Below are 57,671 nucleotides of genomic sequence, written 5' to 3'. Positions count from 1 at the left end.
TCAAACTCCCCCCTTCCTCCCCAAACGCGCTTTATCAGGGAGAGGCGGAGAAACACGGCATCGCCGTGTTTCCCCGCCTCTCCTTTTCTGTCGCGGGAATAGCAATTCCGGGGCCATTCCTGCCGTCCTTCCCAAGCTTCCTCCCCGCCAAGCGGGCTTGCCGTACAGGCGATCCACCTGTGATGCCAGGCAGCAGCCTCTCCGGCTCCCCTGCTTCGGACATCCTGACTTTTTCCCACCTCTTGCCACTTTGCTGACGCATGCTTATCTACAGTGGGCGAATCCCTACCTCGCACACTCAAGGAGATATCATGACCAGCCAGATCAAGACCGTGCTGCTTCTCGCCCTGCTTTCCGCCATCATCATCGGTCTGGGCGGCATCATGGGCGGCCGCACCGGCATCATCATCGCCTTCGTGATCGCCATGATCATGAACGTGGGTTCCTACTGGTATTCGGACAAGATCGTGCTGTCCATGTACCAGGCCCGCGAACTGTCCGAAGACGAGGCCCCCCTGCTGCACCGCATGGTGGCCGAGCTTGCCGCCAACGCCGGCATCCCCAAGCCCCGCGTCTGTGTCATCCCTGAAGACGCGCCCAACGCCTTCGCCACCGGTCGCGACCCCGAACACGGCGTGGTGGCCGTCACCGACGGCATCATGCGCATCCTCAGCCCCGAGGAGCTGCGCGGCGTCATCGCCCACGAGATCGGCCATATCGCCAACCGTGACATCCTGATCCAGACCGTCGCCGGCGTGCTGGCCTCGGTCATCGTCAGCATCGCCAACTTCATGCAGTTCGCCGCCATCTTCGGCGGCAGCAACAGCGACGAGGAAGGCGGCACCAATCCCATCGCCGCGTTCCTGCTGGCCATCCTGGCCCCCATCGCCGCCAGCATCATCCAGATGGCCATCTCCCGCTCGCGCGAATACCTGGCCGACGAGACCGGCGCCCGCATCTGCGGCCAGCCCCTGGCCCTGGCCGGTGCCCTGCACAAGCTGGGCGTGGCCAGCGGGCAGATCCCCATGCACAACGGCAACCCCAGCACCGAGCAGATGTTCATCGTCTCGCCGCTGTTCGGCTTCGGCGGCGGCAGCATGGCCAATCTGTTCAGCACGCACCCGCCGCTGGAAGAACGCATCGCCCGCCTGCAGGAAATGAGCCGCCGGGCCCGCTAGCGCCCCGCGCCGTGCCCTCCGGCCTACGAATCTTTTGACAAAAAAGCGGGCTTGGTGTGTAGTCAGCCATGACGCCACCCGCCCGCTTTTGTGGTGCCCGGGGCGAATCTGATGCCGGTACGCCGGCAGGAGAATGACATGAAACGCTTTCCCGTGATCCTTGCCCCCGCCCTGCTTGGGTCCCTTCTGATGCTGGGCGGCTGTGCCGCCACAGGCCCCAGTACGGCTCCCCTGCCGCCCGACCGCGACTGCCAGGAAGTCTACACCGTGGCGCCCGGCAATTACATCATCGACATCGCGGGCGGCTCCGTGGTCGTCCTTGACCCGGCCGTGCAGGACTTTCCCCTGTTCTGCTCGCCCGAAGAGGCCCGTACCGGCCTGAAGACCGCCATGGACAACGGCTCCCTGCCTGCCGGGGACTGGCGCATCTACCGCCTCAACGGCACCCTGCAGGAGATCGGCCAGCAGCCCGAACCCGGCCATTACAGCCTGGCCCGCATGGCCCGCCTGGTGGACTGGGTGAGCAAGGCCGAAACGGAAGAACCGGACGATAAATAGGCTGCCCCGCACCGGGAAGTCCTGCACAGATCCCCATGCCGACACAGCCCTGGCTGACTTCCCCTGTGCCCCGAATACAAACCACCAAAGCGCTCCATCCTGAAGGACGGAGCGCTTTTTTTATGGCCGTCACGGGCGGTATCTGACATCAGATACGCCCGCCCCAAACGCACCCCTCTTTTCCGTTCCTGAGGCCGGACAGCCCGTTCCTGAGGCCGGAAACAGCGAGAGCGCCTCCCTTGGGGAAAGGCGCTCTCGCTGTTCACAGGGCCACTCAGGCCCATGATAAAAGTTTTTGGAAGGATGAGGGGGAGCGTGAGGGGGAGAAGGAGAACCTTTTTCCCAAAAAGGTTTCCTTCTCCCCCTCACAACGTTTTTATTGCGGCAGCGGGCAGGGCGTCAGGAAGAAGGAGCGCTCTTCCTGGACCAGCGAGACGATCTCGCGCAGGCCTTCCAGCGTGGGCTGGCCCTTGTTGGCGGTCAGCAGGCCCTGCAGCTTCCTGACCAGGGCCGCGCGGGCCTCGCAGTCCTCCAGGCCCAGCAGCCCCTTCTTGCCAAGGATCTCCAGGGCCTTACCGTGCCGGGTGGCCAGGCCGGTATGCACCTGATAGAGCGGTTCCAGCGTGTCGCTTTCCGCAGCGGCCAGCACCATGACCGAGGCCATGTACAGGCGCTCCAGATAGAGGCCGTACAGATGCGCACCCAGCAGGCGCAGCAGCTGATCGTCCTGACGGGCGGCCTCCAGCAGGCGGGAAAGCTCCTGCTGCCGGAAGCGCGCCAGGATGTTCGCGGACTCCTGGCTGTGCGGGGCCTTGCGGATGCGGGCCATGTCCTTGCTGTTCAACGCGGGCAGGGGCTTGCCCACCAGCTGCTGGAGCAGCTCGTTCTTCTTGGCGGCGTCGGCCACATCGCCAAAGTAGAAGGCATACATCCTGTCCGCGGCCAGCATGCCGCTGAGCACGGCCAGCTGGTCCTGGCTGCCGTCCACGGGGCACATCTCGCCCGTGATGGTCAGGTCGGGCTGATAGATGAAACCGGCCTTTTTGAGCAGGCCGATATCCTGGATGCTGTTCACGATGGCATCGCTGTCCAGCAGGGGGGCCAGCTCGTCCACCACATGGGCACGGGCCGGCAGGGCGGACAGGCAGAACACCAGCAGCAGGAGCAGCAGACAATACAAGGGCGCGGCCGCCGGCCTCCGGCCCGAAAGACCGGAGGCGACGACCGCGCCGGGCACGACGCCCACCGCTCCGCGCCCGGAAGCGCAGAGCATGGGGGGCGTGGCAACGGCGGACATCTTCATGACGTTGTTCCTTATTCCTCGTTGAGGGCTTCGCTGAAGCGCTGGCGCAGGGCCTGCATCTTGGCCTTGGCATCCAGCAGCTGTTCGGCACGGGCGCGTTCGCGTTCCACCACCTGGGCGGGAGCGCGGCTCACGAAGCTTTCGTTGTGCAGCTTGCTCTGCACGCCCACCAGATCCTTTTCCAGTTTGGCCATTTCCTTGTCCAGACGGGCCAGCTCGCCGGCCAGGTCCACGGCGCCCTTGAGAGGCACGATGACCTGGCAGCCGCCCACCACGGAGGAGGCGGACGCCTTGGGCGCGTGCAGGCCGGCACCGATCTGCAGGTCTTCCAGGCGGGCCAGGGTGGTCATCATCTGGCGGCAGCTCTCCAGCAGGGCGGCCTGGGCCTCGTCCACAGGATGCAGCATCAGGCCCACCTTGTGGCCGGGGCTGATGTTCAGCTCGGCCTTGATGGTGCGCACGGCCACGATGATGCCCTGCACCAGTTCCATGCGGGCGGCCTCGGCTTCATGCAGGCAGCCGGGACGGGCCGCGGGATAGAGCTCCAGGGCGATGTCCGTGGGCTGCTCGCCGGCGGGCACGGGCAGGGCGTGCCAGATCTCGGCCGTGACGAAGGGGATGATGGGATGCAGCAGGAGCAGCAGCTCGCGCAGCACCACCCACAGCACATACTGGGCCACGGGCTTGCGGGCCTCGTCCTGCATGTCGGGCTTGATGAGCTCCAGATACCAGTCGCAGAACTCGTTCCACAGGAACTTGTAACCCAGCTGGGCGGCGTCGTTGAAGCGGTATTCTTCCAGCGCCTTGTCCATGTCCTGCTTGACCTGCTCCAGGCGGTGCAGGATCCACTGGTGGTGCAGGCCTTCCACGCTTTCCAGGGCCACCGGGGCGGGCGCGGTCCCGGGCAGGTTCATGAGGGCGAAGCGGGCGGCGTTCCACAGCTTGTTGACGAAGTGGCGGTAGCCTTCGATGCGGGCTTCGGACAGGCGGATGTCGCGGCCCATGGCGGCAAAGGCCGTCAGGGTGAAGCGCAGGGAGTCGCAGCCGTACTTGTCGATCATCTCCAGCGGGTCGATGACGTTGCCCGTGGACTTGGACATCTTGCGGCCGGTCTCGTCACGCACCAGGGCGTGCAGGTACACGTCGTGGAAGGGCACCTGGCCCATGAAGTGCTGGCCCATCATCATCATGCGGGCCACCCAGAAGAAGATGATGTCGAAACCGGTCACCAGCACGCTGGTGGGGTACCAGGTGGCCAGATCCTTGGTCTGCTCGGGCCAGCCCATGGTGGAGAAGGGCCACAGGGCCGAGGAGAACCAGGTATCCAGCACGTCCTCGTCCTGCTTCAGGTCAGTGCAGCCGCACTTGGGGCAGGAGCTGGGGTCGTGCTCGGCCACGATGAGCTCGCCGCACTGCGCGCAGGTCCAGGCGGGGATGCGATGGCCCCACCAGATCTGGCGGCTGATGCACCAGTCGCGGATGTTGTCCAGCCAGTGATAGTAGGTCTTGGCCCAGGATTCCGGCAGGATGCGGGTCAGTTCGGGCACGGCCTTGCGGGCGGCGGGAGCCATCTTGGTGGTGGCCACGAACCACTGCGTGGACACGTGCGGTTCCACCACGGTATGGCAGCGGTAGCAGTGGCCCACGGAGTTGTCCAGGTCCTCCACGGCCAGAAGGTCGCCGGCGGCTTCGATGTCGGCCACGATCTTCGTGCGGCAGTCTTCCTTCTTCAGACCGGCGTAGGGGCCGGACTCGGCCTTCATGATGCCGTCTTCGTCGATGACCTGCAGGAACTCCAGATCGTGCTTCTTGCCCAGGGCCCAGTCGTTGTGGTCGTGGCAGGGCGTCACCTTGAGGGCGCCGGTGCCGAACTCGCGGTCCACGTAGCTGTCGGCGATGATGGGGATCTCGCGGCCCAGCACGGGCACGATGGCCGTCTTGCCCACCAGGTGCCGGTAGCGCTCGTCCTCGGGATGCACGCAGATGGCGGTGTCGCCGGGGATGGTCTCGGGCCGGGTGGTGGCGATGGTGATGCTGCCGGAACCGTCGGCCAGATGGTAACGGATCTTCCACAGCTTGCCCTTGTGGGCCTCGTGTTCCACTTCGTCATCGGCCAGGGCCGTGTGGCAGCGCGAGCACCAGTTGATGATGTAGTCGCCCTTGTAGATCAGGCCTTCGTTGTAGAGCTGCACGAAGACCTTGCGCACGGCGGCGGACAGGCCTTCGTCCATGGTGAAGCGCAGGCGCGTCCAGTCCACGGAGGCGCCTAGGGCGCGGATCTGGTTGAGGATGCGGTGACCGTAGTCCTCGCGCCACTGCCACACGCGCTCGATGAAGGCTTCGCGGCCCAGGTCCTGGCGGGTCTTGCCTTCCTTGGCCAGAGCGCGTTCCACCACGTTCTGGGTGGCGATGCCGGCATGGTCGGTGCCGGGCACCCACAGCACGTTCTTGCCCTTCTGGCGGGCATGGCGGCAGAGCACGTCGATGAGGGTCTGGTTCAGGGCATGCCCGATGTGCAGGGCGCCGGTGACGTTCGGCGGCGGGATCACGATGGAAAAGGGTTCGCCCTGGGCATCCGGGTCGGGCGTGAAGGTCCTGTTGTCCTGCCAGTGGTCGCGCCAGCGCGCTTCCACGTCATGGGGCTCGTAGCCCTTGGGGAGGGTATCCGCCATCTTGCTTTCTCCATGAAAGGCGGCCATAGTACGCTGTTATGTGTGCCGCCAACCCTGTATGTATTCTCTGGGACGCGTCCCATATCTGGGGCCTTATGGTCTGGCGCGCCCTGTGCGCGCTGGGACTGCCCTGCCGTCTGGTCAAGGGACAAGACATAGCCAATGGCGCGCTTTTTCGCAAGCCATGCCCGCAGGGCCCGGCCGGCGGGGAGCGGGCCCCGGCCCCGCTTTTGCTGGTGCCCGGCGGCAATGCCCGTCTCAAGGCCCGCGCCCTGGGCGAGAAGGGGCGCCAGGCCGTGCGCGACTATCTGGCCGAAGGCGGCCGCTACCTGGGCTTTTGCGGCGGCGCCGGACTGGCCCTGAGCCAGCCCCGCAGCCAGGACGGGCTGGGGCTCTGCCCCTGGGGCCGTGCGCCCTACCCCGAACGCCTGCATCATCTGATCTCCGGCCATGCCCACATGCGTGTGCGCTCCTGCATGGCCCGCGACCTGCCCGCCGCACGGCCGGAGCTCCCCGTCGCCTCCCGGCCAGGCGACAGCGCCGACCCGCTGCGCCCGCCGCTGGGCGACGAGGCCTGCGCCCTGGTGCCGCCGCACTGGCGCGGCTGCGCCCTCGGCCATGAAAAGGACTGCCGCCACTGCAGCAACTGCCGCCCGCCGGAAGCCGACGGCCATGTGCCGTCCCTGCCGGTCTGGTGGCCCGGCCGCTTCGCCCCGGAAGCCGACGAGCGGGTCAGCATCCTGGCCTCCTACCGCCAGCCGGACACGGACTTCTGGCTGGCCGACCTGCCCCTGAGCCGCATCCCGGCCCCTGTCTTCGAAGCCTGGAAGGACCTGTACGGGGTCAATGTCTCGGCGGATTTCCTCGACGGCCAGCCCCTGATGGTGGCGGGCAATTACGGCCGGGGGCGCTACGTCCTCAGCTATTCCCATCTGGAGACCCCGGACAGCCACGATGCCAACGCCTGGCTGGCCCATCTGCTGCGCGCGCTGGCCGGTCTGGCGCCGCAGCGCGAGCTGGTGCCCGCCTGGGACCTGCACCGCAAGGCCGCCTTCCGCTGGCCCGGTACACCGCAGACAGCGCCCCTGCACACCCTGCTGCACGGCATGCGCGGCCTGCTGGATCTGGGCGTGGAGCACAATCTTTTCTTCGAGCGCACGTCCTGGCTCTGGGGCTGGCGCCCCGGCCTGCCCGGCGCGGTCTGCAACAACCTGTATTCGTCCCTGCGCGTGCTCTGCGGCCTGCGGCCCGGCCCGGAAACCCTGGCCGCCTGGGACGGCATGCGTGCCCGTTTCACCGCCCTCACGGATATCTTCCTGCCCGGCGCCGAAGGCTATCTGCTGGCCTGCCGCCTGCGCGAGACCCTCTCCCCTACCATGCCCGACGCCGTGGACCGGCGCGGCCTCACCAACCAGCGCGAGGCCCTGTTCGGCCATCCCATGACCGGCGGCGGCATCGTGGGCGAACTGCTGGAGATGACCGACGAGCTGCTCTACCGCGGCCAGCAGGAAGATGCCTGCGCCGCGCTGGACGAGTGACCCCGCAACGGACCCTGAAGATCCCGCGCCTTTCCTGAACGCCCCGCCTGCCCGGCCCGCACTCTCCATCCGGCCTTGCGAACGATCTGCCGATATCCGCCCTGACGGTGCCGCATGGCAAAGGAAAGCCAGCCCGCGAAGCGCACTCCCTGAAGAAGGCTTGCCCCGCGTGGACAGCCCGGCTACCCGCGCACCTGTCGCGGAACCTGCGCGTCTCCGGTCACGGAAGCCGCTTCATGCCTTTCCCCGCTGATGGCATACAGGTAACCGGCGAAGAAGGTGAAGGCCGTGGCATTCTTCAAGGTGATGGCGGACAATGCCGCCAACGCTCCCAGAAAAGTACAGGCCATGCCGTACACATACCAGTCCCGGTGACGGGCGGCAAAGGCCACGCTCCGCCAGAGCAGCATGGCGCACAGGCCCAGGAACAGGGCCAGTCCGGGCAGGCCCGTTTCCGCCAGCAGGGTCGTATACTGGTTCATGGGGGGGTATTTGTGGAGCTTGCTGCTCCTGGCACCCTCGACAAATCCCGTCAACTCGCTCCCCCGCTCCAGACGGCACTGCTCCAGCGGCTGCCAGTACCAGCCCTGCATCATGCAGCCCATGCCCAGCGGGCGCGAAAGCCCCGCCTCCATATCCAGCCGCGCACAGGTATAGCGGATGGCCAAAGAACTGACCTCCAGCCCTCCCTGCAGTTCGGGGCATGTCGCTGGTTTGCCCGCATGACTGTCTTTTACAAAGCGGACCAAGGACTCTGCCTCCTGAAAAGCCGGCTGGAAACGGGCCTGTATCCCGGGCCATCCGGCATGCAGCCCCCAGCCGCCCCCTGCAAGCAGAACGGCTGTCAGCAGCAGGACCGGTATACGGTGACGGCGCAGGACGGCAAGATAGCACGGCAGGGCGGCGGCAACGCAGGTCACGGCAAAAGCAAACAGACCGGAAGCGATCTTGCCCTGCCACATGATGAGGCCCCAGCAGGCCACAGCCAGCAGCCAGAGGCGCTTCGCCCCGCTCAGGGCCAGGGCCACGCCCAGCACGGGGATGAGCCCCACAGCCATATGCGGTGGCTCGGCAAACAGCCCCCTGATCCTGTCCGTGAAATAGACCGGCGGCCACCAGCCGTGATCGATGCATTCAAAACGGAACCAGGGATTGATGCTGACCAGAAAATCCTTGATCCCTGCTGCGCCGTGATTGGCCAGGATCTCCAGGACGATATGTGCCAGGTTCGAGAGCGCGAGCAGCAGTACCGCAGCATGGAAGAGTTGTTTTCCCCGCTCGCGCGGCAGGCAGGAAAACATCACGGCCCACCAGAGCCAGAACGCCAGAGGGATCGCCGTCCAGAGCAGGAAGCCCGTCCAGACGTCCGGTGCAACATCCCCGGGCACGCTTTGCAAGCCCCGCGCAGTGGCCAGTACTGCCAGGGCCGCCATGCCCAGGATCCCTCCCAGCAACAGGCGGTGTTCCCGCATCCGCCCGCGCCACTGGCCGGAAAGGATGAACAGCACTGCGCCCGCGATCCCGAGAGGATATGTGGGACGATGCGGCAAAACCGGATCCCGGAACCAGGGGAAGACATCGAACGACAGCAGGGCCAGGCTCAAAAAGGCGCACGCCGTGGACCCCCACAGGCACAGACGGGAGAAGCGATCCATCAAAAGATTCCTTGTACGGGAACAGGGCCGGGAAAACGGCGATATCCCCTATCCTATAGCCCGGCACCGTTCCTGACAAGCGCTTACAGGCAGCCCGCTCCCTGCAGCAAAAAGATGAACAGCATCAGGCTGACCATGCTGGCGGCATTGCTCAGCACGGCGGTCAGGGCCGCCTCTTCGGGCACGGCGCTGTAGACCTCGGCCAGCACCGAGGCCACCAGGGCCGTGCCGGTGGCGGACATGAGCACGCCCACGCCCAGCCAGAGCGGCGGCAGGCCCGCCAGGCGCATGATGCCCCAGCAGATCAGGGGATGGATGCCCAGCTTGCACAGCAGGAGCCAGGTCTGCCGGATCACCGTGTGCCCGCCGTTGCGACGCAGGGCCAGCACCAGCTTCTGGCGCAGGTCGAAGCCCAGGGCCAGCAGCATGCAGGGGGCCGCCGTGCTGCCGATGAGCGCCGCCGCATGGTCCAGAGGCCGCCACAGCCCCAGCCCCGAGCAGGCCAGGGCCAGGCCCGCCAGGGTGGCCAGCAGCAGGGGGTTGCCCAGCAGGAAGAGGCGCAGCAGCTTCCAGATGCGGTCCCGGCCGTCGCCCCAGGCCGCGGAACCCGCCAGACAGTCCATGCGGACCTGGGCCATGATGACCACCACATTGGGGGTCAGGGCGGCCAGACCGGCCACCACCATGGCCTCATGGTTGCCCGGCAGCAGGCTGGCCACGATGGGCAGGCCCACGAAGGCCGTGTTGCTGGCGCTGCAGGCCAGGCCGGAGATGATGGCCGGGCCCGCGCCCCGCCGGGAAAACAGCCTGTCCACGACATAGCCCAGCAGATAGCACAGCATCTGCGCCCCGATGACGCCCAGCCAGAAACCGCCGTGGGCCAGGTCCAGACGGCTCGCCCCGGCCAGGATGTGCAGCATGAGCACGGGCAGGGCCAGCTTGAGCACATAAAGGCCCATGGCCGCGCCGGTGTTCTCCGGCAGCACGTCGGTCATGTGGACAGCGGCCCCCACGGCTATGAGCAGAAAGACGGGAAGAACGGCATAAAACGCTTCCATTGGATACCTCCATCAGACCGTAGTGTGGCTCCCGGAGGATGTCGCTTGCGGTGCGGAGAAAGATGCGCTTCTTCCTTCCGCTTGTCCAGAAAATTGTTTGTTTAACCAAGCAATTTATAACTCCTTGAAAAAGCCCGGGATCGGCATGCCGACCGGGCTTTCTTGCGCCGCCGGCTGCCGTTTTGGGGCGCCAGCCCCGGGCAGGACGGCGAAAGGTCTTCCCGGACGCCTCAGATATGGCCCAGCAGACGCATCAGCCAGATGAAGAAACTCAGCGAGAACAGGCTCAGGCCGTTGGAGACCAGGGCCGTCAGGGTCGCCTCTTCCGGGCCGGCATGATGCACGTCCGCCAGCACGGGGACCACCAGGGCGGAGCCGGAAGCGCACATGATGACCGAGACGGCCAGCCACAGGCCTTCCACGCCCAGCGCGGCCAGGATGGCCCAGCACACCAGGGGCTGCACCACCAGCTTGCAGATCTGCAGGGCCGCCTGGCGCAGCAGGGCGTGGTTGCCCGCATGGCGGAAGACCACGGCCAGCCGTTCCCGCAGGGTCAGGCCCAGGGTGACCAGCATGCAGGGCGCGGCCGTATGCCCCACCAGCTCGGCGGCCCTGTCCAGCGGCCCCCACAGCCCAAGGCCCAGGGCGGAGACCAGCACGCCGCCCGCCATGCCCCAGAACACGGCATTGTACAGCAGCGAATAGCGCAGCACATGCAGCAGCACGGCCTTGCGCCCCTGCGGCATGGACCGGGAAGGATCATGCGCGGCCAGCTGCACCTGCCCCACCACGAACAGCAGATTGGGCGTGATGGTGAACAGGCCGGCCACGAACAGGGCCTCGGCATTGCCCGGCAGGGCGCTGGTGATGACGGGGATGCCCACGAAGGCGGCATTGCAGAAACAGCCGCCCAGGGCCGTCACGGTCGCCGCCGCGCTGTCGTGGCGGGCCAGGATGCGGTCGGCCGCGTAGCAGGCCCCGTAGATGAGGAACTGCGCGGCGATGACGCCCAGCCAGAACTGCGGGTGCGCAAAGCTCTCCAGAGGCGCGGTGGCCATGATCTGGAACAGCAGCAGCGGCAGGGCCACGTTGAGGACATAGAGGCTCAGGGTCTGGTTGGCGTTCTCGGGAAGGGCCCGGAAAAGATCCAGGCAGACGCCCAGACCGATGAGCAGGAACACGGGGACAACGGCGGAAAATGCTTCGATCATGCCCTTGCTTATGCTTCTCCCGGCCGGATGTCCAGACGCGGCGTCCGCCACCGGGCCCGGAGAAAAAGGCCAGGGACGGACGCCCTGCCGGGAAGCGGCCGTGCCGCCAGCCGGGACAGGCCCCGCATCCGTGCTGCCGGGCCCTCTTTCCCGCGCGCCGGGGCCGCGGGCACCGGGCCTGTCCTAGACCGCGCCGCCGTTCGCATGGCAGTCGCAGGCGGCATCCGGGGCCCCGCACTGGCGGCAGTGGGCCACCAGGGGCTCGAAGGTCTCGCTGTCCGGGAAATAGGCCAGCAGGGCCCCCCGCGACATGTCGAAATACCAGGCATGCAGCGAGAGTTCATGGGCGGACACGCGCTCCTGTATCCAGGGATAGGAAAGCAGGTTGTCGATGGAGACGAGGATGGCGGCCTCTTCGCAGTGGCGCTGCCGGTCGGCCGGGCTCTCGTCGCGCACGTCCTCGCGCATCCGTTCCAGGGCGGGCGCGGCCAGGGAGACCCAGTTGGCCACGAAGCTCTCGTCATGCAGCGATGCGGGGTCCAGCAGGGCCTGGATGCCGCCGCAGCCGGAGTGGCCCAGCACGATGATGTGCTCCACCTTGAGATGATGCACCCCGTATTCCAGCACGGCCAGCACGGCGTCCCGGCGCAGGGCGTCGTCGGCATGGGGCACCAGGTTGGCCACATTGCGCACCACGAAGATGTCGCCCGGGTCGCAGCCCATGAGCAGGGCCGGATCGGCCCGGGAGTCACTGCAGGCGATGACGATGGCCTTGGGATGCTGCCCCTTGTTCAGGGACGCGTAGTAGTCGTTTTCCGCATCAAAATAGAAACGGCGGAAGTTTCTGAAACCGTTGATGAATTTTTCAAAGTCCTTCATGGGGTCCTCAAAGTCCCCTCCGGCCGCGCGTATGTACGGGACGCCGGAGGAAAGAGACGAAAAGAGCCCCGGAGGGACCGGGGCTCTCGCAAAATGACACAGACAGCGGCTACTGGGCCTTGGCTTCGGAGGGAGCGGCCTTTGCGGCAGCGGGCTTTTCAGCGGCAGGAGCGGCCTGTTCCGCAGCGGGCGCAGGCTTTGCAGCGGGCTTTTCGGCGGCCTTGGCGTCCTGGGCGGCAGGGGCGGGCGCTTCGGCGGCAGGAGCATCCGCCGCGGCGGGAGCTTCGGGCTGGGGGTTGCTCACGGACACGAAGTTGACCTTCTGCTTGTTCATCTCGTCCAGCAGGGCATTGGTCACGTCCAGGGCGGGGTCATAGGCCACGGCCACGTCCGTGCCCAGCACCACGCTCAGGCCGTTGGCCTTGCGGTAGTTGTTCACCAGGCGCTGGGTCAGGTCCAGCAGCTGGCTGACCACGTTCTGCTGTTCGGCATTGATGCGCTGCTGGCCGCCCATGTAGATGGCCTGCAGTTCACGCTGCAGGTTTTCGTTCTCGGGGTCTTTGCCCAGGCGGGCCTGCACGTCGTCGATCTGCTGCTGGATCTCCTTCTGCATGCCTTCCAGGAAGCGGCTGGCTTCCTTGCCGGGCTCGCTGTCGCGCAGCAGGCGGTTCATGTCGACCACGCCGACCTTGACGGCGGGTTCCTGGGTCTGCTGGCAGCCGCTGACGGCGAGGCAGAGGACGAGCAGGGAAAGGATGAGCAAACGAATAGGCATGGGGAGTTCTCCTTGGATCATCCGCAGATGTGCGGTTTCAGTCTGAATGGCCTGCTTGTACGATGTTTTGTCCCGGGACTCAACTCTTTTCCGTCTTCCCCGCCCCGTCTCCCGGGCCGCGGACGGGACGGGACCCTGTGCAAGACGGCACACGCATTGACAAAGGATGCGATATTGTTATTCTGGACGTTGTCCTTATTTCATAAGATCTTCAGGGCGGACCTGCCGCCAAGCGAGAATTTTCGTGTCATACCACTCCCTGCGCACCCCGCGCGAAGCCATCACCGAGATCGTCAGGCACGCGCCGCCCGAAGTGCGTCCTGCCATCATCGCCCTTATCCGGGCTGCCTTCCGCTCCCTGAAGCGCGGCTACCAGCCCGACGTGCGGGCCGTGCCCCTGCGCAGCTGGCGCTCGCTGCTCCAGCTGCTCTCCTCCATCGCCGCCATGCAGAGCGAGACGGAGACCCTGCTGCGTGTCTCCAACGACCTGCTCTCCATGGCCGACCATATGGCCCCCCCCGGGGAAGTGCTGCGCCAGAGCGCCGAGATCCTGGTCCATGCCCTGCATGCCGACCTGTATGTCTGCCGCCTGCGCAACCCCCAGGGCGAGTGGGTGGTACAGGCCGCCGCGCGCCGTGACGGCGGCGGCATCCCCCTGGTGGTCCCGGCCTTGGAAGAAGGCATCCGCAACCATCCCGTCATGCGCACGGTCAAGGAAGGCTCGGCCCGGCACGTGGTGTCCAACAACCTGCGGGGCATCGAACGCGGCGGCGAGTCCTTCGACTGCGTGGTCTACAAGGCGGGCTACCGTTCCCGTCTGGCCTTCGTGCTGCGCGAGCGCAACGACCGGCCGCCCTTCGGCCTGGTGCTGCTCTACACCCAGCGCGAATACGGTTTCGAGATGTACGACGCCCACTTCCTTTCCAAATGCGCCCGCATCGTGTCCCTGACCACGGGCCGCCGCCTGGCCGTGGCCCGCGACACCCTGGAAAAAGCCGCCGGCGCCATGGCCCACTACGGCAACAACGCCCTGAACATCATGCGCAACCAGGCCGAATACTGCGGCGAGCTGGTGGAAGACATCGACAACAACCTTTCCCGCGCCCTGCGCCTTTCCCGCGAGCTGCGCGCCGAGTTCCACGAGGATTCGCGCGGCCAGCGCCTGGCCCTGGAGCTGGAAAAGATCCTGGCGCGCGCCGACCTTACGGAGCTGGCCGGGCACCTGGGCGGCGTGCTGGAAGGCACCCGCCGCATGACCCGCATCATCGGCTCCCTGAAAAAATCCGCTGAACGTCCCTCCCTCATGCGTTACGCCCTGGGGCAGGACGTCCTCAAACTGGAAGACGACTCCCACGACTAGGCCGGGGCAGGCCCCCGCCATGCCGCCAGCCCGGACAGCAGCCCGCGCGGCCGCACGCCGCCGGGGCCCCTGCCCCCTGCCTGCCGTGATGCCGCCCGTCCTGCCGGGGACATGAGCCCGGCCCCCCCGGCGCCCGTCAGGACGGGCCTTGCCCTGCCGGACCCGTCACCTCCACTACCGCGGGAGCACCGCCATGAATGCCGCCCGGATCTTCCCCTTCCTGAACGAACTGCGCCACTACAGCCTGCGCGACTTCCGCGCCGACTTCATGGCCGCGCTCACCGTCACCCCCATGGCCGTCCCCCAGGCCATGGCCTATGCCCTCATCGCCGGCGTGCATCCGCAATACGGCATCTATGCCTGCATGCTGCCGGTCATCGTGGCCGCCCTCTGGGGCTCGGCCCGCTACCTGGCCGCCGGGCCCACCAACGCCATCTCCATGGTGCTGTTCACCACCATGAGCACGGTCAGCATCGGCGGCATCACCGTGGCCGGCCTGCCCGAGGAGGCCCGCATGCCCTACATCTTCGGCATCGCCCTGCTCTGCGGCCTCATCCAGGTGGGCATGGGCCTTGCCCGTCTGGGCGAACTGGCCAACTTCATCTCCCATTCGGTCATGGTGGCCTTTTCCGCCGGCGCGGCCCTGCTCATCGCCGCGGGGCAGCTCAAGACCGCGCTGGGCCTGCCCTCCTCCCAGGCGCAGGGCTTCTTCCCCCAGGTGGACCATGTGATCCACAATTTCAGCCAGCTCAACATCTGGTGCCTGCTGGTCTCCGGGGGCACCATCCTGCTGATCCTGCTTTTCAGGCGCATCTCGCGCCGTTTCCCGGCCACCCTGGCGGCCCTGGTCATCATCTCCGGCGCCTCGGCCCTGCTGGGGCTCCATGAGCGGGGCGTGCGCCTGGTGGGCGCCATCCCCAGCGTGATCCCGCCCCTCTCCCTGCCCCCGGCCTTCGACATGGCCTCCATCCGCGACCTGTTCATGCCCGCGCTGGCCATCGCCCTGCTGGGCGCCGTGGAATCCCTGGCCATCGGCAAGCAGCTGGCGGGCATCCGCGGTGACCGCTTCGACGGCAGCCAGGAACTCATCGGCCAGGGGCTCGGCAACATCGCCGCGGGCCTCACTTCCGGCATCCCCGGCTGCGGCTCCTTCACCCGCAGCGCCCTGGTGGTCACCAGCGGCGGGCGCAGCCGCATGGGCACGGTCCTTTCCGGCCTGCTGGCCCTGCCCATGCTCTTCGTCATGGCACCGCTGGTCAGCTGGCTGCCCATGCCCGCCCTGGCGGGCGTGCTGCTGCTCATCTCGGTGAACATGATCGACATCCCGGCCATCCGCCTCTGCCTGCGGGCCACACGCATCGACCGCTGGGTGCTGCTCATCACCTTCGCCTCCACCCTGCTCCTCGACCTGGAACGGGCCGTGTTCATCGGCGTGCTGCTCTCCCTGACCCTCTTCATCTACAAGGCGGCCCATCCCCGGGTGCGCCGCCTGCGCGCCACGGACCCGCTCATGCGCTATGCCCCGGACCACATGCCCGAGGGCCTGGTGGTCTATGTCATTGAGGGCACGCTCTTCTTCGGCGCCATCCACGAACTGGAACGCCAGCTCTACGAAGAGGACGACACGCCGCCCCGGCTGGTGGTCCTGCACCTGACCCGCGTGTTCTGGCTGGATGCCTCCGGCGCCCACGCCCTTGAGCAGTTCCTCGAACGCTGCTATGCCCGCAGTGTGCCGGTGGTGCTGGTGGTGGGCAGCCGCAACGTGCGCGACATCCTGACCCGCACGGGCGTCATCGACTGCCTGAGTGACGGCTTTGTGGCCGATACCCTGGGCGACGGCCTGCGCATCGGCGTGGACATGCTGGACAGGCACATCCGCTGCCACACCGGCTGCCCCGAAGAATCCTGCCCCCGGCAGCCGGTCTTCGCCCCGGCCGCCGCCCCCCGCAGCGTGGACCAGCTGGCGCGGCAGCGCCTGCAACAGATGCACGCCGGAGACCCGGCATCCCGCCATACGGAACAAGAATGATGCACAAAGCCTTTTTCCTGCCGGAATCCCCGGCCGATCCCGGCAGCCTGCCCTTTGACCGGGAACATCCCTGGCTGGCGCCCCTGGCCGGCTACAGCGACCTGCCCTTCCGCCTGCTCTGCCGCCGGTACGGCGCGGCGGTCTGCGTGACCGAGATGGTCAGCGCCAAGGGCCTTGTCTACCGCAGCCCCGGCACCGGCGAGCTCTTGCAGAGCCTGCCCGGGGACCAGCCGCTGGTGGTCCAGCTTTTCGGGGCCGAGGCCCCCTTCCTGCAACGGGCCGTGGAGATGCTCCGCGATGCGGGCTACGGCTGGTTCGACCTCAACATGGGCTGCTCGGTGGCCAAGGTCCTCAAGCAGGGGGCCGGGGCCGCCATGCTGGGCGATGTGCCCCATGCCCTCGAGGTGGCCCGGGCCATGCTCCAGGCCGCCGGTCCCGGGCGGGTGGGCTTCAAAATCCGTCTGGGCCTGGACAGCCGGCGGCATGTCTGGCGCGACCTTTCCCTGCGTCTCCAGGATCTGGGCGCGGGCTGGATCACCCTGCATCCGCGCACGGCGCGCCAGGGCTTCGGCGGCGAGGCCGCCCACGAGCTGCTGGCCGAGCTCAAGCAGGCCCTGGACATCCCCCTCATCGCCAGCGGCGACCTGTTCAGCGCCCGGGACGGCCTGCGCGTGCTGGAGCAGACCGGCGCGGACACGGTCATGTACGCCCGGGGCGCCATGCACGGCCCGGCCATCTTTGCCGACCACCTCCGCCTCTGCCGGGGGGAGGAGCCCCAGCCCCCCTCACCGGCCGCCCTGCGGGACATGGTCCTGCGCCATATGGAACTGGCCCAGGAGCTCTGCCCCGGTCGCGCCGCCCTCTGGAAGATGCGCAGCGTGGTGCCCCGCTATATACGCAGCCTGCCCGGCGTCAAGGCCCTGCGCCTCGAGCTCTGCCGCTGTACGTCCTGGGAGGGCCTGCACGAGCTGATGGACCGCTTTTTGCCGGAATAGACGGCAAGATCTGTTGAGGGGGAAGGGGACTTTTTCCGGCGGAAAAAAGTCCCCTTCCCCCTCACGCTCCCCCATCCTTCAAAAACCGCTCACGGCGTCCCGCGCTCCGCACAGGAGGCTCAGAAAGGATATCAAGAGCCCTCTTTCCCGGCCTTCCTTTCTCCCCTCACGGACACCTCTCTTCTTTCCGGCAAGATCACCTGCCCTGCATGTCCTTTCCCCTGCTGCCCGCCGCATGGCGGCCCGCCCGCGCTACCGGACAGCAGCCGCCATCCGGCGGCGATCCCCGCACCGCACGATGTCCCTTCCCCTTGACAGGGCCTGCCTCTCACGGAACACTGCCGCAAAGACTTTTTTCCGGGAGAGAACTATGGACGTCATCCGCGCCAAGACCGCCGGTTTCTGCATGGGGGTCGGCCTGGCCCTGCAAAAGCTGGACACCGCTCTGGAACAGCCCTGCGAGGGCCGCACCTGCACCCTGGGCCCCATCATCCACAACCCGCAGGTACTGGCCGACTATGAGGCCCGGGGGGTCTTCTGCGCCCAGGATCCTTCCCAGCTCGATGCCAGGGACAGGGTCCTCATCCGTGCCCACGGCATCACCCGGCAGGTGGAAGAAGCCGTCCGCGCCACCGGCGCCGACGTGGTGGACGCCACCTGCCCCAAGGTCAAGCGGGCCCAGCTGGCCATCGAACGCGCCACCCGCGACGGCGCGGAGCTCCTGCTCTTCGGGGAGGCCGACCACCCCGAGGTGCGCGGCCTCGTCTCCTATGCCCACGGCCCGGCCCACGTCTTCGGCAGCCGTGACGAGCTGACCGCCCTGCATGTGGACCCGGGACAGGCCTATGTGCTGGCCTCCCAGACCACCCAGGACCGTTCCGTCTTCGAACAGCTGGAGCAGGAACTGCGTGACCGCCTGCCCCGGCTCACGGTGCTGGCCACCATCTGCGATGCCACCCGCGAACGGCAGGAAGAAGCCCGCAGCATCGCGGCCCGGGTGGACGTCATGGTGGTGGTGGGCGGCCGCCAGAGCGGCAACACCCGCCGTCTGGCCGACCTGGCTGCCCAGAGCGGCATCAGCACCTACCATATAGAACAGGCCGAAGAACTGCGGGCCGAAGACTTTGCCGGCAAGACGCGTGTGGGCCTCACCGCCGGGGCCTCCACTCCCCGCAAGCTCATCGACGCCACCCAGCACTGGCTGGAACAGCTGCCGGAGTGAACGGCCTGTCGCGGGGCACCGCCGCCTGCGCCCGCAGGCCTGCTCTCTTGTGAACAAAAGGCTTTGCCGCACGGAGCTCACGGCAAAAAAACTTTTCAGCCGCCTGCGTCCCCCTGACCGCCGCCTCTCCTGCCCCGGCCAGGGCCCTCCAGCTATTCCCCGTATTTTTTTCTCGTATTTGTTCTCCGGCCGGGAACCGGCACCGGCCGGGGGGACGCGGACATGGCTCTGTTGATAATATACCGGATTCGATGGCTATTTTTGGGCAGTACCGATCCGGGACATTGATTGTGACATTTTTCACTAGACTGTCGGAAGCACGGGACGTCTCCGGTCATCCGCCGCGGCCGTTTGCAAAGCCCCGCTCTCTGGCGTACACTGAAAACCAGTTCCGCACACGGGACGGTCCCCGCTCACCGGGCCGCCGCACGGCGTTTCCGGCGGGGCTCCTGCGTTTTTTCTGGGGGTAGAATGGCTCTGATCCTGGGTACCGCCGGTCACATCGACCACGGCAAGACATCTCTGGTCCGCGCGCTGACGGGCATCGACTGCGACCGTCTGGAAGAAGAGAAGCGGCGCGGCATCACCATCGAACTGGGCTTCGCCTGGGTCCCCATGCCGGGCGGCGAGCGTCTGGGCATCGTGGACGTGCCCGGCCATGAACGCTTCGTCAAGAACATGGTGGCCGGTGCCGCCGGTGTGGACTTCGTCATGCTGGTCATCGCCGCCGACGAAGGCGTCATGCCCCAGACCCGCGAACATCTGGAGATCTGCTCCCTGCTGGGCATCCGGCACGGCTTCGTGGCCCTGACCAAGGTGGACATGGTGGACGCGGACTGGCTGGAGCTGGTCCAGGAAGACGTGCGCGCCTTCCTGCAGGGCACCTTCCTGGAAGGCGCCCCCATCTTCCCCGTCTCGTCCAGCACGGGCCAGGGCATCCCGGCCCTGCGTGAGCATATCCTGGCCTGCGCCAGCAGCCTGCCGCCCCGGCACGGCTCCGACATCTTCCGCCTGCCGGTGGACCGCGTGTTCACCCTCAAGGGCCACGGCACGGTCATCACGGGCACGGTCATCTCCGGCGCGGTCAGCGAGGGGGACGAGCTCTGCTTCATGCCCGGCGCCCTGCCCACCCGGGCCCGCAGCCTGCAGCGTCACGGCAGCGGCGTGGAGATGGTGCGCGCCGGCGAGCGCTGCGCCGTCAACGTGCAGGGCCTGGAAGTGACGGACATCCATCGCGGCAACACCCTCTGCCGTCCTGACACCCTTTTCCCCTCCCGCCGCTGGCTGGTGCGCCTGCAGTGCCTTGAATCCGCGCCGCGGCCCCTGCGCCAGCGCACCGAGGTCCACTTCCACCACGCCACGCAGGAATGCGCGGCCCGGGTGGTCTTCTTCGACCGTGACCGCCTGGCCCCCGGGGATTCCTGCCTGGCCGAGCTGCGCTTCTCCACTGACATGGTGGGCGTCTTCGGCGACCATTGCGTGCTGCGCGCCTATTCGCCCTTGCGCACCGTGGCCGGCGGCACCATCGTCAGCCCCCTGCCCCCGCTGCTGCGTCGCAAGGACCCGGATTTCCAGAACAAGCTCGATCTGCTGGCCCGTCTGCCCCAGCTGGCCGCCCCCGATTACGTCACCGCCCATTCCGGCCTCGACCTCACCAGGGCCGCCCTGAACCTCAGCGGCAGCGCGGGCGCCAGCCACAGCCAGATGCAGGTCCTCACCGGCCAGAGCGCCGCGGCCCTGCAAAAGCAGCTTGTCCAGCTTTCTTCCCAGGGCGAGGCCATCTGCTGGCACAAGGAAGGCCGCATGTGGATCGCCAGCCTGCAGTTCGAGGCCCTGATCCGCGCCTGCCTGGCCAGGGCCACCACCCTGCACGCCAAGAACCCGCTCAAGCCCTCGCTGCCCAGCGGGGCCCTGTGCGCCGGCTGGGGCGACAAGCTGCCCCAGCGCCTGGTGGCTCGCGTGCTGGACGCGGCCCAGAAACAGGGCCTGCTGGTGGCCGAAGGCGACGGCCTGCGCCTGGCCAGCCACAAGGTCACGCTGGCTTCCGACCAGGAAGGCCTGAGCCGCAAGCTGCTGGAGGCCCACACCAGCGCGGGCCTGACCCCGCCCAACCTCAAGGACGTGCTCGAGGAGCTGGGCGTGAGCAGCAAGGAGGCCGCGCCCGTCCTGCGCCTGCTGTGCGAACAGAAAAAACTGGTGCGCGTCAGGGACGGCCTGTACTACAGCAGCGAAGCCGTGGACGAGATCCTGGAAAAGGTGCGCCTGTGGTTCAGCGACCATGAGGATCTGGACGTGGGCGGCCTCAAGGAGATCCTGGGCCTTTCGCGCAAGTACCTCATCGCCCTGCTGGAGTTCATGGACAGGGAAAAGATCACCGTCCGGGTGGGAGACACCCGGCAGTACCGGGGCCGTTAGGGGCAGGGATGCCTGCCCCCGTCCGGTGGCCGGAAGGCCGCCGCCCGAGGCCCGACCAACAACAGCGTCATGCTCCGGCGGCCGCGACCGCGGCCGCCCGTGTCCGGGCGGGAGGCTCCGTCCCCGGACGGCACAAGGTTTGAGACGCCCGGCGTTTCAAACGCCAAATGCTCTACAAGGAGAGTCTATCATGGCACAGAAAATCCTGGTTATCGGCGGCGTTGCCCTGGGTCCCAAGGCGGCCTGCCGCTGCAAGCGCCTGATGCCCGACGCCGAGATCACCCTGGTGGATGAAAACCTCTTCATCTCCTACGGCGGCTGCGGCATCCCCTACTATGTGTCCGGCGAGGTCAACAACCTCGACGACCTGCGCGCCACGCCCTACCACACCGTGCGTGACCCCGAATTCTTCCGTACCATGAAAGGCATCACCGTACGCAACCAGACCCGCGCCCTGGCCATCGACCGCGCCGCCAAGACCCTGCTGGTGCGCAACGTGGTCACCGGCGAGGAAGAAAAGCTGCCCTACGACAAGCTGGTGCTGGCCACCGGCGCCACCCCGCGCATGCCTCCGGTGGAAGGCCACGACCTCAAGAACGTCCTGACCCTCACCCGTCTGGAAGCCGCCGACGCCATCCGCAAGGCCTGCGAACACGGCCAGGTCAGCGAGGCCGTCATCGTGGGCGGCGGTTTCATCGGTCTGGAAGCCGCCGTGGCCCTGTCCGACATGTGGGGCGTCAAGGTCAGCGTGGTGGAAATGATGGACCAGATGCTGCCCGGCGTGCTCTCCCACAATATGGGCAAAATGGCCGCCCACGACTGCGAGGCCCACGGCCTGTCCGTCTACACCGCCGAAAAGGTCGTCAGGCTGGAGGGCGAGGACGGCGCCGTGTGCAAGGTCATCACCGACAAGCGCGAGCTGCCCGCCCAGCTGGTGATCTTTGCCGCCGGCTTCCTGCCCAACGGCCAGCTGGCCAGGGACGCCGGTCTGGAAGTGGCCCCCTTCGGCGCCATCGTGGTCAACGAAAAGATGCAGACCAGCGACCCCGACATCTACGCCGGCGGCGACTGCGTGGCCATCAAGAACCTCATCACCGGCAAGCTGGGCTACCTGCCCCTGGGCAGCATGGCCAACCGCCAGGGCCGCGTCATCGGCACCAACCTGGCCGGCGGCGACGCCAGCTTCCCCGGCTTCGTGGGCACCTGGGCCGTGAAACTGTTCGACATGTCCTTCTGCGGCGCCGGCCTCACCGTGGAACGCGCCCGCAGGGAAGGTTACGACGCCATCTCCGTGGCCGTGGAACAGCTGGACCGCGCCCACTTCTATCCCGAAAAGCACATGATGAGCCTGGAACTGGTGGTGGACAGGAGCGACCGCCGCGTGCTGGGCATCCAGGGCGCCTGCACCGCCGGTGACGCCCTCAAGGCCCGCGTGGACGCCGTGGCCGCCGTGCTGCAGTACGGCAAGCCCACCGTGGAAGACATCTCCAACCTGGAGGTCTCCTACGCGCCGCCCTTCGCCGCCGCCATGGACGTGGTCAACGTGGTGGGCAATGTGGCCGACAACGTGCTGGCCGGCCGGGTGAAGCCCATCACCGCCGAAGAGTTCATGGACCTGTGGAACAAGCGCGCCGAAAACAATGTCTTCTTCATCGACGCCCGTCCCGCCAAGGCCGGGCAGGCCGTGCAGGCCCAGCACCCCGAATGGCACTCCATCTCGCTGGAAGAAATGCCCAGCCGGGTCAGCGAAGTGCCCAGGGACCGTCCTGTGGCCATCATCTGCAATACCGGTCTGCGCGCCTATGACAGCGTGCTGATCCTGGCCCGCAACGGCATCACCGACGTGGTCAACGCGGCCGGCGGCATGCAGGCCGTGCTCAAGACCGGCGGCAAGATCTAGCCACCTGTCCCTGTGACCTGTCCAGGGGGCTCCCGTCAGGGGGCCCCCTTTTTTGTGCCGGCCTGCGGGCCCGCCTCCTCCCGGAGGGCGGGCGATGCCCCGGGACGCGCCGGAGGCCCCGCCGCGCCTGCCCGTTGCACCGCTTTTCCGGCCTGCCGCCGGAGACCGCTCCCCCGGGGCGCCCGCCTGCACCCCGGTCCCCTCCCTGTCGTACCGGGGGCTGGGCCCGCCCTGCCTGCCCGACCTGTCCCGCCCAGGAGGGAAGGGCCCTCAAAGGCTTGCGCGGCGCCGTTTTGCGGGCTATGATCACATGACACATTTCATGGGATTTTCCGTAGTTGCCTTTTGTCGCCCTTTTTAGTAGGCAGCCTGAAGAGAGACAAAGGCGGCGGTCACGCGTCCTGCGGGGCCGCAGCGGTTCCATATCGTCCTAAGTCCTTTGTTTCTCTTGCAAAAATGCCTGTGCATTTTTTTTCACAGCCTGACCACATTAGACTGTTCAAACAAACAATTTTGTGGTAGGGCTCATCCATTGCGAACAGGCACGGTCCCGGCCGTTTTTTTCGGGCTTCTTCCGCCCGGGCCGCTCCGGCCCTCATGCCCCGGCATGATGCGATGGATCCTCTCTGTTTGCACAAGAAAGACCACCGGCCTGCCGGTGTGTCCATTCCGGAAAAACATGCGCGCCAAGATAGACGCGCAAGGAGGAACAGATGGCGAAAATGAAAACCATGGACGGCAATAACGCCACCGCGTATATTGCCTACGCTCTGTCGGACACGGCTGCCATTTACCCCATTACCCCTTCGTCCGTCATGGGCGAAGTCATGGACGAAATGGCCGCCAAGGGGTGCAAGAACCTCATGGGCCAGACCGTGACCGTGCGTGAAATGCAGTCCGAAGCCGGTGCCGCCGGTGCCGTGCACGGCATGCTGGCCGCCGGCTCCCTGACCAGCACCTACACCGCTTCCCAGGGCCTGCTGCTCATGATCCCCAACATGTACAAGATCGCCGGTGAACTGCTTCCCGGCGTCTTCCATGTTTCGGCCCGTGCCCTGGCTTCCCACGCGCTGTCCATCTTCGGTGACCACCAGGACGTCATGGCCTGCCGCCAGACCGGTTTTGCCTTCCTCTGCTCCTCCTCGGTGCAGGAATGCATGGACCTGGCCCTGGTCGCCCATCTGTCCGCCCTTGACGCCAGCGTGCCCTTCTGCCACTTCTTCGACGGTTTCCGTACCTCCCACGAAGTGCAGAAGATCGAGACCATCGACTACGAAGACATCCGCAAGCTGGTGCCCTGGGACAAGGTCGAAGAGTTCCGCGCCAATGCCATGAACCCGGAACATCCCCATATCCGCGGCACCGCCCAGAACCCCGACATCTTCTTCCAGAACCGCGAAGCCAGCAACCTGTACTATGACGCCGTGCCCGGCATCGTGCTGGAAAACATGAAGAAAGTGGCCGCCATCACCGGCCGCAAGCATCGCCTGTTCGACTATGTGGGCCATCCCGAAGCCGACCGCGTGATCATCAGCATGGGTTCCTCCTGTGAAGTCATCCAGGAAACCGTCAACTACCTGAACGAACGCGGCCAGCGCGTGGGCCTGGTGAAAGTGCATCTGTTCCGTCCCTTCTCGGCCGAACACCTGCTGCAGGCCATCCCCGCCACCGCCACCACCATCACCGTCCTCGACCGCACCAAGGAACCCGGTTCCCTGGGCGAGCCCCTGTACCAGGACGTGTGCACGGCCTTCATGGAAAAGGGCGAAGCTCCCACCATCGTGGGCGGCCGTTACGGTCTGGGCTCCAAGGACTTCACCCCCGGCATGGCCAAGGCCGTGTTCGACAACATGCTGGGCCTGGCCCCCAAGAACCACTTCACCGTGGGCATCAACGACGACGTGACCAACCTGAGCCTCGACGTTGAAGAAGAGATCGACACCGTGCCCGCCGGCACCGTGCAGTGCAAGTTCTTCGGTCTGGGCGCCGACGGCACCGTGGGCGCCAACAAGCAGGCCGTCAAGATCATCGGCGACAACACCGACATGTACGCCCAGGCCTACTTCGCTTACGACTCCAAGAAGTCCGGCGGCTTCACCGTGTCCCACCTGCGCTTCGGCAAGAGCCCCATCCAGTCGTCCTACCTCATCACCCAGGCCGACTACATCGCCTGCCACAAGGCCGCCTATGTCACCCAGTACGACATCCTGGACGGCATCAAGGACGGCGGCACCTTCGTGCTGAACTCCAACTGGTCGCTGGAAGACATGGAAAAGCACCTGCCTGCTTCCATGAAGCGCACCATCGCCCGCAAGCACCTGAAGTTCTTCAATGTTGACGCCGTTGCCGTGGCCCAGGAAGTGGGTCTGGGCGGCCGCATCAACATGATCATGCAGACCGCCTTCTTCAAGCTGGCCAACGTCATCGACTTCGACAAGGCCGTGGCCCTGCTGAAGGAATCCATCAAGAAGACCTACGGCATGAAGGGCGACAAGATCGTCAACATGAACATCGCCGCCGTGGACAAGGGCATGGACGCCTTGGTCGAGATCAAGTACCCCGAATCCTGGGCTGACGCCACCGAAGGCGCCGAAGTCTGCCATTGCGGCGACGACGACTACATCGCCGGTGTGGTGCGTCCCATCCTGGCCCAGCGCGGCGACAAGCTGCCCGTGTCCGCCATGGAACCCGCCGGCATCATGCCCCTGGGCACCGCCGCCTGTGAAAAGCGCGGCGTGGCCATCAACGTGCCCGAATGGGTGGCCGACAACTGCATCCAGTGCTGCCAGTGCTCCTTCGTGTGCCCCCACGCCGCCATCCGTCCCGTGGTCGCCAATGACGAAGAACTGGCCGGCGCTCCCGAAAGCTTCGTGACCGTGCCCGCCAAGGGCAAGGAACTGACCGGCATGAAGTTCCGCATGCAGGTGTACGCCGAAGACTGCCTGGGCTGCGGCTCCTGCGTGGAAGTCTGCCCCACCAAGCCTGAAAAGCGCGCCCTGTCCATGAAGCCCCTGGATACCCAGATCGACGCCCAGGTGGCCAACCTGGCCTTCGCCGAAGCCAACGTCTCCATCAAGGACGACCTGATGGCTCGCGACACCGTCAAGGGTTCCCAGCTGCAGCAGCCCCTGCACGAGTTCTCCGGCGCCTGCGCCGGCTGCGGTGAAACCCCCTACGTCAAGGTGCTCACCCAGCTGTTCGGCGAACGCATGCTGATCGCCAACGCCACCGGCTGCTCCTCCATCTGGGGTGCCTCTTCCCCCACCACGCCCTACACCACCAACAAGGACGGCTTCGGTCCCGCCTGGGGCAACAGCCTCTTTGAAGACGCCGCCGAATTCGGCTGCGGCATCGGTCTGGGCTACAAACAGCGCCGCGGCGCCCTGGCCCTGGCCGTCAAGGAAGCCCTGGCCACCGAAGGCATCGACGACGAACTGAAGGCCTCCCTGCAGGGCTGGCTGGACAACATGGACGACGCCGAAGGCTCCCGCAAGTTCGGCGAAGAGATCCTGGACAACCTGGACAGCCTGTCCGAAGCCAACCACGCCCTGGCCCACAAGCTGTGGGATATGGGCGACCTCTTCACCAAGAAGAGCGTGTGGATCTTCGGTGGTGACGGCTGGGCCTACGACATCGGTTACGGCGGTCTGGACCACGTCCTGGCTTCCGGCGACGACATCAACGTCCTGGTGATGGATACCGAAGTGTACTCCAACACCGGCGGTCAGGCCTCCAAGTCCACCCCGCTGGGCGCCATCGCCCAGTTCGCCGCTGCCGGCAAGCGCATCGGCAAGAAGGACCTGGGCCGCATGGCCATGAGCTACGGCTATGTGTACGTGGCCTCCATCGCCATGGGCGCCGACAAGCAGCAGGTGCTCAAGGCCTTCCGCGAAGCCGAAGCCTACAAGGGCCCCTCGCTGATCATCGCCTACGCTCCCTGCATCAACCAGGGCATCCGCAAGGGCATGGGCAAGAGCCAGGAAGAAGAAAAGCTGGCCGTGCAGACCGGCTACTGGCCCCTGTACCGCTTCAACCCCGAACTGGCCAAGGAAGGCAAGAATCCCTTCCAGCTGGACTACACCAAGGATCCCAACGGTGAACTGCAGGCCTTCCTGGCCGGCGAGACCCGTTTTGCCGCTCTGGACAAGAAGGATCCCGAAGTGTCCAAGCAGCTCAAGGCCGAACTGGACAAGGCCTACAACGAGCGTCACGCTCTGTACAAGCAGCTGGCCAGCCTGCCCCATCCCGGCAGCGAAAACTAAGCCGGCATACGCTGAATGAATGAAGGGGCGCGGCCGCAACGGCCGCGCCCCCATTATCTGGAGCACGGGTCCGGCCCCCGCGTCCTCCGGCACCGCCGGCCAGGACGCGCCCATGCCGGGACGGCAGCCCCGCATGGAGCACCACCATATTTCCGCCCGCCCGGGCAGCGGCCTGCGGGCCGCGGCGCGCGGCGCGCCATCAGCCCATCCGCGCTCTGGAAGTTTCCGGCTTGCGAAACTTCAACCATAACGGCATCGATTCACCGGGGCCAGCGCCCCGTCCTGGAGGAAACCATGCATCGCGCCCTATACCTTACCGCCACGGGCCCGCGCACCGGCAAGCGCGCCATCGCCCTGGGCACCATGTCCATCCTGAGCCGCAACATGCAGGATGTGGCCATCTTTCGCCCCATCATCAATGAACCCCAGCTGGATGACCGCGCCCCGGACATCAACCTGCTGCTGGAACATTTCAAGCTCAAGCAGGACTACTGCGACACCTTCGCCTACACCTACCAGGAAGTGCGCACCATCATCAATCAGGGCGACCGCAACCTGGTCATCGAGAACATCATCCAGAAGTTCAAGGAACTCCAGAGCCGCCACGATTTCGTGCTCTGCGTGGGCACCGACTTCCTGGGCAAGGACCCGGTCTTCGAATTCGAACTGAACGCCGAGATCGCCTCCAACCTGGGCTGCCCCGTGATGCTCATCACCAGTGGTGAAGGCAAGACCGCCGAGGACGTGCGCGACTCCCTGCTGGTGACCCGCGACTCCATGGCCCCCTACTCCCTGGATGTCATCGCCACCATCGTCAACCGCGCCAGCCTGACCCGCGCCGAAGCCGACGACCTGAGCGACATCTTTGCCGTGGACGGCAAGCCCGGCCTGGTCTACGCCATCCCGGACGAGCCCGCCCTGGGCCGCGCCACCATGCGCGACCTGCAGAAGGGCCTCAATGCCGAGGTGCTCTCCGGCGAGGCCCACCTCGACGCCCTGGTGGGCGACTACCTCATCGCCGCCATGCATGTGGACAACTTCCTGGGCTACCTGGCCAAGGATCAGCTCATCGTCACCCCCGGCGACCGCACCGACATCCTGCTGGCCTCCATCGCCTCCCGCCTGTCCTCCAGCAAGCCCGACATCGCCGGCGTGCTGCTGACCGGCGGCATCCGCCCCAGCGCCGAAGTGAGCAGCCTCATCGAGGGCTGGACCGGCGCTCCCCTGCCCGTGCTGCTGACCGACCAGCACACCTCCAAGGCCTTCATGTCCCTGCAGGAGATCTACGGCCTCATCGAGCCCACCGATACCCGCAAGATCAACACCGTGCTGGGCCTGTATGACCACTACGTCAACGGCAAGGAGATCAGCGCCCGCCTGAACATGACCAAACCCGGCCGCATGACGCCCATGATGTTCGAACTGAACCTCATCGAGCGCGCCAAGGCCAACAAGATGCGCATCGTCCTGGCCGAAGGCGAGGAACCCCGCATCCTGCAGGCCACGGACATCCTGCTGCGCCGCGAAGTGGCCGACATCATCCTGCTGGGCAATGAGGACAAGATCAACAAGCTGGCCCGCGAACTGCACCTTGACGTCAGCAAGGCCACCATCATCGATCCCACCACCTCGCCCAAGTTCGAAGACTACGCCGCCACCTACGCCGAACTGCGCAAGGCCAAGGGCGTGACCATCGAACGTGCCCGCGACGTCATGAGCGACGCCACCTACTTCGCCACCATGATGGTCAAGAAGGACGATGCCGACGGCATGGTCTCCGGCGCCGTGAACACCACCGCCCACACCATCCGTCCCGCCTTCGAGTTCATCAAGACCAAGCCCGGCTATTCCGTGGTCTCCTCGGTCTTCCTGATGTGCCTCAAGGACCGCGTGCTGGTCTTCGGCGACTGCGCCGTCAACCCCAACCCCACCTCCCAGCAGCTGGCCGAGATCGCCGTGGCCTCCGCCGATACCGCCAGGGTCTTCGGCATCGAGCCCCGTGTGGCCATGCTCTCCTACTCCACCGGCACGTCCGGCAAGGGTGCCGACGTGGATGTGGTGGTGGAAGCCACGGCCCTGGCCAAGGAAAAGGCTCCCCAGCTCTCCCTGGAAGGCCCCCTGCAGTACGACGCCGCCATCGATCCCACCGTGGCCAAGACCAAGCTGCCCAACAGCAAGGTGGCCGGCAAGGCGACCGTCTTCATCTTCCCCGACCTCAACACCGGCAACAACACCTACAAGGCCGTGCAGCGCGCCGCTGAGGCCGTGGCCATCGGTCCTGTCCTGCAGGGCCTCAACAAGCCCGTCAACGACCTGTCCCGCGGCTGCACCGTGCCCGATATCGTGAACACCGTGGCCATCACCGCCATCCAGGCCGCTGCCGAAAAGCAGAAGTAGCACGGGCACGCGCCGGCCGCGCCCGGCATCCTGTCCGCAACCATCATATCAGGGACGGAGCCACGGCTCCGTCCCTCCATTCCCCCCCGACGAGGATCTCTCATGAAAGTACTGGTCATCAATGCTGGCTCTTCCTCCTGCAAATATCAGCTGCTGGAAATGGACACCGAGACCGTCCTGGCTTCCGGCCTGGCCGAACGCATCGGCCAGGGCGGCACGGGCAAGCTGACCCACAAGATCGCCCCCGACACCGACCACGAGGAAAAGATCGTGCGCGAAAGCGCCTTCCCCACCCATGTGGAAGCCATGGAACTGGTCATCTCCCTGCTGACCGATGCCGAAAAGGGCGTCATCAAGGACAAGAGCGAGATCTACGCCATCGGCCACCGCGTGCTGCACGGCGGCGAATCCATCACCGAGACCGTGAAGGTGGACGAGAACGTGAAGCAGATCATCCGTGACTGCTTCCCCCTGGGCCCCCTGCACAACCCCGCCAACCTCATGGGCATCGAAGTGGCCGAAAAGCTCTTCCCCGGCGTTCCCAACGTGGCCGTGTTCGACACCGAATTCGGCATGGCCATGCCGCAGGAAGCCTACATGTACGGCCTGCCCTACGAGATCTACGAAGAGATGCACATCCGCCGTTACGGCTTCCACGGCACCTCCCACAAGTACATCGCCAAGAAGACCGCCGAATACCTGGGCAAGCCCCAGTCCGAGCTGCGCTCCATCACCATGCACCTGGGCAACGGCTCTTCCATGAGCTGCGTGAAAGACGGCAAGTGCTTTGATACCAGCATGGGCCTCACGCCTCTGGAAGGCCTCATCATGGGCACCCGCTGCGGTTCCATCGACCCGGCCATCGTCCCCTTCATCATGGAAAAGAAGGGCCTGACCCCCGAGGAGATGGACACCCTGATGAACAAGAAGTCCGGTCTGCTGGGCCTGTGCGGCTTCACCGACATGCGTGACGTGCACAAGGAAGTGGAAAACGGCAACAAAAAGGCCGAACTGGCCCTCAAGATGCTGGTCCGCAGCATCAAGAAGACCCTGGGCGCCTACTTCTTCCTGCTGGGCGGCAAGGTCGATGCCCTGGTCTTCACCGCCGGCATCGGTGAAAACGACGACATCGTCCGCGCCATGGTCTGTGAAGGCCTGGAAGAGCTGGGCGTGCGCCTGAACCTGGAAGAAAACGGCACCCGCAAGCCCGGTGCCCGCACCATCTCCACCCCCGACAGCAAGATCAAGGTCCTCATCATCCCCACCAACGAGGAACTGCAGATCGCCCAGGCCACCATGGAAGTGCTGGCCTAAGACACAGATGCCGCAGGGGGGAGCCGCTTTCCCCTGCGGTGCAAAGCGGCCCCGCCCCGCGTTCCCCTTCCCCAAACCGCTCCCGGGAAGGCGCGTCCCGCGCACCTTCCTCCGTTCAAAGCAGAGCGGCAAGGGACGGGCGCGGCAGCGAAGGACGCATACGGAGCTGTGCCCGCCGCACCGGTACCTCGCTTCCCGGCGTCAACGACAGCTCCCACGATACGGAACGGGGCCGTCTCCCTCAGGAGACGGCCCCGTTTTCTTTTCCCTTCAGGGCAGAGCGGCACAGAAGCGGGGCACGGCCTTCCCCCGCATCAGCATCCGCCGGAGCCCCCCAATCCCAGATCGCGGAGCAGGTTGCTGACGGCCATATGGCCCATGGTGGCCACGGCGCCGCTGGTGGAGGACGAGCAGTGGGACCCCATGACCAGGTTGTCCAGGGCGTACCAGCGGGCGTCCTGCGGCGGTTCCTGCTCGAACACGTCCAGACCGGCGCCGTAGATGCGCTTCTGCTCCAGGGCCTCCAGCAGGGCGGGGCCGTCCACCAGCTCGCCTCGGGCGGTATTGATGAGGATGGCGGTGGGCTTCATGAGGGCCAGCCGCGGGGCGTCCACCAGATGGCGGGTGCTGTCGTCGAGGCTGGTGTGCAGGCTGATGAAATCGGCTTCGCGGAAGATGCGTTCCAGACCGGCGCGTTCCACATGGTTCCCGGCGGCCCAGGCGTCATCCCAGGCGATGTCGTGCCCCAGCACCTTCATGCCGAAGCCCGCGCCGCAGCGGCGGGCCACCCGCTTGCCGACGGCGCCCAGGCCGATGATGCCCACGGTCTTGCCGTACAGGTCGATGCCGGTGATCTTGCTCCAGTCCCGTTCGCGGCAGCGGCGGTCGATGAGGGCCACCTTGCGGGCCACGCCCAGCATGAGGGCCAGGGCGTAGTCGGCCACGGCCTCGCTGTTGGCGCCCACGGTGCGGGAGACCCTGATGCCGCGGGCCTCGCAGGCGGCCAGGTCGATATTGTCCAGGCCCACGCCGTACTTGGCGATGGCCCGGAGCCGGGGCGCGGCGGCCAGCACCGTGGCATCGACGGGGTCCACGCCCACGATCAGGCCGTCACAGTCGGCCAGCTTCTCGCACATCCGGGCAGCGGAGAGGATGGCGCCGGTATCGTTGCGCACGACGTCCAGCCCCGCGTCGCGGAGGATGTCGAAAAGTTCGGGATTGTTCTTGCCGAAGGATCGCGGGGTGGCCAGGACTTTCATGGCGGGGCTCCTTGTGGGGAAGGGGTGGACGGGGCGGGAGGCCCGTTGCGCGCATGCCGCCCCGGCCGGCAGGGACGGGACAGGCGGGGGCGGCGGTCCGTGCCCCTGTCCTGCGGCATGGGGGACGGCGGTCCTGCACGGACGGGGCCTGCGTCCTGAACCTAGCCCAGCGGGCGGATTTGTCAATGACGGGCGCTGCCGCCGGCAGGTGCCCGTTTTCCTTTGCCTTGCGGGCCTCTGCCGTGTACAATGCGCGAAAAAACATGACGCAGGTGATTATGAGCATTCTTCAGGACACTCCTTCTTCCGACGCCATGCAGCGCCTGGATTCCGTGGTCGACCGTCTTTGCCATCCCGAATCCCTGGACAAGGTCTGGCACTGTTCGGCCCGCGGCATGGCCATGCCTTCCCTGGACAGGCTGAGCGAGATCATGGATCGCCTGCGGGCAGCGCTGTTCCCCGGCTATTTCGGGGCCGCGCGCGTCTGGCGCGAATCCATGCGCCATCATCTGGCCGCCAACCTGGACAGCGTCTACCGGCTGCTGGCCGAGCAGATCCAGCGCGGCATCTCCTTCTCCTGCACGGGCGAGGGCGAGGGCTGCCAGAACTGCGAGCGCAACAGCCGCGAGCTGGCGCTGGCCTTCATGGACAAGCTGCCGGACATCCGCCACAAGCTGGCCGGGGATGCCCAGGCGGGCTACGAAGGCGACCCCGCGGCCACCAGCCCGGGCGAGACCATCTTCTGCTATCCCTCCATGTACACCATGGTGCATCACCGCATCGCCCACGAGCTCTACAGCCTCAAGGTGCCGCTGATCCCGCGCATCATCTCCGAGATGGCCCACTCGCGCACGGGCATCGACATCCATCCCGGGGCCACCATCGGCAACGATTTCTTCATCGACCACGGCACGGGCGTGGTCATCGGCGAGACCTGCATCATCGGCAACAGCTGCCGCCTCTACCAGGGCGTGACCCTGGGCGCGCTCTCCTTCCCCAAGAACGCCGACGGCACCCTGACCAAGGGCATCCCGCGCCATCCCATCCTGGAAGACCGGGTGACGGTCTACGCGGGCGCCACCATCCTGGGCCGCGTCACCGTGGGCCGGGGCGCGGTCATCGGCGGCAATGTCTGGATCACGGACGACGTGCCCGCCGGGGCCAAGGTCACGCAGGAGCGGCCGTCATGAGGCCCGCGCGCAAGGGGCGGCCCTTCCTGCCGCTGCTTCTGCTGGCGGCGGTGGTGCTGGCGGCCTGCCTGAGCGGCTGCGGCACGGAGGTCAAGGCCAAGGGACAGATGATCGGCGGCGTCTCCATGGGACGCGGCCTGTAACAGCGAGGTCGGGATCATGCGTACTCTGGTACAGGGTGGTCTGGTGGTGCGCCATGACGGCGTGCGCAAGGCCGATGTCTTGTTGGAGGACGAACGTATCGTGGAAGTGGGCGAGGGCCTTTCCGCTTCCGGCGCCTGCGTGGTGGACGCCACGGACTGCTATGTGCTGCCCGGCGGTGTGGATGCCCAGGTGCGTCCCGCCGGGGCGGGGCTGGGCGGACTGGCCCGGGCCGCGCTCATGGGCGGCACCACCAGCCTGGGCGTGCTGCCGCCGTGCGACGGCTCCGCGCCGGTCACGGACGGCCTGCCCGTGGATGTGGTCGTGCACGCCGACGCCGCCGGGGAACTGCCGGATGCGGCGGCCTGCGCGGCCTTCCCCGCGTCGCTGCTGACGGCCGCCGATGCCTGCATGCGCCTGCGCGACCTCAGGGCCCGGGACATGCTGCCGCTGGCCGCCTGCGGTCTGGAGCCCGTGGGCAGGGGCATGCGCGCCCGTCTGGAGGCCGAAGGACAGCGGGACGTGCAGGTCTGGCCGCAGGTCTTCCCCGCCTATGCCGAAGAAACGGCCGTGCGTCTGGCGCTGACCCTGGCCCATGCCGCGGAAAGCCCCCTGTGCCTGGGCCCGGTCTCGTCGGCACGCGCCCTGACGGCGCTTTCCGGCGGGCACGGCTGCGGCCGTGTCCATGCCTGCACGGCGCCGCGCTATCTGCTGCTGGATGCCGCCAGCTACGGCGAGGGCGCGGCCGAGGGCCTGAAGTATGTCTGCATGCCGCCCCTGCGCGCCCCGCGCGACGGGCGCCTGCTGTGGGACGCCCTTGCCCGCGGCCTGCTGGATCATGTGGTCTCCGCCCATGACGAGGTCAGCTACGCCCGCAAATGGGCCACCGGCCGGGAATCGGTCTTTGCCTGCCCGCAGGGCATGCCCGGCGTGGAGACGCGCCTGCCCCTGCTGTTCTCGGAAGGCGTGCGCAAGAGCCGCCTGACCCTGCCGCGCTTCGTGGACGTGGCCTGCACCACGCCCGCCCGTCTGCTGGGCCTGGGCGGGCGCAAGGGCCGCCTGGACGCCGGTTTCGATGCCGACGTGGTGGTGCTGGACCCGGCCTGCCGCCGGGAACTGAGCGCCCGCGAGCTGCATCAGGGCGACTATACTCCCTATGAAGGCCTTGAGGTGCAGGGCTGGCCGCGCCATGTCTGGGCGCGGGGCCGCCGCATGGTCACGGACGGTGCCTGGAGCGGCCCGGAGCAGGGCGGCACCGGCCCGGCCGCCTGAGGGACGTTTTTACCGGCGCGGCATCCCTGACGGGGGTGCCGCGCCTTTTTTGCTTTGGCGGCGCACTTGGCAGAGTGCGCCTTGCCGGGTATAAGAACGCTTCGCACCCCTGTTGCGGAGCGCGGCTGACGGCTGTGCCGCCGCAGGCAACGGGAGGCACGGCCCCTGCCGGCCGGGCGGGACGCCCGGAGACCGGCCCTTGCGGGCCGGTCTTTCTGCCGGTGCGTCCGGGGGCGCCGCACTCCCACGGCGGAGCTCTCCGGTCAGAAAGGAGGATGTATGCTGGAAAGGATCTTTGCCCTCAAGGCCAACGGGACCTCGGTACGGCAGGAATTGCGCGCCGGCCTGACGAGCTTCATGGCCATGTGCTACCTGATCTTCGTGGTGCCTTCCATGCTGGCCGATGCGGGCATGCCGCGCGAGAGCGCCGTGGCCGCGGTCATCTGGGTGACCATCGCCATCACCCTGCTCATGGGCCTGTGGGCCCGCTTTCCCGTGGGCGTGGCGCCCGGCCTGGGGATCACGGCCTTTTTTGCCTATTACGTCTGCGGCCCGGCGGGCTACAGCTGGCAGACGGGCCTGGGCGCGGTCTTCATCTCCGGCGTGTTCTTCATGCTGCTGACCGTGACCCGCGTGCGGCAGATGATCATCGACGCCGTGCCCATGGATCTGAAATACGCCATCGTGGTCGGCATCGGGGCCTTCATCGCCTTCATCGGCCTCAAGAACTGCGGCATCGTGGTGGCGGACCCCTCCACCTTCGTCACCCTGGGGCCCCTGACCAGGCCCGAAGCCCTGCTGGCCCTGGGCGGCCTGGCCCTGATGGCCATGCTCATGTGCCTGCGGGTGCCCGGCTCCATGATCATCGGCATCCTGACCGTCACCGTGGCCGGCGTGCTCTGCGGCGTGACCTCCATGCCGGAGCAGGCCTTTTCCGGTTTCAGCCTGCCCCTGCCCACCGGGACCTTCATGCAGATGGACCTCAGGGGCGCCCTGCATCACGGCCTGATCTCCATCATCTTCACCCTGACCATGGTGGACCTGTTCGACAACATGGGCGTGCTCATCGGCCTGGCGCGCAAGGCCGGCTTCATGGATGAGAAAGGCCACATCCGCCATCTGGACAGGGCCCTGGTGACGGACTCCATCGGCACCATGTGCAGCGCCGTGCTGGGGGCCACCACGGCCACCTCCTACCTGGAATGCGCCGCCGGTGTGGCCGAAGGCGGCCGTACCGGCCTCACGGCCGTGACCATCGCGGGCCTGTTCCTGCTGGCCCTGTTCTTCACGCCGCTGGTGGCCATGGTGCCCGCCTATGCCACGGCCCCCGTGCTGGTGCTGGTGGGCGCCCTGATGATGCAGGAAGTGGTGCAGATCAAGTTCCGCGACCTGAGCGTGGCCATCCCGGCCTTCCTGACCATCATCGCCATGCCCCTGACCTTCAACATCGCCACGGGCTTCGGCTTCGGCTTCATCAGTTTCGTGGTGCTGCGCGTCCTGACCGGGCGCTGGCGCGAGGTGAGCCCCGTCATGTACATCGTTGCCGTCTGCTTTGCCGCCAATTTCGCGTTGCGCGGCTAGCAGGGCTTTTCATTTCAACTCTCAAAGGATCAAGGCGGAATTATGTCTGGTAACACACAGCGTGAGATGCTGGGAAGCCGGCTGGGCTTCCTGCTGCTTTCGGCGGGCTGCGCCATCGGGCTGGGGAACGTCTGGCGTTTCCCCTACATCACCGGCGCGTATGGCGGCGCCATCTTCGTGGGTATCTATCTGATCTGCCTGTTCGCTGTGGTGCCTACCATGATCATGGAGTTCGCCGTGGGCCGTGCCGCCCGCCGCAACATGGGCCTGGCCTTCCACATCCTTGAGCCCAGGGGCAGCAAGTGGCACTGGGGCGGCAAGGTGGCCCTCATCGGCAGCTATCTGCTGATGATGTTCTACACCACGGTCACGGGCTGGATGCTCTATTACTGCTGGTACATGGCCAGCGGGGCCCTGAGCGGCCTGGACGCCGCCGGCGTGGGCACGTTCTTCGGCGCCACCCTGGGCGATCCCGTGGCCCAGGTGGTGGGCATGACCCTGGTGGTGCTCATGGGCTGCGGCGTGTGCGCCATGGGCGTGCAGAAGGGCGTGGAGCGCGTGGTCAAGCTGATGATGCTGGGCCTGCTCTTCATCCTCATGGCCCTGGTCATCCGCTCCCTGACCCTGCCCGGCGCCGAGGCGGGCGTCTCCTTCTACCTGTCGCCCGATCCCTCCAAGCTGGAGAAGACCGGCCTGTTCCCGGTCATCAACGCGGCCATGAACCAGGCCTTCTTCACCCTGTCCGTGGGCATCGGCGCCATGTGCATCTTCGGCAGCTACCAGAGCAGGGACCGCTCCCTCACCGGTGAGGCCATGTGGATCATGGGCCTGGACACCTTCGTCGCCCTGATGGCCGGCCTCATCATCTTCCCGGCCTGTTTCGCCTTCGGCGTGGAGCCGGGCGCCGGGCCCGGCCTGGTCTTCGTGACCCTGCCCAACATCTTCAACGTCATGGCCGGCGGCCGGCTGTGGGGCACGCTGTTCTTCATCTTCATGAGCTTCGCCGCCCTTTCCACGGTCATCGCCGTGTTCGAGAACATCATCTCCTACAGCGCCGACGTGTGGGGCATGGAGCGGCGTCGCGCCACCTGGCTGCATGCCGTGGGCATCTGGCTCTTCTCGCTGCCCTGCGCCCTGGGCTTCAACCTGCTGGCCGGTTTCCAGCCCCTGGGCCCCGGCACCAGCGTGCTGGATCTGGAAGACTTCCTCATCAGCAACAACATCCTGCCCCTGGGCGGCCTGTTCTTCCTGCTCTTCTGCTGTCTGCGCCGCGGCTGGGGCTGGGACAACTTCATCGCCGAAGTGGACCAGGGCACCGGCATGAAGTTCCCCCGCTGGCTGCGCGGCTATGTGACCTATGTGCTGCCCTGCCTGATCATCTTCGTGTTCGTCATGGGGTACGTGGACAAGTTCTGCAAGTAGACGGGCCCGGCGGCCCGCAAGGGCCGCCCCCGCCTTTTCCCGCTCACAACGCTACATGCCGCCCCGCATCCGCGGCCGGCAGGGAGGTTTCATGTCTCAGTCCAGAGAGATGCTGGGCAGCCGTCTGGGCTTTCTGCTGCTTTCGGCGGGCTGCGCCATCGGGCTGGGGAACGTCTGGCGCTTCCCCTACATCACCGGTGCGTACGGCGGCGCGGTCTTCGTGGGCGTCTACCTGCTCTGCCTGCTGGCCGTGCTGCCGGTGATGATCATGGAATTCGCCGTGGGGCGCGCGTCCCGCAGCAACATGGGACGCGCCCTGAAGGTCCTGCCGCCCGAAGGCACGCGCTGGCACATGTTCAGCAGGATCCCCCTGTGGGGCAGCTACCTGCTCTCCATGTTCTACACCACGGTCACGGGCTGGATGCTGGCCTATTGCTGGCACAGCCTTGCCGGCAACCTGGCCGGGCTGGACACCGCGGGCGTGGCGGCCTTTTTCGGCAGCACGCTGGCCAGCCCCCTGGAGCAGGTGCTGGGCATGACCATCGTGGTGGGCGCGGGCTGCCTGGTCTGCGCCATGGGCGTGCAGAAGGGCGTGGAGCGCGTGGTCAAGGTCATCATGGTGGGCCTGCTGGCCATCCTGGTGCTGCTGGTGGTCCGCAGCCTGACCCTGCCCGGCGCGGGCGCGGGCGTGAGCTTTTATCTGGCCCCGGACGTAGGCAAGATGCAGAGCGTGGGCTGGTACGCCGTGCTCAATGCGGCCATGACCCAGGCCTTCTTCACCCTTTCCGTGGGCATCGGCAACATGACCATCTTCGGCAGCTACCAGAGCAAGGACCGCTCCCTCACCGGCGAGGCCCTGTGGATCATGAGCCTGGACACCTTCGTGGCCATCATGGCGGGCCTGATCATCTTCCCGGCCTGCTTCGCCTTCAGCGTGGCGCCCGACAGCGGCCCGGGCCTGATCTTCATCACCCTGCCCAACATCTTCAACGCCATGGACGGCGGCATCCTCTGGGGCACGCTCTTCTTCGTCTTCATGAGCTGCGCCGCGCTCTCCACGGTCATCGGCGTGTTCGAGAACATCATCTCCTACAGCGTGGACGTCAGCGGCATGCCCCGCCGCCGGGCCTGCGCCGTACATTTCGTCTGCCTGTGGCTGGCCTCGCTGCCCTGCGCGCTGGGCTTCAACCTGCTGGCCGGCTTCCAGCCCTTCGGGCCGGGCAGCTGCGTGCTGGATCTGGAGGACTTCCTGCTCAGCAACAACCTGCTGCCCTTCGGCTGCCTGCTCTTTCTGCTCTTCTGCAGCTGGCGGCGCGGCTGGGGGTGGGACAATTTCGTGGCCGAGGTCAACCAGGGCCAGGGGATGCGCTTCCCGCGCTTCATGAAGTATTATCTGCGCTACGGCCTGCCCTGCATCATCCTGCTGGTCTTCGTCATGGGCTACGTGGACAAGTTCGGCAAATGATGTCCGGGGGCTTGCCCTCGGCGCGTTGCCGGGGCATAGTGCAAGGGCCGCACGCTGGGCGGCAATCCCGCTAAAGGAAGATCCATGAGTACACTGCTGCAGAAATCCTCCAAGAAATCGCTGATCCGTGAATACGGCGAAGCCCTGCTGGTGGCCCTGGTCCTGGCCTTCGTCATCAGGACCTTCGTGGTCCAGGCCTACAAGATCCCCTCGGAATCCATGGTCGAGACCCTGCTGGTGGGCGACCACCTGCTGGCCAGCAAGTTCGCCTACGGCATCAAGATCCCCTTCACCCACAGCTACATCTACCGCGGCGATGATCCCGCCTACGGGGACATCATCATCTTCGAATACCCCAACGATCCCTCGGTGGACTACATCAAGCGCGTCATCGGCCTGCCCGGCGACGTCATCACCGTGCGCGACAAGCGCCTCTACCGCAACGGCATGCCCGTGGAAGAGAGCTACGTCCGCTACGAACAGCCCAACATCATCGAGCCCGTCCGCGACAACTTCGGGCCCGTGACCGTGCCGCCGGACAAGTATTTCGTCATGGGCGACAACCGCGACAATTCGCTGGACTCCCGCTTCTGGGGCTTCGTGGACCGCGGCGCCATCCAGGCCAAGGCCTGGCGCATCTACTGGTCCTGGGACGACAAGGACAACAGCCCGCGCTGGAGCCGCATCGGCAAGGCCGTGCGCTAGGACGCGGAAGACGGGGAGGGCCTGTGGCGGGCAGCGTACCGCTGCCGGGAGGCCGTGCCTTCTTCCGGCCGCCTTTTCGCGCACGCGTGCCGGGCATGCGGCGGGAGGATGCCGGCGGGGAGCCGTGCCGGAGAAGCCGCACGGGGGCTCTTCCGGCCGCCATCGCAGGAACGCCCCGGCCTCCGTCCTGTCCGGCTCCGTGCCCGGGGCCCCGTGATACCGGTCACCGGCGCTGTCGCAGATGCGGCAGCGCTTTTTTTTGCAGCCGCCGCCCGAGGCCGGGACGACGGCCCCTCCCGGCGGGGGCCGCGTGCTTCCGGCAGGACGGCCGGCGGCGCGGGGGAGGGATATGGTCATACGATTGTACAGCGCCGGTCTGGAAGGGGTGGATGCCTTTCCCGTGGAGGTGGAAGTGGATCTGGTACGCCAGGGCCTGCCCGGCTTCACGCTGGTGGGCCTGGCCGAGGCGGCCGTGCGCGAGGCCCGGGAGCGGGTCTTTTCGGCCCTGCGGGCCTGCGGCTTCCGTCTGCCGCCTTCGCGCATCACCGTGAACCTGGCTCCGGCCGGACGCCGCAAGAGCGGGACGGCCTTCGATCTGCCCCTGGCCCTGGGCCTGCTGGCCGCCAGCGGGCAGATCCCCGTGGAAGCCTTGCAGGGAAGGATCTTTGCCGGTGAGCTCTCCCTTTCCGGTGCGCTCAAGCCCGTGCCCGGCATGCTGCCCCTGGCCATCATGGCCCGGCAGCAGGGCCTCACCTCCGTCATCCTGCCGCCGGACAACGGGGCCGAAGCGGCCGTGGTCCGGGGCGTGGCGGTCCGCACGCCCGCGCACCTTTCCCAGTGCGTGGCCTTCCTGCTGGGGCGGGAAGCGCTCGAGGCCCGGCAGCCCCTGCCCGCGCCTGCGGAGGATGCCGCGCTGTCCGGCATGGATTTCGCCGAGGTCCGCGGCCAGCAGGGCGCGCGCCGGGCGCTGGAAGTGGCGGCCGCCGGCGGCCACAACCTGCTCATGATCGGCCCGCCCGGCAGCGGCAAGACCATGCTGGCCCAGCGCCTGCCCACCATCCTGCCGCCCCTGGACTTTGAAGAGGCCCTGGAAGTCACCAAGGTCTACAGCGTGGCGGGCAAGCTGGCCCCCGGCCAGGGGCTGGTGCGTGTGCGGCCTTTCCGGGCGCCGCACCATACGGTCTCGGAAGCCGCGCTGGTGGGCGGCGGCCTGCATCCCCGCCCCGGCGAAGTGAGCCTGGCCCACCGCGGGGTGCTCTTCCTCGATGAACTGCCCGAATTTCGCAAGAATGCCCTGGAAGTGCTGCGCCAGCCCCTGGAGGACGGCAGCGTGACCATCGCCCGTGCCGGGCAGAGCCTCACCTATCCGGCCGCCTGCATGCTGGTGGCCGCCATGAACCCCTGCCCCTGCGGCTATTACGGTGACCCCGACCACGAATGCACCTGCCGCCCCGACACTCTGCACCGCTACCGCAACCGGCTGTCCGGCCCGCTGCTGGACCGCATCGACGTCCATGTGGAGGTGCCTGCCGTGCCCTATGAGGACCTGCGCGGGGGCAGCCCTGCCGAAGACTCGTCCACCATCCGAAAACGCGTCCTGGCGGCCCGTGAGCGCCAAAAGGCCCGCTATGCCGGGACAGCCTGCCGCTGCAATGCCGATCTGGGCGGCTTTTTGCTGGAACGCTTCTGTGCTCTCGATGCCGCCGGGCACGCGCTCATGGAACAGGCCGTGCGCGCCCTGGGCCTTTCCGCCCGTGCCTACACCCGGGTGCTGCGCCTGGCCCGCACCATCGCGGACCTGGACGGCAAGGACGCCATCGCTCCCGCCCATGTGGCCGAGGCCATCTCCCTGCGCGTGCTGGATCGCCCGCAGTAGGGACGGGCACGCAGCGGCAGGCAGCACCGGGCAAAACAACGCCTGCCGGCGGGCGGATAACGGCCTGCCGCGGCCCTCCCCTCCCCGGAGAAAGGCTCCCGGCCGCCCGTGGAGCCGGAGCCGGGGCGCAGCCCGCATGGGGCACCGCCCGGAGAGGCGTCCGGCCATCCCGGCCGCCGCGCCGGCGGGCAGCGGGCGTCCTGCCCCGCCTTGCCTCCCGTCCTGCAAGCCGCCTCCCCAACTATGTCTCTCCCGCCTGCCTTTCGTGTCGACGCCATCCGTCCGTGGAACGGGGAAAAGGGCGTCCGGCGCGGAAAAAATGCCGGCGCCCCCTCGGGGGGATGCCTGTCTTTCGCAGGCAATCCACTGTATTTTATGAAATTATATGCATAATTTTGTTGACAGGATTGCCGTGTTTTCTCTAGGTAGTGTCTACACGAGATTTATATTATGAGGAGTGCATCAATTCTGCAAGGATGTGCTTATGACGAATCCTCAACGCCGCCATGACATTTCGGATGCTGCGTGGGCCTTATTGGAACCTCATCTACCTGGGCAAAGCGGGCAATGGGGAGGTGTAGCAAAGGATAATCGCCTCTTTATCAATGCCGTCTTCTGGATATTGCGTACTGGTGCGCCGTGGCGAGACCTGCCACCGGAATATGGCAAATGGGGAACCGTTCATCAACGCTTTATTCGTTGGCGAGACAAACGAGTATGGGAAAAACTCCTTGAAATATTGATTGATGAGCCAGATTTTGAATGGTTGATGATCGATGCCAGCCATTGCAAAGTCCACCCCCATGCGGCAGGGGCTAGAGGCGGTAATCAGGGTATGGGCCGCACAAAAGGGGGCTCAACAGTAAAATACACCTGGCCGTGGATGCGCATGGTATGCCGGTCAGAGTTGCTGTTACAGCTGGTACCACAGCGGATTGCACACAAGCCGTAGCCTTGATTGACGGTATTACCGCTCAATGTTTGTTGGCGGATCGCGGATATGACAGCAATGAGCTCATAGATAAAGCAACTGAGACTGGTTGCGAAATTGTTATTCCCCCCAAAAGGAATCGTAAGACGCAACGTTGGTATGATAAGAGCCTCTATCGAGTGAGGCACTTGGTGGAGAATGCTTTTCTCCATCTCAAACGGTGGCGCGGTATCGCTACAAGATATGCGAAGATGCTCACTTCATTTGAGGCTGCTGCACAAATACGCTGTATAGCGATATGGCTTAAGGTATTAACTTAAACTCGTGTAGACACTATCTAAATAAAAATGAAATTCATTTCCTATAAGGAATGGCATCCTGGAGCGCAGCGGGGAGGCGGCTCAAAAAAGGAGGAACCATGAAAGAGACCCAAGGTGCCCTGGGCATGCTGCTGCGCCGCTACCGCCTGATCCTGGGCAAATGCCGCCTGCGAAACGCGCTGGCAGGGCTGCTGCTGGGGGCCGTGCTGCTGGCTCCCGCCGTTTCGCCCGCCGACAGCGGCGGCAAGGAGGGCCGCCCTGGACATCCTGAAAGCAGCCACTATACCGGCACCACGGATGGCGCTTCCGGTCCGTACACGGCGGACGGGGGGCACGTCATCATCTCCAACCGGGCCGGGGACCTGGACGCCAGCTCGTTCTACGGCGGCCATGCCGACGGCAAGGGCGATGTGACCGGCAACAGGGTCGAGATGCGGGACGGAACATCCCGGGCCGCCAACATCTATGGCGGTTTCACGGAGAACGGCCGGGCATCCGGCAACACCGTGACTGTGGAGAACGGGCGTATCGGCGGAACCTGGGCCGGTGGCCGCGTCTACGCGGGCTACAGCCAGGCCGGGGACGTGCACAAAAACGTGCTGGAGATCCGTGACGGCCACATCGAGGGCTCCCACACCGAGGTGTCTGCCGGGTATACGAAGAACGGCGACAGCACGGGCAACAGCCTCACCATCCGCGGCGGCAGCATCCGCCGCACTGACGCCTATCATTTCGTCAGTGCCGGTTTCAGCCGTGAAGGCAATGCCCTGGGCAATACCCTGACCGTCACCGGCGGCGAGCTGGGAGCGGAAGCCTACGGCGGCCATGTCCAGACCGGGCACGGGGATGCCGCGGACAACCGTGTGGAATTTTCGGGCAGCACCAGCGCCGTGGACAAGCTGACCGCGGGCATGAGCGGCGGGGCGGACGTGCACGGGAACACGCTCGTCATGAACGGCGGCACGGTCAGGGAATTCCTGACCAGCGGGGATTCCCTTCGCGGCCTCGCCTCCGGCAACAAAATAGAGATGCATGGCGGCGAGGTGGGCAAACATGTCTATGCCGGGTACAGCGATCGCGGCGGCGCCTCCGCCAACGAGCTGGTCATCGACGGCGGCACCATCGCCGGTAATGCCTTCGGCAGCTTCATCGCCGACAACAGCACCCGGAACACGGAAGGCAGCAAGATCAGTTTCGGCGGGACGGCCGACGTGCAGTTCCTGACCGGCGCCTACAGCGCCAAGGGCGATGCCGCCGGCAATGAGGTGACGGTGAGCGGCGGTACGGTCCACAAGAACATCCTGGGCGGCGACAGCGGCAGCGGGGAATCCCGCGGCAACACGGTCCGGGTCACGGGCGGCACCATCGGCACCCAGGAGCAGTCGGGCTCCGTTTACGGCGGCTACAGCACGTCGGGCAGCGCCGGTAACAACACCGTCAGCATCACGGGCGGTACGCTGCGCGGCAGCGTCATGGGCGGCTGCGTGGAAAACGGGACCGGCGCGGCCATCGGCAATACCGTGCTGTTCAGCGGCGGCAGCATCGGCGCCGGCGAGGGCCTGTACGGCGGCTATACCGACCAGGGCGATGCCCGCGGCAACACGGTCCTCATCAGCGGCGGCACGCCCGGCAGCGAGGTCTACGGCGGCTTCGTCTGGACAGGCGCGGGCAATGCCACCGGCAATACCGTCATCCTCGAAGGGGCTCCCGATCTGGGCGGCACCACGCTGTACGGCGGCGGCACGGCAGGCGGCAGCGGGGACGTGCGCACCGGCAATACGCTGGAAGTCCGCACCTCGGGCCTGAAGGCCGTCAACGTGGGCAACTTTGCCAATTACCGCTTCATCCTGCCGGAAAAGACCCCTGCCGGCACGACCGTCCTGACCCTCACGGATGCCGGGGGCACGGACATCAGCCACAGTTCCGTGGGCGTGGCCGTGGCCGGGGGCAAACCACTGCTCCGCACGGGCGACAGCGTCACCCTGCTGGCCAACGAACACGGCCTGAAGGCCGAGGGCATGACCCAGCAGCGCCTCAGCGGGCAGCAGGGCGTGTTCGTGACCTATGACTTCGACCTGAAGACCACGGACACCTCGCTGCTGGCCACCGTGACCGATAGCGTGCAGCCCCGAGGCCGGGAGGGCGGGCCGTCCGGCGATGCGGGGGCCCGGCTGGCTCCCCAGGCCAAGGCCCCGCTGGAAGGCGTGCTGGCCGGTGTGGCCCTGGGCAACATCGGCGCCGACCTGGTGGCCGGGAAGGGCATGGATCAGGCCCGCGCCGCCACCGCCACCGGGGGCGACGCCCCGGCCTGGGGCATCGCGCCTTTCGCCGCGGTCACCGGCACGCGCTCGCGCTATCAGACCGGCTCGCATGTGGACCTGAGCGGCGTGGCCTTCATGACCGGTTTTGCCAAGCGGGTGGAGACGTCCATGATGGACATCCTGGCGGGCGTCTTCTTTGAAGCGGGCTTCGCCCGCATGAACACCCGCAACAGCTTTTCCGGCGAACCGTCCGTGGACGGCGATGGCCGGAGCAGCTACTACGGCGGCGGCCTGCTGGCCCGCCTGGACCTGAAGGAAGACCTGCTCAAGGGCCTGTATCTGGAAGGCTCCTTCCGTTATGGCCGCCTCAGCAGCCAGTGGCAGAGCGACGACCTGCATGATGCCGTCAGCGGCCGGAAGGCCGAGTACGACCTTTCCACGCCCTACTACGGCCTGCACGCCGGGCTCGGCTATGTGTGGGACATGACCGAAGACCTGCGCCTGGATGTCTACGGCAAGTACTTCTGGACCCATACCGACGGCCAGTCCACCCACATCGTCGACGACCCCTGGTCGTTCGACGGCGTGGATTCGCAACGCCTGCGCCTGGGGGCGCGGCTGGGCTACGACTTCAGCCGTCAGGTGACCGGCTATGCCGGGGCGGCCTGGGAACACGAGTTCAACGGCAAGGCCCGCGCCACCACCTACGGCCTTGAAGCCCCCGCGCCCAGCCTGAAGGGAGACAGCGGCCTGCTGGAAGCCGGTCTGACCCTCATGCCCGTGGCCGGTTCCGGCCTGAGCCTGGACTTCGGCGTCCAGGGGCACACCGGCGTGCGGCAGGGCGTCAGCGGCACGGCCCTGGTACGGTATGAGTTCTAGGCCGTAAATGACCGGGGGAAGGGAGACCTTCCGGGGCACGGCGCATGGCGTGCCACGCGGAAAGATCCCCCTTCCCCCTCATCCCCGGCGTTTCCGGCAATATTACCAGATCTTCTCGAAGCGCTTGGAACAGCCCGCGCAGGGCAGGTCGGGCCAGGGCCCGGCCAGGGCGGCGCGAAAATCCCTGAAGCCCCTGGTGCGCCACAGCCCGGCCAGCTCCCCGGCGGGGCGGCCGTATTCGGCGCGGGCGAAGATGCGCCGCCTGGGGTCTTCCTCGCTGGTGGGCAGGTTGACGTACACACAGGGCGAAAGGTTGCCCTGCGTGTCCACATAGATGGTGCGGTCCACGTTTTCCCGGCAGCCGTTGCGCACACGGCCCACGGCCTCGGGGTCAGGCAGGGCGTACCACAGCTCCCGGCCGCTCCGGCGCACCCGGTCCGCCACAGGGGCCAGCACGGCGGCCGCTGCGGCCACCTTGTCCGCCTCTTCGGGGCTGTAGGCCTCCACGGCCAGCTCCGGCGAAGCGATGTAATCCATGGTGCTGACCACCGCGCAATGCACGTCCAGTTCTTCCATGAGCTCGGGCAGGCGCTTCACGGCATCCAGCTGCGAGGGCAGGAGCAGATAGGCCAGATGCACTTCCAGATGGACGCCCTGCTTTGTGCGGCGCACCTCCTGCAGGCAGCGGATGGCCTCGCAGACCCGGCTGAAGGGGATGCCCCGGCGGCTGGCGTTGCTGGCCTCGTCGGTACCGGCCAGGGAAAAGGCCACCACGTCCATGCCGCTGTCCACGATGGCGGCGGCCAGGGACTCGTCCATGTGCTGGCCGCAGGTGGTGGTGGATACGGCACAGCCCGCCCGCCGGGCCACGCTGACGAAATCCATGAAGCGGGGGTGCAGGAAGGGCTCGCCCCAGCCCTGCAGATGGACGCGGCCGCACTGGCGCATGAGCGGCCAGAGGGCGGCGAAGGTCTCGGCGCTCATGAGGCGCGACTGCCAGACATCCTTCTTGGTGGTGTGCGGGCAGTAGGTGCAGCGGCAGGTGCAGACGGACGAGACCTCCACCTGCATGCAGAGCAGGGGCGTGGGCCGCCCCGTGAAGGCCTCGCGCAGCCACTGGCGCAGGCCCGGCCCGGGCAGGGCCCTGGGGCTCAGGGGATCGGTCGTGCTCATGCGGCCTCCTCTCCGCCCAGCAGGCGGCGCAGGCGGGCGAACCAGCCGCCGCCCGGGGTGGCGGCGCGGGTGCTCCAGCCGGTCTCCAGACAGGGCAATGCCGGGCGGGCATGCCACTTGCGCTTGAAGAAGCGGATGCCGGGATCGATGCCCAGGCCAAGGCAGAAGCGTCTGTGCCCGCGGGCCTCGGCCTCGCTGACCAGCCCGGCCAGCAGGGCGTCGGCGCAGCCGGGCACGGCATCCTGCCGCCGGAAGGCGAACATGTAGAAGGCCGTGGTCAGGGAGGCGTAATCGCCCACGGCAAAGGCCTGGAGGCTGTTGTCCTCCCGGTGGCGGGCGGCCCAGAGCTGCACGTCGGGATGGGAGCCCGCATAGCTTTCCAGATGGCTGAAAATATGCACCGTGCCGGGCTCGAAAGGCTTGCGGCGCAAAAAGTCCTGCACCAGCGCGGCGTGGTCGGGCTGCCAGGCCTCGCGCACCACCTCCACCTCGCGCAGGGCGCGGCGCTCCATGTTGCGCAGCTTCTGCCACGGCAGGGAGCCGTCCTCGCGCAGCAGGGGCAGGTCGATATCCCAGTAGGCGTCCGGCACGCCCGTGACGGCATCCTGCGGGGCCCGTGCGGGCCGCACCGGGGCTAGGACGGTGATCCGGCGCACTTCCGGCAGGGCAAGGGCCGCATCCACAGCGGCATCCACACGCAGCCGCACGCCCTCCGGCGTGGCGGCCTCGGCGCTCTGGCGCACGCTCACGGCCTCCAGACGGGCGGCCGCATCCGTGGCCTCCCTGACCCCGGCGGCGGCCACTTCCAGATCCGGCCCTCCGGCAAAGGTCTCCAGCATGGCCGCGTCATAGGCCACCAGCACCAGATGCCCTTCCAGCAGATAGGCGGGGAAACCGGCGCAGGCCAGCGGCCGGGAACCGGCCACGGCCGCCACATAGTGCAGCAGCTGTTCCGGGACCACGGCCTCGGCCGTGAAATGCTGCAATCCCAGTGAAAACATGATGGTCTCCTTGTGGCGGAGCACCCGGGCCACGACCTGCCCCCGACGGGGCACGGGCCGGCGGGGCGCCCCCGGCTGTCAGCGCTCCCCGTCAGCGGGGATGCGGTAAAGATCGTCCTCGCCGCGCAGGCGGGCACGCATCCTGTGGACCCAGGTGGGCCGCACCTGCCGCACCGTGAAGCCGTCCTCGGTGAGCATGCGGCGCAGGCGCAGCATGTGGGCCGCGCCCACGAAGACGGCGGCCCCGCCCTTTTCGATGAAGGGCCGCATGCGTTCGCGGAAGCGCTGGTCACGGAAGTCGATGACCTGCTGCGTGCGCGTGGGGAATTCCGTGCTGGTGCCCATCATGGGTTCCAGCTCGCCACGCAGATAGTGGTAGATATTGCGCTTCATATAGGAGCGCCACTGGCCGCAGTGGCGGAAGAAGTCCAGCACGCGCGGCACGGGCACCACTTCCAGGGAGTGCAGCTGCTCTTCCATGCTCTCCATGCCCAGCACGGTCTTGCCCATGTCGCGGGCCAGATGCCAGGCCTCCAGATCCACGGAATCGCGCCAGCCCTGCCGCTCCAGGAAGGCCGTCCAGAGGGAGAAGAAGGCGTACCAGTGCCGGGTGGCATGCAGGCGCTCCCGCACGTCCGGCGCGTCCTCCCACTCCATGTTCAAAAAGCGCGCCACCGGCCCGCGCACGCCGCAGACCACGCGCTCCAGCCGCCGGATCTCGGCCCCGGTCATCAGGCTGTCCAGCGGCACGGCCCCGGGATCAGGAGACTTGCCGCAGGCCTCCACCTGCGCCAGGCTCTCGGCATCCAGCGGGCCTTCAAAGATGACGGTGTCCACCTGGCGGAACAGGCGGCGGAACGAGTCGGCAAAGGAATAGCAGAAAAAATGCGCCGTGCCGCAGATCCAGGAGCGGCGGCCCTGCTTCTCCAGCTCCCAGAGCATGGCAAAGGGGCGCTGGTCGGGCAGCCTGTCCAGTATCTGGCGCTTGGAAAGGCCCTCGTCGCTGCGCTCCACCAGGGCCTGCATGAGCTCGTCCAGCACCACCTTATGCACGTCGGCGCGCGGCCGCTCCTGCCACTGGGCCATGACGTAGGGAAGCTGCGGCGCCCCGCCCCACTTGCGCTTGAAGCGGGTGATGCCCTCATTGACGCCCAGGCCCAGCTGGACGAAGTCACAGCCCGCCGCGCGGGCCTTCTCCAGCATGACGGCAAAGAGCGCGTCCCCGGCGTGGGGCACGGGATGGCTGCGCGCACGGGCGCCCACGATATAGCTGACGAAGGCGGGCGTGCTGTAATCCAGCACCAGACAGGCCACCAGACGGTCGCCGTCCCAGGCGTTGAGCAGGCGCACGTCGGCCCCTTCGGCGGCCAGCATCTGCGGCGTGCGGGCAAAGAGCTCGCGCACGTTGGCCCGCAGCACGGCCCGGCCCATGAACTCGGCCCACAGGCGGCGGTGCTGCGGACCGAACTCGCGCGTCTCGTCGATGCGCAGACGTTCCCGGGCCTTGCGCACGGGCGAACGCAGACGCGGCGGCACGGGCGCATCGGCCGGAAGGGTGTAGAACTCGTCCCGCTCCAGCACGTTGCCCGCCAGACGCGGCGGCAGGTCGGGCCCCACGGCAAAGCAGGCCGTGGCCCCGGTCTCGCGCAGGGCCCCGGACAAGGCGGCCTCGAAACGCTGGTGGCTGTACTCGCCGCCGTCCCGCAAGGGGTAGGCGATGGCCATGAGCCAGTCTTCGGCGGCGTAAAAGACGAAGCTATCCACCATCAGCACCCGGCCCCCGGAAACGGCCTGCATGAAGGGCGCGGAATGTTCGGGGACCACGGCGCGGGCAAGGATGTGGGTGACGGGATTCATGACGCGGCCTCACTGCTGGAGTGCGGAAAGGATGCTCTTCGCATCTTTTCGCAGGATAGCCGCTTTGACGGCGGGCCGCAATGCGGGGCGGGGCAAGGCCCCTTCCAGACACAAAAGGCCGGTACATAAACACCGGCCTTTCCATTCTCAGGCATGTCGCTGGCATCCTGCCGCATCAGGCAAGCACTTTTCCCGGTCACAGCAAGACCTGCCATATCCCCCGTGCCCTCGTCGCCTGTTGAGCGCGCCGTTTGACGGCGTGCGCCGAAGGCGCGGTGCCGTCCGTCCCGGCGCGCCGCCACGGCACCGGGGACCCGACGCGGGGCAGGTGGTGCAGGGGGCCTGGGGCTGCGCAAGCCCCGGCCCCTTGCCGCATCGCCGCGCTTGGCCCGCCCGTGATGCCGGGCAGCAGCCGCCACCCGGGCGGCCCCAAAGACAGGCAGCCCTGCCTTGCCCGCGCAGGCGCGCCTATCCCAGCGCCCGCACCAGGCAGACCACACCAGCCACGGCGATGACGCAGAGCAGCACCTTGCGGAAGGCCTGCTGCGAGATGTGCTTGACCACGGGGAAGGCGATACAGGTGCCCAGGATGACGCCGGGCGCGCCGTACATGGCGCAGGTGAGCACCGTGGGCGTGTAGAAACCGGCCATGCCCTGCAGCGCCAGGGTCACGGTGGCGCGCAGTACGAAGAAGACGCCCAGCGTGCCCAGCAGCACGCGCGGTTCCCAGCCCATGCACAGGCCGTAGGCGCCCACGGGCGGACCGTCGAAGGCGATGGCCGTGCCCAGCAGGCCGGAGCCGAAACCGGCCACGGCACCCAGGGCCCGGGGATGGGCGATGCTGCCGCGGGCGCGGAAGGTCTTCTGCCAGTAGACGTAATAGAGCAGGAGCAGGCCCACGGCGCCCTGCAGCACGGGGCCGGAACAGACCTGGAGGATATAGAGCCCGGCAAAGGAGCCGGGCACCGAGGCCAGCAGCATGGGCCACAGGGCGCTGACGCGGCAGAAGCGGAAATGCAGGCCGGCCAGACAGAGGTCCATGACCATGTTGACGATGCAGGTCAGGGCGATGACCTCATGCACCGGCAGGAGCATGACCAGAAAGGGGAAGGCCACCATGGCGCCACCGATGCCGCTGACGCCGGACACGAAACCGCCTGCGATCCAGGCGAGGAACACACAGATCTCTGTCATCCCGGGCATACGCCCCTCCTGCGGCCACGGGCCGCCCCCATCAGTGCATGAAATCGAAACGCCGTTGCCGCTCCGGCCCGTCCGCAGACAGCGGGAAACGCGCATGGCGGATGGCGGGCGGAGCGTCCCGCCCGCAGGAAAGCGGCCCGTCCGCCGGGGGATGCCATGCCCTATGGCGCTGCCCGCCCTGCAGGGCGCGGCATGCCGTGCGGGCCGTCTTTCGTGCGGCACGGCATTCTCCCATCAGGGGGATTGCCTGCGGGAACTTCCCGCGCCGCGCTCCCCTGCCCGCGTCCACAGCCCCCGCTGCGGCCCGCGCACTCCATGCTTAGGAGGGTCCCGGCCTTTTGGCAACCGGGAACCAGGGGAAAAAACAGGAAAAAGCCCCTGACGCGCTTGCATCAGGGGCTTATCTGTCATGGTGGGTCGTGCGGGGTTCGAACCTGCGACTCTCTGCTTAAAAGGCAGATACTCTACCTACTGAGTTAACGACCCGTTGAGACGTTTCAGATATACAAATCCCCACACGAAGTCAAGGTTTATTTTGTACAAATCCGTTTTTACGGCCGTTCCGGGCCACAGCCCTGCCGCATGGCACGGCCGTGCTCCCCTCACCGGGGGGACGGCCGCCGGGGCCGGACGCCCTGCCGTCCCCCGCCGGGCTAGGCGTTCTTCTTCTCCTGCCTGGCCCAGGAGTCACGCAGGCCCACGGTACGGTTGAAGACCGGGCGCTCGCCGGTGCTGTCCTTGTCCTTGCAGAAGTAGCCCACGCGCTCGAACTGCACTTTGGCGCCCACTTCCTGAGAGGCCAGGGCCGGTTCCAGCATGGCGGTCACTTCGCGTAGGGAATCGGGATTGATGGCATCCAGGAAGGTCTGGCCTTCGGGCATGGCGTTGGGGTTCTCGGCCGAGAACAGGTGCTCGTACAGGCGCACGGTGGCGGGCACGGCATGGCGGGCGGAGACCCAGTGGATGGTGCCCTTGACCTTGCGGCCGTCGGGGCTCTGGCCGCCGCGGCTCGCGGGATCGTAGGTGCAGCGCAGTTCCACCAGATTGCCGGCATCGTCGTACACGGCCTCGCGGCAGGTGATGAAATAGGCGTACCGCAGGCGCACTTCCGCGCCGGGGGCCAGACGGTGGTACTTTTTGGGCGGCTCCTGGCGGAAGTCGTCGCGCTCGATCCACAGCTCACGCGAGAAGGGCACGGTGCGGCTGCCGTAGGCGGCATCTTCGGGATGCCAGGGCATCTCGAACTCTTCCACCTGGTCTTCGGGGTAGTTTTCGATGACCACCTTCACGGGGTCCAGCACGGCCATGGCGCGCGGGGTGTGGGCGTTGAGGTATTCGCGGATGCAGAATTCCAGCACCGCGTAATCCACCATGGAGTCGGAGCGGGCGATGCCGATGCGGCTGCAGAACTCGCGCAGGGCCTCCGGCGGCACGCCGCGGCGGCGCAGGCCGCTCAGGGTGGGCATGCGCGGGTCGTCCCAGCCCTTGACGTAGCCTTCCTTCACCAGCTGGATGAGCTTGCGCTTGGACAGCACCGTGTGGGTGAGGTTGAGGCGCGCGAATTCGATCTGCTGGGGATGGTAGACCTCCAGCGCGTCCAGCACCCAGTCATAGAGCTCGCGGTTGTTCTCGAACTCCAGCGTGCAGATGGAGTGGGTGATGCCTTCCAGCGAGTCGGACAGGCAGTGCGTGAAGTCGTACATGGGATAGATGCACCACTTGTTGCCCGTGCGATGGTGCTCGGCATGGCGGATGCGGTACAGGGTGGGGTCGCGCATGACCAGATTGGGCGAGGCCATGTCGATCTTGGCGCGCAGCACATGCTCGCCGTCGGCGAATTCCCCGGCGCGCATGCGGCGGAACAGGTCCAGGTTCTCTTCCACGCTGCGGTCGCGGCAGGGGCTTTCCTTGCCGGGGCGGGTCAGGGTGCCGCGGTACTCGCGGATCTCGTCGGCGCTCAGGTCGTCCACATAGGCCTTGCCCTTGAGGATGAGCTGCTCGGCGTATTCGTAAAGCTTGTCGAAATAGTTGGAGGCGTAGAATTCACGGTCCCCCCATTCACCGCCCAGCCACTTCACGTCCTCGCGGATGGAATCCACATATTCGGTGTCTTCCTTGACGGGGTTGGTGTCGTCGAAGCGCAGGTTGCACATGCCGCCGAACTCGCGCGCCACGCCGAAGTTCAGGCAGATGGACTTGGCATGCCCCAGATGCAGGTAGCCGTTGGGTTCCGGAGGAAAGCGCGTGTGCACCTGACCCCCGAAACGACCCGACGCGTTGTCGTCCATGATGCGGGCGCGGATGAAGTCCACACCGGCTTTGGGATTGTCGTTGCTTTCCGCGGCAGCGGCCACGGTCTCGGTCTTGTTTTCGCTCATGGCGTTGTTCCTCCGTAAGATATTGAACGCAGCAGGATACGCCAAGCCGGTACGGGGGTCAACGCTGCCCGCCGGGACTTCCCGGCAAAGGCAGAGATTTTTTTGTCCCTTTGCCGGATTTGCCCTTGACAGGCGGTCCCTTCACGACTAATGTACAGCCTCACGCGGGAATGACGATGTCTTCCCCGAGCGGAGAGGTGTCCGAGTCGGCCGAAGGAGCTCGCCTGCTAAGCGAGTATACGGGCTTAAACCTGTATCGAGGGTTCAAATCCCTCCCTCTCCGCCACTAAGGCAGTAAAGCCGGTAGGTTACAGCACGTAACTTACCGGCTTTTTTCGTGCCTGAAAAATGGCTCCCCGGCAAAGGTGTATACCAAAGAGTATACCGGCGTGCCGAAACAGCCGTTTCCAGGGGGCACGCATCTTCGTGCTCCTCGTCGTCACCGGTCACAAGCGCGTACTGGCCGCGCCACGGCGTTCTGTCGCCAACACGCATGGATATGGCCTTATTCATGGTTTGGAAGACTTGCCGCTCAACGCTCTCGGTAAGCGATTCGGTTCAATGTTGTCAGGGTTGTCAAGAAGGCACAGACACATTTCTTTCGTGTAAGACATAAATAACTCCTGTCTTATAATAAATGAAAAGCCCCCTGCGGGAATGCAGAGGGCTTTAGCCGAAAGCAATTTTTCAGCTTTATATTATTATATCATATTTCATAAAAAAGTCAATAATATTATTTATAAATTAATTTTTTATATAATCAATTACCTAGAATATTTCAGCTTAGTTCGATTACGTTGTTCATGTACCTAATATGAATCTCATGTTGTATTTTATCTAGAAATATCAAGCGACACACTGTCCTTAGATGTAGACTCATCTGTAGCAGTATCAGGAGGCAAATCTTTACCACAATATCGGCAAATAATTGCCTCTTTTTTTATTTCCTCAGCACAGAATGGGCATTTTTTCATGCCATTATCAAATTTTTTTTCAGTCTTACCCATACAAAGTAATAGTACTGCGTAGAATTCTTTTACTTTTCTTTCAAATTCAGATGCCGTTTCAGCCAATGCTATTCTTTCTAGTTTTATCTCTTCTATACTATGTGTTACATCATCTAAAAATATCGTAATAGTAGCCTTATCAATTTCGGCTTTCTTTGAAATTTTTTTTGCGGATAAGCCGCCAATGATTGCACCAATACCGCCTAGAGCAAGCCCACCAACTGCAGCCCCTAACAACTGACTTCCTCTGCTTGTAGAGTTTATATATTCATCATTAAATGCAAGCTCGCATTTTACAATACTAGAAATATCAAAATATGTTAAATCTTTATTCTCATCAGAAAATTTAATAATCTTACTTGAAGCATCATCAATAAAATATCTATTATACATAGATTCCTTATTAGCTTTTACTAAAACAACTTTATATTTTTCATATCCAGGCAAAAGTTCATCTAATTTAGTTTTAATTTCTTTTTGTTTTTCAGAGCCAGACGCATAAGCAACCATAGCCAGAAAAATTAGTGCACCTATAATAACTAAAACTGCAGTCCCTCCCCACATGGCATATATACCAAACATTAAGATAATAAACAAAAGGAGATAGCCCATAGAACACCTCCAATAAAATTTTATAAAAAAATAAGCGTAGTAACAATCTCTGTCAAGTATATTCGCAAAAAGATATGATATATAGACCTGCAGCAGAGACAACCATGATGAAGGCATCTACAGGCTGAGACTTGCAATCTTCTGGGAGACTGCTTACAAAAAAGGTGCCGGGAGAATGCTACCAACACTCCCCCGGCAGGTACGACGCGCCAGCGTCCCCTTATGTGTTACGTGGCTATGCTACATGTTTCAAGCCCTCGCCCGGTGCCCACCGGACGGGGGCCTTTGTTTTATCAATTTATAGCCGGGACGAGGCCCGGAACATCGAACAAAGGAGCGTCAGCAGCGCCAGGAGCACAAGGCGTCTCATGCGGCCAACCTCCCTTGCCCGGCAAGCGGGAGTTTGCGCCGTACCGAACGCATGGGAAGAAGCCACATAACAGGGGACATCTTAGCTTTTTAGGACGGGGGAATCAATATAAATGCAGCTTACTGGTATACCACTCAAAAAGGAATAATTTTATGCTAGAGCTGTAAAATGATGATATTTACGAACTCGTTATAGATAATTCTTACTTCATTTTCATTGGCAATTATAGTTTCAACGAAGAGATAAGCTATTTTAGAGAACTTGGCGTCCAGAAGTCTTTCAGCATTATCACAGATTCCGATAGCCAATGCACAAAGTTTGGTGAAATATTACTGCCGGCTGATACGAAGTCAAACAAAGATGCCATTACTCATGACATTCTAGAAAGAATAGCAAAAGTAGACCATATTTTTATATTCTCTGATATGAGTACTGACGAAGTAGCTAAAGAGACCGTAAACATATGTGAGCTATCAAAATAGACACAGAGAATACTCATAATCAAGCCAAATGCTATCCTAGACGAAAATAACACAACAAACATCTCCGAACATGCCAATATCACCATACTTTCACAGGTTAGAGATAAATCTCTCAACATCTTCAAGGTAACTTACTTAGCTGTCAGCCATATTCTGAACAGCCTTCGCGATACCGAAGAAGAGCATATTTTCGGAATCCTCAGCTATGGTAGCGCAAAAGGCTATCTCAGCGGCATAAAGTCAGAGGTAACATATGATGCTCTCCACTGAAGCCCTTACTCCATATAGACCTCTCCGTGCAGCCTCCTCAATTTTTCCTGTAGCCTTCATAAAAATAAGACTGCTCGATGCCCTTAAAGATGACGTCACGGTCGTCCACGGCAGCAGTAAGGTTGGGCTCCAAAAGGACGCGCAGTTCCAGATCGTTGACCGGACTGCGTTCCATGGCTTGGAGGTAGGCGGTCTTGTCCACCTTGCTCCAGTCCACCACCTTGCGCAGATGTTTCTTCAACAGCATGTCCAACCAGATGCGCGCGGCGCGGCCGTTGCCTTCCAAAAAGGGGTGGGCAATGTTCATTTCTACATACTTGGCAATGATGGCGGCGAAGTCCGTCTCCGGCATCTTCTCAATGGCGGCTAGGGCCTCCTTGAGATACAGGCAGTTGGCGAAACGGAAATTGCCTTTGGAGATATTCACTTTTCGTATCTGGCCGGCAAAATCATACAGCCCGCCAAAAAGATAGGCATGGATCTGCTGCAAGCCCCTAGTGGTGCCCACTTCCATGGTGTCGATATCACCGCTTTCAAACAGGCGGCGCGCATTGACCAAACTGCGTCCGTCAATATCCATAATCGTTGCTTCCTTGGTTCCAGGCAGGAGTGCGCGGCGGACGGGCCCCGCCTATAGGTCTTTTGCCCGCCCCTGCCTGTCTTTTTTTCGCGGCATGCCGCTGCCACACTCTCTTTGTTTTCTACGCTACCAGGAGCCCAGAGACAACCGACACGGCTCGCGGCCGACCGGATGAAAGGGGCTTGCAGTCTCTTCCACAATGATTACTCTGCCTTGTATACGCAGCTCCCCGGCAGGCTGCCGCCAGTGGACAGGCATGGAGCCCGGGCATGCCGCGTGCAAGGGGGCCACCATGAAAACGTCGGATGTCGTCAAACGCTATACCTGTCTTTCCGTCTCGCTTTTTGTCAACGCCCTGGGCATCGCCCTGATCACCCACGCCAATCTCGGCACGACGCCCATCACGACCCTGCCCTACACGCTGGCGGCCATCTTCGGCCTCACGCTGGGCACCACGACTTTTGCCTGCAACCTGATCTTCCTGCTGCTCCAGCGCATCCTGCTGCGGCGCAGGCTGGGCATCGCGGAGCTTTTGCAGATCCCGGCCGTGCTCATCTTCAGTGTGTTCATCGACATCTGGATGCACCTCACCGGTGCGCTGGTCACGGACGTCTATGTCTGGCAGATCGTCATGTGTGTCGTGGGCAGCGCCGTGCTGGGCGCGGGCATCAGCCTGGAGATCATGAGCAACGCCACCGTCATCCCCGGTGAAGGC

Annotated in this window: 38 protein-coding genes and 2 tRNA genes (1 of these 40 cut by a window edge); 24 read left to right on the top strand and 16 right to left on the bottom strand. The window is 65.4% G+C overall.

Going from position 1 to position 57,671, the window contains the following annotated elements; translation table 11 throughout:
• Nucleotides 1-311: 311 nt before the first annotated feature.
• A complete protein-coding gene (locus DESPIGER_RS10190) occupies nt 312-1,178 on the top strand; it encodes a zinc metalloprotease HtpX (protein WP_072336375.1) in 867 nt (288 codons plus the stop codon).
• Nucleotides 1,179-1,316: 138 nt separating this feature from the next.
• Complete coding sequence (locus tag DESPIGER_RS10185; RefSeq protein ID WP_072336372.1) at nt 1,317-1,736, top strand: DVU_2496 family lipoprotein; 420 nt, start codon at nt 1,317-1,319, stop codon at nt 1,734-1,736.
• A gap of 376 nt (nt 1,737-2,112) precedes the next feature.
• Here the strand turns inward: DESPIGER_RS10185 and DESPIGER_RS10180 are convergent, their stop codons facing one another.
• Nucleotides 2,113-3,039, bottom strand: coding sequence for a hypothetical protein (locus DESPIGER_RS10180; RefSeq protein WP_072336369.1), 927 nt, complete (start codon nt 3,037-3,039; stop codon nt 2,113-2,115).
• 11 nt (nt 3,040-3,050) lie between these two features.
• Complete coding sequence (locus DESPIGER_RS10175; protein WP_072336366.1) at nt 3,051-5,711, bottom strand: valine--tRNA ligase; 2,661 nt, start codon at nt 5,709-5,711, stop codon at nt 3,051-3,053.
• A gap of 38 nt (nt 5,712-5,749) precedes the next feature.
• On the opposite strand from DESPIGER_RS10175, the gene DESPIGER_RS10170 reads away from it, so the two are divergent.
• The gene (locus DESPIGER_RS10170) at nt 5,750-7,249 is read left to right on the top strand and encodes a BPL-N domain-containing protein (protein ID WP_072336363.1); all 1,500 of its coding nucleotides are present in this window, start codon (nt 5,750-5,752) and stop codon (nt 7,247-7,249) included.
• Nucleotides 7,250-7,431: 182 nt separating this feature from the next.
• On the opposite strand, the gene DESPIGER_RS10165 is transcribed toward DESPIGER_RS10170, so the two are convergent.
• The 5 genes from DESPIGER_RS10165 to DESPIGER_RS10145 all read right to left on the bottom strand — a co-directional run bounded on the left by DESPIGER_RS10165 (nt 7,432) and on the right by DESPIGER_RS10145 (nt 12,827).
• Nucleotides 7,432-8,904 carry a hypothetical protein gene (locus DESPIGER_RS10165; RefSeq protein ID WP_072336360.1) on the bottom strand — a complete coding sequence of 491 codons (1,473 nt, stop codon included), beginning with the start codon at nt 8,902-8,904 and terminating at the stop codon, nt 7,432-7,434.
• Between the two features lie 83 nt (nt 8,905-8,987).
• A complete protein-coding gene (locus DESPIGER_RS10160; protein ID WP_072336357.1) occupies nt 8,988-9,962 on the bottom strand; it encodes an AEC family transporter in 975 nt (324 codons plus the stop codon).
• 230 nt (nt 9,963-10,192) lie between these two features.
• Nucleotides 10,193-11,173, bottom strand: coding sequence for an AEC family transporter (locus DESPIGER_RS10155; RefSeq protein ID WP_072336354.1), 981 nt, complete (start codon nt 11,171-11,173; stop codon nt 10,193-10,195).
• A gap of 183 nt (nt 11,174-11,356) precedes the next feature.
• A complete protein-coding gene (locus DESPIGER_RS10150) occupies nt 11,357-12,052 on the bottom strand; it encodes a carbonic anhydrase (protein ID WP_072336351.1) in 696 nt (231 codons plus the stop codon).
• Between the two features lie 109 nt (nt 12,053-12,161).
• Entirely contained in the window at nt 12,162-12,827 is a 666-nt protein-coding gene (locus DESPIGER_RS10145) for an OmpH family outer membrane protein (RefSeq protein WP_072336349.1), read from the bottom strand.
• 244 nt (nt 12,828-13,071) lie between these two features.
• Here DESPIGER_RS10145 and DESPIGER_RS10140 point away from each other — a divergent pair, with 244 nt between their 5' ends.
• The 9 genes from DESPIGER_RS10140 (at nt 13,072) to DESPIGER_RS10100 (ending at nt 30,721) form a co-directional block, all read left to right on the top strand.
• Nucleotides 13,072-14,187, top strand: a complete 1,116-nt coding sequence (locus DESPIGER_RS10140) for a hypothetical protein (protein ID WP_072336346.1) — start codon at nt 13,072-13,074, stop codon at nt 14,185-14,187.
• Nucleotides 14,188-14,380: 193 nt separating this feature from the next.
• Nucleotides 14,381-16,216, top strand: coding sequence for a SulP family inorganic anion transporter (locus DESPIGER_RS10135; protein WP_072336343.1), 1,836 nt, complete (start codon nt 14,381-14,383; stop codon nt 16,214-16,216).
• On the top strand, nt 16,213-17,211 hold the full coding sequence (locus tag DESPIGER_RS10130; RefSeq protein ID WP_156831689.1) for a tRNA dihydrouridine synthase: 999 nt from the start codon (nt 16,213-16,215) through the stop codon (nt 17,209-17,211). Before DESPIGER_RS10135 ends, DESPIGER_RS10130 begins: the two co-directional genes overlap by 4 nt.
• Before the next feature lie 370 nt (nt 17,212-17,581).
• Nucleotides 17,582-18,433: a 4-hydroxy-3-methylbut-2-enyl diphosphate reductase gene (gene ispH, locus DESPIGER_RS10125; protein WP_072336340.1), complete on the top strand. Its 852-nt coding sequence runs from the start codon at nt 17,582-17,584 to the stop codon at nt 18,431-18,433.
• Nucleotides 18,434-18,904: 471 nt separating this feature from the next.
• Nucleotides 18,905-20,848 carry a selenocysteine-specific translation elongation factor gene (gene selB, locus DESPIGER_RS10120; protein ID WP_072336337.1) on the top strand — a complete coding sequence of 648 codons (1,944 nt, stop codon included), beginning with the start codon at nt 18,905-18,907 and terminating at the stop codon, nt 20,846-20,848.
• A 190-nt stretch (nt 20,849-21,038) separates the two neighbouring features.
• The gene (locus DESPIGER_RS10115) at nt 21,039-22,748 is read left to right on the top strand and encodes an FAD-dependent oxidoreductase (RefSeq protein ID WP_072336334.1); all 1,710 of its coding nucleotides are present in this window, start codon (nt 21,039-21,041) and stop codon (nt 22,746-22,748) included.
• 713 nt (nt 22,749-23,461) lie between these two features.
• The gene (gene nifJ / locus DESPIGER_RS10110) at nt 23,462-27,010 is read left to right on the top strand and encodes a pyruvate:ferredoxin (flavodoxin) oxidoreductase (RefSeq protein ID WP_072336331.1); all 3,549 of its coding nucleotides are present in this window, start codon (nt 23,462-23,464) and stop codon (nt 27,008-27,010) included.
• 294 nt (nt 27,011-27,304) lie between these two features.
• Nucleotides 27,305-29,407 carry a phosphate acetyltransferase gene (pta, locus tag DESPIGER_RS10105; RefSeq protein ID WP_072336328.1) on the top strand — a complete coding sequence of 701 codons (2,103 nt, stop codon included), beginning with the start codon at nt 27,305-27,307 and terminating at the stop codon, nt 29,405-29,407.
• Nucleotides 29,408-29,509: 102 nt separating this feature from the next.
• Nucleotides 29,510-30,721 (top strand): acetate kinase, encoded by a 1,212-nt coding sequence (locus DESPIGER_RS10100; RefSeq protein WP_072336326.1) that lies wholly within the window; start codon nt 29,510-29,512, stop codon nt 30,719-30,721.
• 314 nt (nt 30,722-31,035) lie between these two features.
• Here DESPIGER_RS10100 and DESPIGER_RS10095 read toward each other — a convergent pair whose 3' ends face one another.
• Entirely contained in the window at nt 31,036-31,980 is a 945-nt protein-coding gene (locus DESPIGER_RS10095; protein ID WP_072336322.1) for a phosphoglycerate dehydrogenase, read from the bottom strand.
• Nucleotides 31,981-32,258: 278 nt separating this feature from the next.
• Here DESPIGER_RS10095 and epsC point away from each other — a divergent pair, with 278 nt between their 5' ends.
• The 10 genes from epsC (at nt 32,259) to DESPIGER_RS12670 (ending at nt 46,023) form a co-directional block, all read left to right on the top strand.
• Nucleotides 32,259-33,170, top strand: coding sequence for a serine O-acetyltransferase EpsC (gene epsC, locus DESPIGER_RS10090; RefSeq protein WP_072337715.1), 912 nt, complete (start codon nt 32,259-32,261; stop codon nt 33,168-33,170).
• A complete protein-coding gene (locus DESPIGER_RS12985; RefSeq protein WP_156831688.1) occupies nt 33,167-33,313 on the top strand; it encodes a hypothetical protein in 147 nt (48 codons plus the stop codon). The genes epsC and DESPIGER_RS12985 overlap by 4 nt, the downstream gene beginning before the upstream one ends.
• A gap of 16 nt (nt 33,314-33,329) precedes the next feature.
• Nucleotides 33,330-34,583 (top strand): amidohydrolase family protein, encoded by a 1,254-nt coding sequence (locus DESPIGER_RS10085; RefSeq protein WP_072336319.1) that lies wholly within the window; start codon nt 33,330-33,332, stop codon nt 34,581-34,583.
• Nucleotides 34,584-34,862: 279 nt separating this feature from the next.
• Nucleotides 34,863-36,164: an NCS2 family permease gene (locus DESPIGER_RS10080; protein WP_072336314.1), complete on the top strand. Its 1,302-nt coding sequence runs from the start codon at nt 34,863-34,865 to the stop codon at nt 36,162-36,164.
• A gap of 42 nt (nt 36,165-36,206) precedes the next feature.
• On the top strand, nt 36,207-37,586 hold the full coding sequence (locus DESPIGER_RS10075) for a sodium-dependent transporter (RefSeq protein ID WP_072336311.1): 1,380 nt from the start codon (nt 36,207-36,209) through the stop codon (nt 37,584-37,586).
• A 91-nt stretch (nt 37,587-37,677) separates the two neighbouring features.
• Nucleotides 37,678-39,051 carry a sodium-dependent transporter gene (locus DESPIGER_RS10070; RefSeq protein WP_072336308.1) on the top strand — a complete coding sequence of 458 codons (1,374 nt, stop codon included), beginning with the start codon at nt 37,678-37,680 and terminating at the stop codon, nt 39,049-39,051.
• 84 nt (nt 39,052-39,135) lie between these two features.
• Nucleotides 39,136-39,756, top strand: a complete 621-nt coding sequence (gene lepB, locus DESPIGER_RS10065; RefSeq protein ID WP_072336304.1) for a signal peptidase I — start codon at nt 39,136-39,138, stop codon at nt 39,754-39,756.
• A gap of 349 nt (nt 39,757-40,105) precedes the next feature.
• Complete coding sequence (locus tag DESPIGER_RS10060; protein ID WP_072336300.1) at nt 40,106-41,632, top strand: YifB family Mg chelatase-like AAA ATPase; 1,527 nt, start codon at nt 40,106-40,108, stop codon at nt 41,630-41,632.
• Between the two features lie 484 nt (nt 41,633-42,116).
• Nucleotides 42,117-42,883, top strand: a protein-coding gene (locus DESPIGER_RS12675) for an IS5 family transposase (protein ID WP_156831586.1) whose coding sequence is annotated in 2 segments (ribosomal slippage) — nt 42,117-42,477 and nt 42,477-42,883 — 768 coding nt in all. Because the reading frame shifts where the segments join, the coding sequence is not laid out codon by codon here.
• A 98-nt stretch (nt 42,884-42,981) separates the two neighbouring features.
• Nucleotides 42,982-46,023, top strand: a complete 3,042-nt coding sequence (locus DESPIGER_RS12670; RefSeq protein ID WP_083575375.1) for an autotransporter outer membrane beta-barrel domain-containing protein — start codon at nt 42,982-42,984, stop codon at nt 46,021-46,023.
• 102 nt (nt 46,024-46,125) lie between these two features.
• On the opposite strand, the gene DESPIGER_RS10040 is transcribed toward DESPIGER_RS12670, so the two are convergent.
• The 6 genes from DESPIGER_RS10040 to DESPIGER_RS10015 all read right to left on the bottom strand — a co-directional run bounded on the left by DESPIGER_RS10040 (nt 46,126) and on the right by DESPIGER_RS10015 (nt 53,635).
• Nucleotides 46,126-47,196 carry a radical SAM/SPASM domain-containing protein gene (locus DESPIGER_RS10040; RefSeq protein ID WP_072336297.1) on the bottom strand — a complete coding sequence of 357 codons (1,071 nt, stop codon included), beginning with the start codon at nt 47,194-47,196 and terminating at the stop codon, nt 46,126-46,128.
• A complete protein-coding gene (locus DESPIGER_RS10035) occupies nt 47,193-48,197 on the bottom strand; it encodes a hypothetical protein (RefSeq protein ID WP_072336294.1) in 1,005 nt (334 codons plus the stop codon). The genes DESPIGER_RS10040 and DESPIGER_RS10035 overlap by 4 nt, the downstream gene beginning before the upstream one ends.
• Nucleotides 48,198-48,275: 78 nt before the next feature.
• On the bottom strand, nt 48,276-50,054 hold the full coding sequence (locus tag DESPIGER_RS10030) for a TraB/GumN family protein (protein WP_072336291.1): 1,779 nt from the start codon (nt 50,052-50,054) through the stop codon (nt 48,276-48,278).
• Between the two features lie 468 nt (nt 50,055-50,522).
• Nucleotides 50,523-51,257, bottom strand: a complete 735-nt coding sequence (locus DESPIGER_RS10025) for a sulfite exporter TauE/SafE family protein (RefSeq protein WP_072336288.1) — start codon at nt 51,255-51,257, stop codon at nt 50,523-50,525.
• Between the two features lie 410 nt (nt 51,258-51,667).
• Nucleotides 51,668-51,743, bottom strand: a tRNA-Lys gene (locus DESPIGER_RS10020).
• 167 nt (nt 51,744-51,910) lie between these two features.
• Complete coding sequence (locus tag DESPIGER_RS10015) at nt 51,911-53,635, bottom strand: glutamine--tRNA ligase/YqeY domain fusion protein (RefSeq protein ID WP_072336285.1); 1,725 nt, start codon at nt 53,633-53,635, stop codon at nt 51,911-51,913.
• A gap of 191 nt (nt 53,636-53,826) precedes the next feature.
• Between DESPIGER_RS10015 and DESPIGER_RS10010 the strand changes: the two genes are divergently transcribed.
• A tRNA-Ser gene (locus DESPIGER_RS10010) sits at nt 53,827-53,921 on the top strand.
• Between the two features lie 547 nt (nt 53,922-54,468).
• On the opposite strand, the gene DESPIGER_RS13190 is transcribed toward DESPIGER_RS10010, so the two are convergent.
• Both DESPIGER_RS13190 and fic read right to left on the bottom strand, forming a co-directional pair.
• Nucleotides 54,469-55,254: a zinc ribbon domain-containing protein gene (locus tag DESPIGER_RS13190; protein WP_197678004.1), complete on the bottom strand. Its 786-nt coding sequence runs from the start codon at nt 55,252-55,254 to the stop codon at nt 54,469-54,471.
• Between the two features lie 1,159 nt (nt 55,255-56,413).
• On the bottom strand, nt 56,414-56,956 hold the full coding sequence (gene fic, locus DESPIGER_RS10000) for a protein adenylyltransferase Fic (RefSeq protein WP_072336283.1): 543 nt from the start codon (nt 56,954-56,956) through the stop codon (nt 56,414-56,416).
• A gap of 292 nt (nt 56,957-57,248) precedes the next feature.
• Between fic and DESPIGER_RS09995 the strand changes: the two genes are divergently transcribed.
• A protein-coding gene (locus DESPIGER_RS09995; RefSeq protein ID WP_072336281.1) for a YczE/YyaS/YitT family protein crosses the window boundary here: on the top strand, nt 57,249-57,671 show its 5' portion. Its footprint extends 279 nt past the window's final position; the window shows 423 of its 702 coding nt (coding positions 1-423); it begins with the start codon at nt 57,249-57,251; its stop codon lies beyond the right edge, outside the window.

This window comes from Desulfovibrio piger (assembly GCF_900116045.1).
Taxonomy (GTDB): domain Bacteria; phylum Desulfobacterota; class Desulfovibrionia; order Desulfovibrionales; family Desulfovibrionaceae; genus Desulfovibrio; species Desulfovibrio piger_A.
Note: the sequence above shows the minus strand (reverse complement) of the source record. Positions and strands in the feature narration are given on the sequence as shown.

Coding starts and splice junctions, on each gene's coding strand:
- DESPIGER_RS13190 (WP_197678004.1), bottom strand. CDS start 55,254: ATGGGCTATCTCCTTTTGTTTATTATCTTAATGTTTGGTATATATGCC.
- DESPIGER_RS10100 (WP_072336326.1), top strand. CDS start 29,510: ATGAAAGTACTGGTCATCAATGCTGGCTCTTCCTCCTGCAAATATCAG.
- DESPIGER_RS10145 (WP_072336349.1), bottom strand. CDS start 12,827: ATGCCTATTCGTTTGCTCATCCTTTCCCTGCTCGTCCTCTGCCTCGCC.
- DESPIGER_RS10040 (WP_072336297.1), bottom strand. CDS start 47,196: ATGAGCACGACCGATCCCCTGAGCCCCAGGGCCCTGCCCGGGCCGGGC.
- DESPIGER_RS10160 (WP_072336357.1), bottom strand. CDS start 9,962: ATGGAAGCGTTTTATGCCGTTCTTCCCGTCTTTCTGCTCATAGCCGTG.
- selB (WP_072336337.1), top strand. CDS start 18,905: ATGGCTCTGATCCTGGGTACCGCCGGTCACATCGACCACGGCAAGACA.
- pta (WP_072336328.1), top strand. CDS start 27,305: ATGCATCGCGCCCTATACCTTACCGCCACGGGCCCGCGCACCGGCAAG.
- fic (WP_072336283.1), bottom strand. CDS start 56,956: ATGGATATTGACGGACGCAGTTTGGTCAATGCGCGCCGCCTGTTTGAA.
- DESPIGER_RS10170 (WP_072336363.1), top strand. CDS start 5,750: ATGTGTGCCGCCAACCCTGTATGTATTCTCTGGGACGCGTCCCATATC.
- DESPIGER_RS10180 (WP_072336369.1), bottom strand. CDS start 3,039: ATGAAGATGTCCGCCGTTGCCACGCCCCCCATGCTCTGCGCTTCCGGG.
- DESPIGER_RS10075 (WP_072336311.1), top strand. CDS start 36,207: ATGTCTGGTAACACACAGCGTGAGATGCTGGGAAGCCGGCTGGGCTTC.
- DESPIGER_RS10150 (WP_072336351.1), bottom strand. CDS start 12,052: ATGAAGGACTTTGAAAAATTCATCAACGGTTTCAGAAACTTCCGCCGT.
- DESPIGER_RS10165 (WP_072336360.1), bottom strand. CDS start 8,904: ATGGATCGCTTCTCCCGTCTGTGCCTGTGGGGGTCCACGGCGTGCGCC.
- DESPIGER_RS10155 (WP_072336354.1), bottom strand. CDS start 11,173: ATGATCGAAGCATTTTCCGCCGTTGTCCCCGTGTTCCTGCTCATCGGT.
- DESPIGER_RS10035 (WP_072336294.1), bottom strand. CDS start 48,197: ATGTTTTCACTGGGATTGCAGCATTTCACGGCCGAGGCCGTGGTCCCG.
- DESPIGER_RS10080 (WP_072336314.1), top strand. CDS start 34,863: ATGCTGGAAAGGATCTTTGCCCTCAAGGCCAACGGGACCTCGGTACGG.
- DESPIGER_RS10030 (WP_072336291.1), bottom strand. CDS start 50,054: ATGAATCCCGTCACCCACATCCTTGCCCGCGCCGTGGTCCCCGAACAT.
- DESPIGER_RS10070 (WP_072336308.1), top strand. CDS start 37,678: ATGTCTCAGTCCAGAGAGATGCTGGGCAGCCGTCTGGGCTTTCTGCTG.
- DESPIGER_RS10175 (WP_072336366.1), bottom strand. CDS start 5,711: ATGGCGGATACCCTCCCCAAGGGCTACGAGCCCCATGACGTGGAAGCG.
- DESPIGER_RS10060 (WP_072336300.1), top strand. CDS start 40,106: ATGGTCATACGATTGTACAGCGCCGGTCTGGAAGGGGTGGATGCCTTT.
- DESPIGER_RS10130 (WP_156831689.1), top strand. CDS start 16,213: ATGATGCACAAAGCCTTTTTCCTGCCGGAATCCCCGGCCGATCCCGGC.
- DESPIGER_RS12985 (WP_156831688.1), top strand. CDS start 33,167: ATGAGGCCCGCGCGCAAGGGGCGGCCCTTCCTGCCGCTGCTTCTGCTG.
- DESPIGER_RS10115 (WP_072336334.1), top strand. CDS start 21,039: ATGGCACAGAAAATCCTGGTTATCGGCGGCGTTGCCCTGGGTCCCAAG.
- DESPIGER_RS12670 (WP_083575375.1), top strand. CDS start 42,982: ATGAAAGAGACCCAAGGTGCCCTGGGCATGCTGCTGCGCCGCTACCGC.
- DESPIGER_RS10190 (WP_072336375.1), top strand. CDS start 312: ATGACCAGCCAGATCAAGACCGTGCTGCTTCTCGCCCTGCTTTCCGCC.
- DESPIGER_RS10025 (WP_072336288.1), bottom strand. CDS start 51,257: ATGCCCGGGATGACAGAGATCTGTGTGTTCCTCGCCTGGATCGCAGGC.
- nifJ (WP_072336331.1), top strand. CDS start 23,462: ATGGCGAAAATGAAAACCATGGACGGCAATAACGCCACCGCGTATATT.
- ispH (WP_072336340.1), top strand. CDS start 17,582: ATGGACGTCATCCGCGCCAAGACCGCCGGTTTCTGCATGGGGGTCGGC.
- lepB (WP_072336304.1), top strand. CDS start 39,136: ATGAGTACACTGCTGCAGAAATCCTCCAAGAAATCGCTGATCCGTGAA.
- DESPIGER_RS10085 (WP_072336319.1), top strand. CDS start 33,330: ATGCGTACTCTGGTACAGGGTGGTCTGGTGGTGCGCCATGACGGCGTG.
- DESPIGER_RS10185 (WP_072336372.1), top strand. CDS start 1,317: ATGAAACGCTTTCCCGTGATCCTTGCCCCCGCCCTGCTTGGGTCCCTT.
- DESPIGER_RS10015 (WP_072336285.1), bottom strand. CDS start 53,635: ATGAGCGAAAACAAGACCGAGACCGTGGCCGCTGCCGCGGAAAGCAAC.
- DESPIGER_RS10095 (WP_072336322.1), bottom strand. CDS start 31,980: ATGAAAGTCCTGGCCACCCCGCGATCCTTCGGCAAGAACAATCCCGAA.
- DESPIGER_RS10135 (WP_072336343.1), top strand. CDS start 14,381: ATGAATGCCGCCCGGATCTTCCCCTTCCTGAACGAACTGCGCCACTAC.
- epsC (WP_072337715.1), top strand. CDS start 32,259: ATGAGCATTCTTCAGGACACTCCTTCTTCCGACGCCATGCAGCGCCTG.